The sequence below is a fragment of the Levilactobacillus sp. LN180102 genome (assembly GCF_050106635.1).
GTDB lineage: Bacteria > Bacillota > Bacilli > Lactobacillales > Lactobacillaceae > Levilactobacillus > Levilactobacillus brevis.
This window is the reverse complement of record NZ_JBNIIX010000020.1, coordinates 1-42,734: the sequence shown is the minus strand read 5'-3', so window position 1 is coordinate 42,734 and position 42,734 is coordinate 1. Positions and strand designations below refer to the sequence as shown.

Here is a 42,734-nt window from a genome sequence, read left to right as displayed (position 1 = left end):
TCAGAATAGGTTATACTAGACAAAAGATCAGCTCCTAAAAGATGGGTTTGTGGTAAACACCATTTTAAAGGAAGCTGATCTTTTTTGTCCGAACAGCGTTCGGATTAATTTTACAATCTACCAACTCTTAAGAGCTTAGGCGGAATTGGTTTTAAGACGCTGATTGATTCGTTAAAAATTGCCAATTTTCTATTGAAGCCATTTGTTAAGCTGATCGGTGGTAATGCCGACACGTTCGCTAAATTTGCCGCAACTTGGTTTGTTGCTAGTAAGGGGCTTAAGGCTTTCAACAAAGGGCTGAGGACCGTTCAAGGATTTAAGGATATTTTTGGCAAAGCTGCTGAAATATTTGGCTTAAAAAAGGAAAAAGCTGCTATTGATGAAGAGACAGCCGCGCTAAATCGTAATAGCCGAGCCCGCCAAGAAAATGCTGATACAAGCGTTGGTGGAAGCACTGGCACTGGCAAAGTGTCCAAAGCTGAGAACGCTATTGAAGACGTGACAGAATCAGCAGGCGGAGGCGTTGGCAAGGAAGCAAAAGAGCTTACTCGTGTTGAAAAATATGGTTCCAAGACTAAGGGGCTTAGTCGCTTAACTTCTAAACTACATGGATTCGGTGAGCTCGGGAACGTTACTAAAGCTGGTAAAGTGCTTGCTGGATCAGTTGGCCTATTTGACGTTTTAAATGCCGGAACCGATCTAATTGGCACTACTAAGAAAACTGCTGGGTCACATGTTGGTGCAGCTGGCGGATCACTTGGTGGCACGGCTGCTGGTGCAGCTATTGGGACAATGATTGCTCCCGGAATTGGTACGGCCATTGGTGCTGGTCTTGGTGGGCTTGCCGGTGAGGGCATCGGTCGCAAGTTAGGTAAAGCTATTCAAAAAGGGTTATCATTCCAAAAAATACATGTTCCTAAGCTATCTGATGGTTCTGCTTTTGACAAACTAACTAAGACTGCAAAAAGCCATTATAAAGGATTAGTTGACCAAGATACCAAGAATCTTAAGCTGCTGTATAAGAATGGTGACATTACAAAATCCGAATATCAGAAGCGTCTTGCTATCATTCAAAAAAACGAGTCCAAAATGACTCGCTTATCTTCCATGTCTGAAAAAGATCGTAATGCCATTACAAAGTATTATGCACAGTCACGTCAATCACTTACCGAAAAGTGGAATCGTAAGATCCTGGCTGACCAGAAAAAGTATGGCAAAAACTCTAAGGAAGTTGCCAAAGACGAAGCAGCAAAAAAGAAAGCTTTGCAAAAACAGGAACTTAAATTTGCCACATCGGTAACTGCTAAGGAAGCACGGCTTCATACGACACTTGATGGAAAAATTAAGCTTTCTGCTAATAAGCAAGAGTCAATCATTAAAAAGCTGACCAAAGAAAAAGGCAAGCTGTCTAAAAAGCAACTAGAACAGGCCTTGATTGATTCTAATAAGGAGCGCAAAACCGTTTCTGCTAACGCCAACAAGCAGTATAAAACTTCTGTTCGGGCTGCTTATAAGAAGTATGCCGAAACCGTTAAGGCTGCCAAAGATGAATACAAGGGTAATTCTAGCTACGCCAAGAAGCAACGGGCGGCAATTGAGAAACATGCACACGCTCAACGTGACCATGCCATTGCAGCTGCGGAGAAGCAACGCCACGATACCGTTAAAAAAGCTGATGATCAGTATAATAAAACGGTAGATTATGCGCATAAGCAAAATAAAGGTGTTACTAAGCAGTCGGCCAATCAATATCAAAATACCAAAGAAAATAATAGAAAAACGAAAGACAATTATTATTCAACTTGGCATGGTATCTGGAAGACCGTTGGCAACTGGGTTGGAAAGCTAATTAGTGGGCTAAACAAGGGTGCTGTTAAAGGGCAGAACCAAGTGTTCAAACAATATGGCGGTACTCATACGTTAGCTCCGATTACAGCTTCATACTATGCAACTGGTACGGGTTTGTTGGGTGGCCTACGCCGTACAATCACGAAGCCTACGCTAGCTGTTCTCAATGATGGGCATGACTCACCAGAAACGGGTAACCAGGAGGCAGTTTTGCACCCAAATGGAGCTGCAGAATTAATCCATGGCAGTAACACCATGAAGGTGTTGGAACCCGGTGCAGAGGTACTTAATGCCTCAGAAACTAAGCTAATGGGTCAACTTGGGCTAATGCATTTCGCTTCCGGAACAGGTTTCCTTAGTGGTCTGTTTAAGTCAGTAGGCAAGGTTGGCAGCTTCTTTAAAAATGCGTTTGGTTCCTTGAAAGACAAACTAAAAGCCATTACAGGTTTTACTAGTAATGCTACTAAGAGTTTTAACTCAACCTTTAATCCAGACTTTAGCGGTCTAAAAGGTGGTGTTGCAAAGGGATATGCGCACATTGCCAATCATAAGATCAAGAATCAAGGCCAGAAATGGTGGTCTGCTGCATGGAATGTGATTAATGACGCTGCTAGTGCAAGTGGTGGTGGTGGCCCTGTAGCACACACGCCCGGCTCCGGATGGCACATTACATCAGGGTTCGGCTATCGTGGGGCCACTAGTGGCGGAATGTCTGTTCATGATGGTGTCGATTTCTCTGGCGGCAAGGTTGTACATGCCCTAGAAGATGCCGTAGTTACAGAAGCCGGGCCGGGCCGGTGGCTAGGCAACAATGGTGTTGGTGAAATCATCGGTACTAAAGGCGGACGCTTGCGCCTGATTTACCAAGAATTAAATGGTAAGAACGCTCACGGTGCAGACCTGCTTGTGCATGCAGGCGACCATGTCAAACGTGGGCAAGCCATCGCTAAGCTAGGTCCTAATGGAACTCACGTGCATATTGGAGCAACTACAGAGGGACTGTGGGATCATGGTGGTTCGTCCACTAAGGGCTGGTTGGATGTCACTAAACTTCACGGCAGTTATGGTAACAAGGCAGCAAAAAAGATCACCAGTGGGCTTACCAAGTTTGCCACGAAGCAACTCAAAGGTTCCGGTGTTCTGTCTTGGGTTAAGAAGTTTTTGGAGCCTTTAACCGAGGCAGCCGAGAGTTTTGGCAGTGGAGATAGTGAAGCACCAACTGGAAGTCATAAACATTGGTTGGAACAAGCTGGAATACCAGCAAGCCAATTTGGAATGTATAACTATATTATTAGTCATGAATCTGGTTGGAACCCTAGAGCTCACAACCCAGGTGGTGCTTATGGACTTCCGCAATCTCTTCCAGCTGACAAAATGGCTAGTGCTGGTAAGGATTGGAGAACTAATCCAATAACTCAGTTGAAGTGGATGAAAGGTTATGTTAAGAAATATGGCGGCATTAATGGTGCTTATAAATTTTGGCAAGCTCATCATTGGTACGCTAATGGTGGATTAAGCCAAAAAGAAAAGTTGGCCCATATTTCCGAGGGAAACATGCCTGAAATGGTCATTCCACTGTCTAAGCTGAAGTCTTCAAGAGGCTACGAGCTTCTAGGTAAAACGGCGGCTATTATGGCTAAGCGAGATCACTTAGAGGTTCAATCCAGTAACGACAACAAAAGCTCAGATAAGTTGATGGACAAGTTAGATCAAGTCATTGGACTTATGCAAAGCTTGCTTGTTGGTCAACAGAACCCAACGCCGGCTGTCGTATCTGCTAACGATATATACAGTGGGTATAACCAAGTAAAAACGAAAAAGAGTCTAAGCAAAAATCTAGGAAGGGGATATGTAAATGGTATTCAGTAGAACAGCCATGGTAGATACATTTGATTATGCATTTTCTGAAGATGGTTCGGATGGGTTTAATAGTTTCAAAGACTTAGAAATTCTTGTTAACCATGTTTCGAAGCCCATTGCTCCCACCATCACTGAATCCTTCCAAGACGTCCCTGGTAGATACGGGGGCGTTTTTTTAGGGAATTCATACGGAGAAAAAGAAATTGATATTCCTATTACAATCATGGCTAGCAGCCGTGATGAGTACAACCGTAAGATGGACAACCTATCTAAGGCCCTCATTAATACGCATGACGATGCTGATACTCAGTACCCGTTACGTTTTAATGACCAGCCAGATGTAGTCTACTACGGCCATTTCACTGCCATTCCTACTCCCACTTTTCTCAACGAAGGGGTTCAGGATTGTACCACCACGTTAACGTTCATGCTAGCTGACCCACGGGGGTTTCTACCTCAACGGGATATCAAGATTACCAGTAATGATCAGGTTATTTCACCAGCCGGTAACACTGCTGTTCAACCAGTTATTCACATCATTCCCAAGACTGACTTGTACTACTTTGGTTATACCTTGGGAGACCAGTATGTAGCGGTTGGTTACCACGTTGACGATGGTTCAACGGTTACTGATGCTAACGGTCATATCACTAGCTTAACGCCTCATCAAGAACTTCAGGTACACGACCCTTGCAACTCAATGAGTACATGGTTTCAAGCAGGTACCGATACCCAAGAAATTAAGGTATATCGTGGGGAAAACGATGGTAAAGCAATGGCTACAGCCTCAGCATTAATGGTCGCCAAGGATAGTAAAGGCCATTACAACTGGGGTACAGTCGGCAAGCACAAAGACTTCTACGGTCCTGTTATTATCCACCAAGGTATCCCCAAGATTAGCAATTATTGGAAGGTATCCATGCGGTTCCACCATATCAAACGGATGAAAAATGAACGGGCCATGGGCAAGGTTGAAGGCTATCTGCTGGATTCTAATAACAATGTTTGTGGACGAATGGGAATTACCGACTATTCAGAAGGCCGTTATCCCCGTGGTTACATTCAACTGGGGAGTTCTTTTAATGCCACCACAGATAAAGGCAATTACCTCACCCTTTTGTACAACGAGGGTGGCCGTAAAGTTAATGGATATAACAATCATGATGTAAGGGTTCATTTAACTAAGACCGTTAAAGTTAAGACTACCTCCAAAGCTAAGTCAAAAGCTAAATCAGCCAGACTGTATCAAGCTACCATTAAGCGGGAATCCTTCAAAGCCGCCACTAAGAAGAAAAAGAGAAGGAAAAAGGCAACCAAGAAAGTGACTAAGAGGAAGTCCGGTGGTAAGAGGAAGTCCACTAGGGTTTCTAAACCCAAAGTTAGGACTAAGTCCAAAACCATTAAGACTTATGTCATGGAGACCTCATACATGAACAAGGACGCTTATTCAAACTTTTTCGGTGAGTTCTCGCTGGAGCGCCAAAAGAAGACCATTGGTGGCAAGGTGTATGACAACTGGGTGGCTGAGATTAACGAGTTCAATCCTAAAACTGGGGTTGTTTTCTCAAAAAATACTGAGGGTAAAGTTCACATTCATACTGAAAAGTTAGATAAGTCGGGCAAGTTTGGGTTTGCCTTGGCTAACGTAGCCGCAACATTCATGAAGCATGATATTAAGGAAGACTTAGTCAGTCCCAAGGTTGGATATTATTCTGACTTTGAGACTTTGACTGACCTCAAAATATACACTTCTGATGGATCAGATGACCCCGATGATATTCCTCATATTATTGCTCATGCTGGCGAAGAAATCATCATAGATTCTGCTGATAACACGGTTACTGTGGCTGGTAGAAATGTTGATAAGTATGTTTCGTGGCTATCTACCTTCCCGTCGATTGAAGGTGATGTCAGCCAAGAAATGCACTTCACACCGGACCCAGCCAATTCAGATATAACGTTGGAGTACAAGCCAGCCATTAAGTAGAAAGGAGTTAAGACGTGTGTACGTCATTCTTGATAAAAATCTCAAACGAGTCGCCACCTTAGATACGTCAACTGATACGAATATTTTCTGGGGTGAGACTATTCAGCAACAACTTGCCGATGATAATAGCTCAAACGATAGCATTACTGAAGCCAGTCTAGCCAACACCTCTGACCCCAACGCTAATTCTAAGAGTTGGAATGATACCTTTACCGGTCTCACCATGGTAGCAGATAGTCCAGCGGCCCAATATCTGAGAGTAGGAAATCACTTAGCGGCTTACGACCAAGCGAATGATCGCTGGCGAGTGTACCGAATATATACCGTTGATGAGACCATGGATAACACCTCTGGAACTAACCTTATTTCAGCCGATGCTATTAACCTCTTAATCTGGCGACTAGGGAAGACAATTCCCACAAAAAAAGAGATTAAAGAGTGTACCTTGCCAGCGGCTATGAACTGGATTATTGCGGGTACAGGGATAACCCTGGTGGATAATGCAACTTCTGGACTACTTTCAGATTTTTCCATTGATGGGGAATCATCTTCCCAAACATTATTGCAGACAATCCTGACGACCTACGATTGTGAGGCTGATGGATACGTAAAATTAGATAGTTCTGGGATTGTGGTTGATACCATTTTGGAATTATCCGACCAACGGGGACAGAATACCGGTAGACGTATCACTTATGGTGACAACATGCTTAGTATTAAGCGGGAAACAGTTGATACAACTCTGATTACCAAGTTGTACGTCTATGGTTCCGGTGGTGCCTCAATCAGTACAGCTAAGGGTAACGGCGGTCGTAACTTTGTCACTGATGCCTCGGCTAACGCCCTGTACAACAATGATGCCAACACTTGGCTTGAAGGAAGTATTACCAGTTCAACTGTCAGTGAACCTGATGCCCTTTTATCACTGGGATTGAAGACACTTAGGCTGTATAACCATCCGAGAGTTAATTATTCCGTTGATGTAACCAGCGATTTTGACGCTCAATTAGGCGATACCATTAAGGTAATCGACCTGACAATGACCCCAGTACTAACCTTGCAAGCCAGAGTTATTCAACGGACAACTAGTGAGAGTGACCCGACTCAGAATAAGGTAGTCATTGGGGAGTTCAGTACGGTTACAGTCGTGACGCCTAATTTCATTAAAAATATGGAACAGCAGTGGAATGACCACGTAGCTAAGCTGTTTGAAGATGCCAAAAAGAACCAAAATGCTGCTAGTATCAGCTTAATTACCCCACTGGGACAATCATGGACAGATACTGATACCAGTAAAAGGGTAATCGCAAGGTTATTCATTGAAGGTGAAAATGTTACGTCATTCTTGTCAGCCGCGGCTTTCAACTGGGAATACGTCCAACAAGACGGTACCCATAATCTAACTTGGGAATCAGACCATGCTAAGGATGGCTATGAAGTCACCATTACCCCACCATTTGTCGGTAGCTTAGTGGTAACCATTGATGACGCATTCGTTAAAACTGAGTCTGAAATGTGGATTGACACCGGGGTTAACCCTGATGGTACCTTCAAGAAGTTGTGGGAGACCACTGATGGTAACCCTGATGAGTTCGGTAACAATCACGTTGGAGCATTGCAATTCTCGTACAAAATGAGTAATGGTGAGGTACTTGCAAGCTACGCGTACAAAGGAACTCAGAATAAGTCCAATCTAAGTGATTGCCAGTTCTTACATTGGAGTGCCGATGGCAAGCTAATTGATTCAATGATTGTTCAAGGTGGCCAACACGGTGCTTCCTTTGGCTATGATGAAGCCAACAACCTCATATACTCCCAGATTAAGGATTTAAGTGGTGTCAAGAATTGGTTAGCAACCTTCCCGTACACCCCTCATGCCGTGATCAATAGTGGGTCCAGCACCGTGACTAAGTGGTGTGAAATGGAAACATATGTGAGACCTAACGTTGACCTTACCAATGGATTATGGATTGGTAGTCAGATGGACGGTACAGTAGAAGTATGTGAAATCTCGGATTTGAAAGCTGGTAATTATTTCCCAACTATTCGCTTCAAGTTGCAAGACTTTGGTTGGAATCCTGTACCAAGTGGGGTTACCAATAATGGCAAATACAACACGATACAATCCAATTCAATTGCATATCCATACGCCTTCTTTACAGCAGGGGACGTCAATAATAAGGATGACCGACTAGTAATGTGTATCAATCTCATTACCCAGTCAGTCATTTTTAATTACCAGATTGAACCCAGTCAAGATATTCAGTTATCTGTGCCGGTTGAGTACGGTGGTCACTTTGAACCAGAAGGGATATACCCGGACTTGGCTCATGACCAGTTAATAATTGGCTTCAATGTCAGTGAGTACCGAGACGCTGCGCATAACGTCATGATTAGTCACTCTGGTTTATGGTCAATCCCAATTGGTATCCGTGATGATAGCAAGGACTTAGCTGTCACTTACCCCGCTGAAGATGAAGGGGAAAATTCCGAGGTAGAAGAACCGGTGGTAATACCTGACGATACTGACGACTCAGATAGTTCTAGTGACGATGATTCTGCTTTCAACATTGATGACGGTGAGACTTATCAGGAGGTGGTCGAAGGATGATTATTGCAACGGGTTCAGTTGATATTAACGAAGCCACCAAGCTTGCCCAAATTGCCTCAGATAGTGCTGATGACTTAGCTGAAAAGATGAAAAACCTCAAATCTTCTCTTGATGGCACGATTACCGAATCAACTAGCACCCCATTCAATGATGGTAAAGAGCATAACGATGGCGATATGTGGCTGGTAATGAGTGACGATGTCGCAACTAGTATGTATATCTATTCTGGTGGAAGCTGGAAGCTTAAAAAGTGGGACGTAACTAGCTTGGCAGTTAAATATCTGTCAGCATTGTCTGCCGACTTAGGCAACGTTCAAGCTGGAAATATTAACGGTGTCAAAATATCTGGAAGTACCATTAATGGTGGCACTATTAGTATTAATTCGGGAATAGATAACTTCAAGATGGATAATAATGGCTTTGAAGCCAGTAACATAATTGATGGGGATACAACGAATGTCTACGGTGGCATGATTTCGCTAGCCAGCGGCAACACCGGAACTGTCACCCTAGACTCTGTTAAGGGCATTAATAGCAGAGGATTATCAATTAGCGGACACACCATAGCCTGTGCTGATTCAGGGCAATTTTGGTTTCAAAAAAATGGCGGAGGCGGTGGCGAGAGCAATGTAGCTGATATTCGTGCTGGTCTTGTTTATTCCAATGGAACCGCGTTGAAGTCAGCCTTATCTGCTAAGCGAGATGTGACAGATTATTCCCCAGATGAAGCTTTATCTGCTGTCATGAACACGGATGTTAAAAAGTGGAAGTACAAAAATTCTGATAACTCCACCAATTCCCAGCATATTGGACCAATTATTGATGATGTTAATGAGGTTGGTAAAAAGTCTGCAAGTATTGCAAATGACATGATTAGCACGGATGAGAATGGTAATTACTATCTGAACGAGTCCAATACCATTTCCATCTTGTTAGCGGCCTTAAAGAAGTCCAACCAGCGGATAGATGAGCTTAGCTACCGAATTACTCAATTAGAAAGGAAGAATGCCCAATGATTACAAGCTTAGATGTCAAGCAGAACTCAGATAACACCACTCACGTTGTCTACACGGTTGTTTTCAACGGTACCAATCACCAAGCCTACGGTAACTTCGATGCTACGGCTGATGAAGCTTCTACAGCCTTTTCCGGGTCAACCAAGGAAGATATGTGGGCTGGATTCAAGAAGTTGGTACTAACCCGGTTGAAAACTGAGGCTACGAATGCCCTAGGAGGCGGTGCAAGTGAGTAAAGAACTGTACTTTACCGATGGCAACAATGAGGTTAAATACCTCGACACCACAGCAAGTTTTAACTTGGCGATTACCCAAGATGGCTCAGCATTCGACTTAACTAATGCTACAGCCATTGATGTAAAGGTTGCCAACGACACCGGTTATGTATTCACTAAGTCGATTGATATGGCTACAATTAAGCAACCATTAGCAGGATTGATTACCATGCCGGTTGATGCCGAAGTTATGAATGCCCTGGTACCCGATGATTACACAATTGAAGTGTGGGTGACCTTATCCAGCCTGATTACCCCGGGTAGCCAAGAAGGCTTAACCGATGATGGTTCAACCACTAATACTGCTACCTCAACGACTACTGCTACTACCCCAACAACTACGTACAACGCCATCTTCCCAAGTGATGACCCACAAGGATTCACAATTACTGAAAATGTTATGAGTGATTCTGGGGACGTTATCCCGGTTATGAGTCTTGATACTTTCCAACAGGAATTTGACCAGCTTAAGACTGACTTAACTAACAAAGTCGCCACATTGCAAGGGCCAAAAGGTGATACTGGTGCAGGACTTGACATTAAGGGACAAGTTAATTCAGTTTCTGCCTTACCAACCACTGCAACCGAAGGTGATGGTTATTTAGTTAACGAGGAACTTTATGTTTATACTAGTGGGGCATGGAAAGATTGTGGTTCAATTCAAGGTCCTCAAGGTGTTCCAGGAAAAACTGGTACAGGCGTTTCATCAACAACTATTCAATATCAAATTTCAAATAGTGCAACAACAACGCCAACCGGAACTTGGTCAAATACCTTAATTGCAACTACGCAAGTTAATCCATTTTTATGGACGCAAGTAACCTTAAATTATGATGATGGAACTTCAAAGCCATTTTATCTTGTATCATCAAAAGGTGATAAGGGTGACACTGGTGATAAGGGTGACACTGGTACTACTGGTCCAGTCGGTCCACAAGGTCCTGTCGGTGCTGGATTGGTTGTAAAAGGCACAGTAAGTAATGCTTCCCAATTACCAACAACTGGTAATCAAGAAGGGTACTGTTATTTTGTTGGAACAGATTTGTATGTTTGGGATGCTGGAGCATGGAAAAATTGCGGTAATGTAAGTCCTGATTTAAGTAAGTACGTAACTGTTACTGATTTGAACAATGGATTAAGTAGTAAAGCAGATGATAGCAAGGTTGTTCATACAGCTGATATGCGTAAGCCAGCCAACGATGTAGCCGGAATTGAAGAAGTTAACGCTGTTGATGCCAAGAGCCTCACTAGAAATCTTATCGCTAACTCTGGTTACATGGTTAACCTTGATGGATGGCAGGGTACGAATGGTGGGAATATAGCGTTATCGACACACTCGTTTTATCACAACGGAACGGGAAACGTAATTAAACTGTATAACACTAAAACGAGTGAAGCCTTCGCTTCCAGTGGCTGGTTCAAGGTAAAACCCAATACCCAATACACGTTCCAATTCATCTTGTTTGGAACTATCAATACTATTTCAACTGATGTTTGGTTGATAGGACAAGGTACTAACTCCACGAGCATTATTAGTGGGTATGTTCAAAGCCCTATTAAGGCGGAGTTGATTACCAAGACGTTTACCACTGGAAACTTCGAAGATGCTTATATTCGAGTAGATAACAATGGGTCTAAAGACGGCAATAGTTCCTACCTCGCCTTTACGGAAGTTCAACTTGAAGAAGGTACAGTAGCACACCCTTGGACACCATCATTTAGCGATTTAGTTCACCGAGTAGCTGATAACGGTGATGGCAGTATTCGGGTCAATGGCAACAGTTACACACCTGCTGATGATTCCAAAGTTGCTCACTTATCTGGAGCAAACAATTTTGACACTGTCCCAACGGTCAACAACAATCCGCTACTACTAGCAAGTAGTTTACCGTCTGATCTAGCACGAACCTCTCAGCAAACCAACTTTACTGCGGGACTTCAAAAAGGTGGGGCAGATGTAGCTACACAATCAGATGTTACAACCGCAATCAGCACCGCTACGGCTAACATGGTTGACTCTACTAAAGCCACAAACTTCACTGCGGGATTACAATCTGGAGGTGTCGATGTCGCAACCGCGGCTGATTTAAAAAGCGTTGAAGACCAAGCTTGGCGTCAGCTAGAGAATAGCAAAATTAGTTCTTCTAATGGATCGATAAACCATGGAACTTACGTTCTTTATAGACTAGATACCCTTAATAAACGATTGTTTTTTGTGTTCACAATAAGTACCCATCTATCTGAAACTACGGTTACACTTGATTTTAGCAGTGTAGTTAGTAATATTTCTAATCCAAGCCTACCTTCATTTTATAATTGGTCTGTGGAAAACAGCAGTAACGTGTACACTAATATAACTGTTAGCGGAAATTTGTTAAAAATTACATTGTCCGGTGGTGGAGGTTATATAAGTTCTTTATATAGTTTATATGATGAAAATGGGGTTTTAAAAAATGACTTTTGTTTCGTTAATTATGACAACTTAGTTTAGAAAGGATGATTAAATGTTTATCTACATCACATACGATACAGAAGGTTTCATCACGGGGTACCAGAATACGGAAGCAGACGGGTACACGAAGGTTTTCATTCTCGATTCATGGATTACCCAGTTTGCCCAGCATTCAGACAAATTCCGGTACGACACTGATAAAAAGGTGGTACTCAATCCGGGTAACTTGCCAGACTTATCCCTTGAAGAGTTGAATAACAAGTATTCCAGCGTGTTGGAGACTAGTCAGCAAGCGGTTAACTCAGCCACTACCTTAGCACAACAGCAAACGGTATCAGCAACGAGTATCAACCAGTTACAGCAATCAATTACAGCACTTGCACTCAGTCAATCAGCAAAGGGGACGAAATAATATGGTTCAAATTTATACGTGGGCATTTCAGGATTGGAAGACAATTACCAAGGAAACGTTAGCAACAGTCGTGGGATTACCAGATGGGATTACCGCTGAAGATTACAAGGCTATCACCGGTGATGATTATGTAGCACCAACAACTCAAGCAACGACAACAAGCACCACTAACTAGCTTCTACTCAGCCAGTTAGTCAGTGCTTTTAATTTACTCAAAATTGGAGGAGTATTATGTTCAAAGAAATTACAGATGTGTTCAATTGGCTTAATAATGCTGGGGTATTTGCCTTCTTACTAGTGTTAATTCCCGCTGTGTACAAGTTGGTAAAGCCACTCTTAACTCACAAGGTACAGACTGAAAAGAACACTCATGTTAAGCAAGGCTTAGAAGTGGGATTAAACTTGGCGAATACGATTGTTCCAGAAATGGCAATCATGGCTGGCTTATCCTTATCTGACCGGAAGCAGGAAGCAATCCGCTTCGTCAACGCGCAATTAACAGCCAATGGCTTTGATTTAGACGTCCAGACTATTTCAGGGCTGGTTGAGAAGGCTTACCAAGCTTACAAGGTATCAGGTGGGGATAATCATGCCCCAATCTCTGTACCAGCACCAACGGAGGTCATTACCCCATCAGAAGGGACTGATGACAATGACTAAGAAAATTGTTGACCTGTCATCGTACCAATCTGATTCTTTGGCTTACATGAAGCAACTCAAAGGTTGGGGCGCTGATGGGATTATGGTCAAGCTAACAGAAGGGACTGGTTATCTCAGTCCCAAGGCTGGTACCCAGATTGCTAATGGTTTCAAAACATTCAATACCGTTGGGGTTTACCATTTCTTCCATGGTCGGGGAACAGCTGAAGCTCAATACTTTCTGGCTTGGGTGAAGAAGATGGGATTAGATCAGTCAACAGTATTAGCCATTGACGTTGAAGCACCCGACTTACCCTATTCCACAACCAGCCAGGTTAACGTATTCCTTCGGTATCTGATTAGTCACGGGTACAAGAATGTGATTACGTATGGTTCAGGTAGCTGGTTCAATGCTGGACGGATTAATCGTTCCCAGTTAGTTGATAAAGCAATCTGGGTAGCAGCCTATGGTGTCAGTCAACCGGGAGTTAATAATGCCAACGCTTGGCAATATACTGACAACTGGCACGGCGTAGATTGCAGTTATGACTTCGACGGTAAACTTTCAGGTAAGAAAACATCTAAAAAGGCTGCTAAGAAAGCCTCATACTGGGCTGATAATGGCTTGTATGAAGTGATTACCAGTGAGGTTAACGTGTATGGTAAGCCAGCCCTAGACAAGGCTAATAAGCGCCGTATTCACTTCTCCAAGGGAAGTACCATCTACGGTAAGGCCGTCAAGTACGGTAAGGTGTACCGGATTAAGACTGACGTTGGGTATATCTCTGCTAATAAGGACTATGTAAAGTTGGTCAGAAAGTCGGGTGGTAAGTAATGACCTTTGATCGTTGGATCGAATTAATCACCTTGGCTTTGGCTGTAGTCGCGGGTATCTATGCGGCTTTGATGGTTGTCATGAAGCCTTTTACGGATCGGCTGCAAGACATTGCTCAAAGTATGAAGGATAGTAGCCAGCGGATTGAGCGTCTGTTTGATTCGCAAAATACGCTGCGTCAAGATTTTATCGCTAGCAGAAGTGAGCACAAAGTTATCAACGAACGCTTAGACAAAGTTGAAGGCGATGTACGTGAATTGAAAAATAAATAGTGCTAGGATTAAGTTAATCCTTCAAAGTTGACACAACCAAAAAGCCACTCATCTCATTACGAGGTGGGTGGCTTTTTTTGCGTACAATTTTTTAAAATAATGCACGAAACGTGTTGACTTTAATACACGAATCGTGTATATTAAGAGCATAGAAAGAAACAGAAAGGAAGTTTTTAAAATGATGAGTAAAGAAGAAAAGGCAACTAAAAAAGCAAAGCGTCTTAGTTTCAAGCGTCGCACGACAATGGTTTCCGCACATAATGTAGCTAAGCTTATTGTCACTATGGTTGGTGATTATCAGATTGCTATGAGTATCGCACTTAAGTTTGTTTACAAATGTAAAAAAGAGGGTAATATTTTACATGCCACAGACGAGGCACGTAAGGCATTCACTCCCGAATCAGTTGCCGGTGTGCCTGCATGGGCCATCAAAAAAGATTTCGGTAGCGCCAGCGCTGATGATATTCTTTTCTTTACCATAAAATTTGAGACTATCAAAGAAACTGAAAATGCCGTTCAGATCAGTTTTGATACTAAAAATCCACATGAAAATGGCTACGTCGATCATCACAAGGCATGGGTTGCTAAGAGCATCCTAGTCGCTTAATCAGGAGGAAAAAAGTATGAAAAAATTATTAGACACTTATTTAGCAAGCCAAGGAATTACGCGAAATAAAATTAGCCGTGCTACTAAGATTGCGACAACAACATTGCAGCGATCAAGTACCAGAGAAGCAGATGATATCAACCCACGAGTTCTTTTCGCCATTGCTGAAGTCTTGCATACAACACCCGGGAAAGTGCTTGATGACCTTATCAAAATGGAGATGAAAAATGATATGACTACTAGCGAGATTAAGCTGCTGCTGATTCAGACACTGTCACAAGCCGGTGCCACCGCGCTTATCACGGTTGAAGATATGGGAGATGGTGATGAGGCCGTAGTTGCAGAACTTGACTTACCAAGTGGTGATACAGTGCGCTTTGCCGTCAATAACGTGGCGAATGATAAAGTTATATGTGATGACGTTCTGAGGGACTTGTCCTATGCTATGAGCAGCTTTTACCACGAAGAAGATGGTGAATTTTACCCTGATCGTCAGGATGAAGAAGCCCGTCCACTGATCAACGTTGAGTGGATGGGACTATCTGACAGTGATGCACATTATCTTTCTGAAATTGGCGACAGCTTAGTGAAGGGAAAGTGATTCTATGCCAGATAAGCAAAGCCCTCTACCGTGAGGAGTAGGGGGATTTTTTGTGTGCATTCTGCTTTATTTAAGCGGACAAGTCTACGTCTAAAAGGTGAACGTGTTGTCTGAGAGCACGTGATTATTTACTTTTTAGTTTATAGTCAAGCTTATCCTTTGTTTCCATCATCGATACCAATTCATCGTAAGTATCACGTGTTTGGGGAGTTAGTGATTCAAGATAACTTTCAATCATCAAAGAAACCATTTCACTAGCTGAGCGCTTATCAGCTGTTGCTTTAGACAAAGCCAAAACGGCGTTTCTGGTATGATTATCAACTCGCATGTTTACATCGAAGGTAGGAATTTTTTCCGCACTATCTTCGCCAAAACCTGCTTGCTTTCTAGAAATTGATGATACATTTACGTTTACCTTCTTATCAGGACTTTTTACCTGATCATCATTACCGTGTTTCAAAAGCCCCCCCATATTATTCTGCCTCCAATCTAGATACTAATTCAGTAGCAACAGCCGTATATGTGCTGTGAGTAGCTTTATCCCAAACAGAACGACTGCTTTCAGTGATTCCAGTAAGGTCATATCTCTTTACTCTTTCCATAGCAGTAATGACATTTTCAAATATATTGTCTTCCCCAAATTCTTCTACGGCCTGTTTAAGAACGGCATTGTCAATAATTGATTGCCCTTTTGTAAGAACTGGAAGAATACCTGCTACATCTACTTTTGCTCCAAATTCGTCAATTAAATTCGTTTGTAAATAGCTTAAGAAACTTTTTGCTCCCAGCAATGCTCTTTGCTGAGTTTGTAGCATAACAACGATCCAGTCGCAGCACATAAAAACGTTATCATTTGTTAAACTCATTGTAGGGCTTACATCAAGAAACACGAAGTCAAATTTGCTAGATATATTTGACAAAGAGTTTTTAAGATAGCTGACTTTAGCTTTTTCATCAATGTCTTGTTTATCAACCCACCGACTGAATAAGTTCATATCAGCAGCAGCTGGTATTAAGTCAAGACCGTTCTTAATGTTAATGATGCCGTCATTTAAGTCTTTTCCGTTAATTAGTAATGCGAAAAGAGATGGATCAATTGTGATGTTGGAATTTTCGTGGCTTTTTGTTTTTATCATTAAATCAGTTAGGTTTGCTTGAGGGTCACAATCTACCATAAGCACTTTATATCCCATATTTGATAATTCCCAACTGATTAAGGCTGTAGTAGATGTTTTACCAGTACCACCCTTTTCATTGGCGCAACTAATTATCATTTTTTAAAATTCCTCCATTCGTACACGGTACACGGTGTACTGCGTTATGTGTACAGTGTACCGTACTCAGTACACAATGTACAGGAAAAAATCCTTAACCATTGAATGCGGAATGACGGCTTTTTTATGAAATTATTTAAGTGTACAGTACACAGTACCCAATACACGGTGTACAGTGTACAATATACAGTGTACCGTGTACGGTGTACTGTACACAAGAAAAATTGACCAAAGATTTGATAACTGATATAATGATAACCGTAGTCAAAATAGAACACAAAAAAACACCCACCAATTGTAGTTGGTGAGCGCCAAACAATCTTCTGAATTTATAGATTATTATATCATGGCCGGTGCGATTTTTAAAGCCCTAGGGGACAAGCTGGGGTCTAAATCCAAGGGGACACGTTTGCCAGTGCGACTTCAATAAGTCTGGCTATACCACAACAAGGTCATCTGTACGGCTGGGTGGTGAATGGTGAGCGCGACCATTAACGGCGCGGGTGGTAAAACGAAGCTTCGGCTTGGTGCCATTGATTAGTTGGCGATCGAACAAAAATAAATACGTATTGCCAACGCCTACTAGGGCGTTTTTTAGTAGGTTAAACCGAAAACGTAGGTTTATAATGAGTGGTGGTAGCAATACCGCAATTGTACAGACAAGCGACGGGCGTTAACGACCGACGAACTAAGGGGAAACTTTTAGTAGTAGAATTGTACTCTGGTTCAGTTATTCCAAATAGCTGATTCCAGGGAACAATTCTGCGCTCAAAACGTCACTCCCTCTAAACTGAATGGAAAACCATAACCCGTCAAGTCAAATATAAAGAAAGTTACTGAATTTAAGCGAATGGTCTAGGAGTAATCCAAGAGAATTTCACAAAGTACCTTTCCCAGTAATTAAGGGATTGAATAGCTATACCAATTGGTTACCAGAGATTTTCACAAGAGAAAAATATCAGAGTGTTGTTCCAACGGTACCAGGCAAGGTTACTTGGGATAAGCCACCTTATGTAAAGTAGAAATTGGTATACTAAAAAAGGCTCCCGGTTTAACACTGGAGGCCTTTTTTCTAGGTTACATATTTTGAGGATGAATGTTTTTATCTTCGTAGCTTTTACTTGGGTGCTGTAACATGATGAATACTGCTGCGACAATTAGAACAACTATTGCTGGAAAGGCCATTGCCGCTGTAAATCCAAATAGTGCGCTTCCAATAATTCCTAGAACGGATCCAACTAATGAAATTCCATGTTTACGTGACTGAACTAGAGCGATTACGTTTAGAACAACACCAATCCAAGCCATAACATAGAAGAATGTTGCTACTGAGTCAGTAGAGTTACCACCATTGCTTGCGTCACTAAATGCTGAGCTAAAAATAACCAGCCAAGAAATCGCAAATAAGAAGCAGTTAACAATATCTATAATTCCGGTCCATGTATTAATTTTTAATCTTTTCACTGTATTTTCCTCCAATAATAGTTTTACTTAGATAAGCTGATATGCAAGTCATAGTCTTTGGAACTATCGTTTTTAACAGAACTGGCATCGATACTAGTCTTTAGCCGAAGTGACTTAATTGAAGATGGATTGTCGGTAAGTGGGAATACCATAATTCCGGTTTTAGTCACACCCTTATTTACTGTGTCTGTATCTTGAGAGTCCATATAATCAATATTAGTTTGACCACCAAGGTTAGTGGTTAAATTCGAAGTGTTTGTATCACCATCAATATCAAAAGCGACAGCCTTTATTGAATATTTGATTAAAGCAACACCCTTTGAGTTATAAATTCCGTCGTCATCATCGTGGTATTTAAATGGCTTAGTTGTAATCATTTTAATGCCATCTATTTTAAATATGTTACCCTGCCAAGAAGAGTCTGAAACGTTTGATTTATACATCTTAGTTGATGTAACGGCTATGTTTTTAGGATCACCGGTAGTAGATGTTGTTATAGCAACAGTCGGTTTTTTAACAACCTTGCTTGAGGTTGCTGACCCTGTACTACTTTTTGAACTTGAGCTACTAGACTGATCAGAACATGCGGATAAAGACAATGGTGCTAGGACTGCCAATGACAGCAAAAACATTTTTTTCAAAATAATTCCTCCCTGGAATATGTACAGCTTTTAGCGTCGATCAGCGTTTGGACGTAGATTTAATTTGCCTGCTTTGAAATGCTATTTCGAAAGGCATTTAACACATCGTTCTCTAAACGATTTGGGATGCAGAAGGCTTCCATAAACGGGAAAACGCTATCGCTATTGTAATCACCAATAATATCTAAATAAATTGGTATAAGGATATCCAGTGCTTTAAGATTAGCGTTTCGTTCATAACTTGATTTATTACTGAAGCTTGAATAGTACAAGACACCCTCATCATTATTGATTACGTGACCAATTTCATGAGCCATTTGAAAAATAATTTCCGATTGATTGTACCAGTTAAGATTAATGAGAATTATTTTGTTTTTGGGCTGAGCGGATGATGGGGTGTGTTCGTTCATCTTATCCGTTAAAACACAAGAAATGCCATTATCCCATGCATACTGCATTAATCTCTTGATGTAAATGTTCAAAGACGATCAGTCCTTTCCACCATTTAGGATACGTTTGATATACTCCATATCCTCCTCAGGAATGGGCTTGCCCTGATAGGTCATGATGTAATCATCATCTGCGAGGTCTACCCGTTTGGGCTCACTTGGAACTGACTCGTCTGTAGTATTACCTAGTAAATATTCAACAGATACGTTTAGAACGTGGGCAACTGCCTTCAGGTTATTAATACTTGGTTCTTTAGTTTTCCAAGAATATATAGTGTTTTTTCCCAAACCAGCTTTATCATTAACTTGAACTAAGCTAAAACCGCGTTTTTTTGAAATTTTTTTAATTCTATCTAATGTTGTCATATCGGTAATTTCTCCCAATCAATGACAAATTAATTAGACTTAGGCTAAATAAAAGTTGACTATTTTTAGACTAAGGCTTATTATTAATTCATCAAGTAATCAAGCAACAAAAAACACACCTACAAAACAATAACTTTGGCGAGGGATTGCGTTGGTAGTAGGTTTTATATTGCTTATTTCGTATGCACTCATTTTAGACTAAGTCTAAAAATAAGTCAACATTGCTTGATAAATTACTTTATAAAAGGAGATGTTTTTATTGTTAGATACTGAGCCGGGACGTAAGGCTGTTAAGAATTATATGGCAGAAAAAAGTATTACTTATCGTATGGCTGGAATACTGTTTGGCAAAACTCCGCAATGGATTCAACAAGTTGTTAGCGGAAAAGCAAAAGGTCCAAAGGCTACTGCATTAATCATTAGCATGATTAGTGAATTTGACATTAAGGAGGATTAAGCATGAATCAGGTAAGATTTCTTGAATTAATGCAGAACATTTTAGATGAACTAAAGGACTCGAAAGACAATGAATTAGTTAGTGTCTCCCTGTCTGAGACACTTTCAAAGCTTAACGAGTCCTATAGTTCCTATCTAACGAGTCTGCTTCACAATACTAAGTAATTGGTGATAAGCCATATCATAATCATTTACCACTGAAAGGAATGGCTATATATGTACGAAGTTTACCTGCTAGTTGGCTTCCTAGCCTTCTGGCTAACAGTAATTGTGTTGATTGCCTCAGCTGGTTATCAGCTACGTAAGTCAGTGGTACATGCTGGCGGATGGGCACCATTTTGGAAAAACTTTTTTGGAATTGAGGAAAGCGAATGAAATTATGGCACAAAAAAAGAGTCCTGACCTGGCCGTCAGAACTCGAAAAGATGAAACATTTGTCAAAACTATTCTATGACAATTCTACTCAGAAAGGTGGGCGTTGGCAATGGTTTTAGGTGGAACTACCGCAGAATATGACCGAAAATTTGCTACGCCTGTGGTCACGCACATTAACCAGACTGACGAGGAACAAGCGATCTTAGAGCATAACGCCCACGTTGAAGCGCTGGAAACATTGGCAACGGATTTACGGAATTGTCTGGAACACGCCACTGATGAAAAGTATAAGCGGTATTTGGCGGTTAAGATTGACCGCACTAATCAGCGACTAGAACAGTTACTAACGGAGGAATAATCATGAATCTATACGAACTTGAGGGCAACTTATTGCATGTCGTTGAATTAGCCAATAGTGCCAAACCAGAAGATCAGCAGCTGTTCGCTGACACAATTGAAAGTTTACAAGACAGCATCGCTGACAAAGCAATTGGCTACGGAAAAGTTATTAACCAGTTGGTAGCTGACGAAAAGCAACTGACAGACAAAATAAGCCACGACAAAGACCGAAAACGTATTTTATCCAACAATATTAGTCGGCTGAAATTGGCGTTACAGCACGGAATGGAAACAGCAGGCAAGGATAAAATCAAAGATATTGACTTATCTATTTGGATTCAAAATAACCAGCCTAGCGTTGCTGTGACGGACGATAAACTTATTCCTGATGAATTTACTGAGGTAGAAAAGAAACTGAATAAAACGGCCATTAAACAGGCGCTCAATGATGGTGAAGAGGTTCCTGGCGCCAAGCTAGTACAGACACGGTCAATTCGAATTAAGTAGGAGGAACAAATGAAAACAATTACTGCCAAAGAATTGAATAGAACTTCAAACTGGCGAATCATTTTATATGCCAAGCCAGGGACAGGTAAGACAAGTTCAGCTAAGTTTTTAAAAGGAAAGACACGTATTTTAGATCTTGATAATTCAGCTAAGGTTCTTGATAGATTAAGCAACATCACAATTGATCAATTAGATAGAAGCCAACCAGAAGAGGATATGCTGGAATTTTTAAAATCAGCTAAACAACGAATTAATGGATTTGACAATTTAATCATTGATAACATCTCAAGTTTTGAGAAAGACTGGTTTGTAGAAAAAGGCCGTGATAGCCACAACGGAATTTCTAACGAGTTACAAGATTATTCACAGTGGACAAACTATTTTTCGCGAATCATGACAGAAATTTATACCCTGCCTGTCAATGTGTTAATCACTGCTTGGGAAACCAGCCGACAAATAACATCAGCAAATGGTCAGCAATTCAATCAGTATGCGCCTGAGATTCGTACAAGTGTTATGGACGGTCTGCTAGGTCTGTGCGACGTTGTTGGACGCTTAACAGTCAACCCTAAGACAGGCAATCGTGGTGTGATCCTACAAGGTGATGATTCAATATATGCCAAAAACAGATTGGATAATCGCCAAGCTTGCCCTATCAATGAATTGTTTAGTTTTGGTGGTGATCAACATGGTGGAGCTGTATCCGTACCAGAAAACGCTGGTTAATCAAGCACGGAATGAGTTAGCAAATGGGAAAAAATCGGTTCTGCTGGTTAGCCCGGCGGGTTCAGGTAAGTCAGTAATTATTGCCGAGATTGCTAGGTTATGTGTTGAAAAAGGCGGCCATGTACTTTTCATGGTTCATCGGCAAGAACTAGTTAACCAGATTACCCAAAGTTTCCAAGAAGCAAATGTTGATTTAATGAAAACCACTGTCATGACCGTTGGAAAGATTGTTAATCGGTTAGATCGTTTGCCTAAGCCCAATTTAATTATTACTGACGAAACCCACCACAGTAAAGCTAAAACTTATCGAAGAATATATGATTACTTCTCAAGTGTTCCAAGACTTGGTTTTACTGCCACACCGTGGCGTATGAATGGACAAGGATTAGACGACATTTACGACTCGATGATTGAGGGTAAAAACGTTGGCTGGTTAATAGCCCACCATTATCTATCACCATATCAGTATTACTCAGTAAAACTCGTTGATGATAGTAAATTAAAAAAATCGAGTACCGGTGATTACACCAGTAAATCAATGGACGAAGCAATTGGGAAAACGATTTTTGGTGATGTTGTTAAAACCTATCAAACAAAGGTTAATGATCAGCAAGCAATTGTTTACGCGCATGATGTGGAGTACAGCCAAGCTACAGCTGAAGCTTTTAAAAATGCCGGTATTTCAGCAGCACATGTTGACGCTAAAACGCCTAAAACAACCCGAGATTCGATAATGAGTGACTTTAAATCAGGAAAGATTAAGGTTCTATGCAACGTGGATCTTATTTCCGAAGGATTTAACGTTCCAGATTGCTCGGTAGTCATCATGCTAAGACCAACTGAATCATTGGTTTTGGACATTCAACAGTCCATGCGATGTATGCGATATAAGCCGGGAAAAATGGCGACCATTATCGACCATGTTGCTAACTATTCGCGTTTCGGTTTGCCAGATACGCCTCGGCAGTGGAGTTTAACTGGTCGACCTAAGAAGAAAGGCAACAACACATCTGCTTTGCCGATAAAAACGTGTCCACACTGCTGGGCAGTAATTCCGGCACAATGTAAAGTCTGCCCACAATGTGGCGAAGAAATACCAATTGACAATGAAGGTATGGATACGCAAGACAATGTGGAACTTGAAAAAGTTGGCGAATTTAAAATGACGACTGACTACAAAAATAATCAGTACGGCAAGATGAAACCAGATGACGCCGATAATGTAGAAGATTTATACAAAATAGCTAAAGCTCGCGGTTATAAACCGGGCTGGGCTTACATGAATGCTAAGAGAATGGGAATGCTGGGGTGATAAAAATGAGAGGAGTACGCAAGCGAGGGAAATATTGGATAGCAAATTATCAAAATAAAGCTAAAGGTGTTGCTTTTGAAAAGTATTTAAGCACAGAGCAAGAAGCAATTAAGCTAAGAAAAAAGTGGGAAAAAGAATATGGACAAGTCAAAAGAGGGAGCGAAGGGGGCAAAGGCACAATTAGAAAAGACTATCGAGGCAAAAAAATAGGCAATTTCTTAATCATAGATTATGTACCTGAAAACCATAAAAGAGTACTTGTAAAAAATTTAATAACAAATGAATTTCAAGAAAAAAGCCTAAACAGTATTACTTCTGGGCAATCAACAGGAATTCCTAAAAGTATTGCTACTCGTGAAAGTCACAGACATGAAGGCGTAGGAACTTTATTTAACAAATCAAATAACAAATGGGTAGCCCGAATTAATATCAATGGCAAGCGCAAATTCCTTGGATCTTTCTTAACTCAAGAAGAAGCAATTGCAGCACGCAAAACAGCCGAACAAAAATATTTTAATTAATAAACGGAGGAAATAACTAATGTCATTAATTACAACGAACTACGCAAAGAACGAACATCAAGGCTATTCCGTATTACCAACAGGTGTTTACGAAATGATTATCAAATCGGCACAGGAAAAGGCAACTCCCAATGGTGCTGAATCTCTACAAATTGATTTGGTCGTACGTAATGATCTTGACGCAGTCCCAGCGCTTGCTAAAACAAATGCTAAGTATCACAACCGACACGTATTTATGGATAACTGGAAGCGTAAAGCTACTCACCAGTACGACTTAGACAGCTTCCAATACATTCTTGAGGCTGTTCAGATTCCCGAAGGAACTCCAATTAACAGCATTCAGGATTTAGTCAATGCTTTGGCTAATAAATCAGCTAAAGTATATGTCAAGAAAACTAAAGATAACTACCAAGGTGAAGAACGAGAAGTGAACCAAGTAGCACCATGGAACTTTAACAAGAGCGATTACCCACAGGTTCAACATGCATGGAAGGAACAATCCAACGGAGAGAATCCGTTTGCTAACAATCAGACCACGTCAGCACCTCAGATTAATGATGATGATTTGCCATTTTAGGAGGATAAACCGTGAATTATGAAAATATACCTAATGAGTTACGGGCCCTGAAGCAATGGGGCTTGTTCCAAAAGATATGGCAACCAGAGCGCAATAAATACACTAAAATACCTCATAACGCGCTCAATGGTGGTGCTGGAAAAAGCAATGACCCAAGTACATGGGTAGACTTTAAAACGGCCTTAGAAGCCCTTAAAACGTATCAAATGGATGGATTAGCTTTCTTCTTTGCTAACGGTTACGTCGGCCTTGATATTGATCATATTGGCGATGAATTAGACAAGTTCCGGTCTGGTGACTATCAGGAAAACACGGTTTCCCAAGCTATCACTATGACAAAGTCATATATGGAAGTCAGCATTTCAGGTTCGGGTATTCATGCGATTTTTAAAGGTAAAATTCCTGGCACTCGCAGGCGTAAAGGCAATGTAGAAATGTACGATTCTGGTCGTTTCTTTGCACTAACTGGCAACACCATTGGGCAGTACCAAAAAGAAGTAAACGTCGTTACCACAGATGTCATGAAGCTGATGTATCACAAGTATTTTGGTGAAGACAATGTGGTTACAATTAATAATCACAATCCAATAAAGCCTAATGATTTGGACATTGATGAAGTCATTAAACGTGCAGAGATGTCTCGTACCGGTGACCGATTCAAGGTATTTATGAACGGTGGATGGGAAGGGTTTTATCCCTCACATTCGGAAGCAGATTTAGCGTTTGCCAATGACTTAGCCTTCTGGACTGGTCGCGATTTTAATAAAATGGATCAAATATTCAGGTCTTCAAATCTGTTTCGGCCGAAGTATGATGAAAAACACGGTAAAACAACTTATGGTGTGGCGTTGCTAAATAAGGCTATCAATGAAGCTCATGAGACATTTGATCCAAAACGTATGCCATTACGTAAATATCAATTTAACTTCGCTAAGGATGAAGATAAGCAAACAGAAACACCTCCAAGAAGTTGGGACGATACAGGTAATGCAGATCGGTTTATGGATACGTTTGGAAAACTTGTTAAATATTCATATATTGATAAATGCTGGTATTGCTACAACGGTGGTTATTGGGAGACAGATAATGAAGGAAAAGTAGCGCAATACGTCGATATGACAGTTGATAACATGCGCAACGAAAAACTTCATGTGTCTGCTGATGTAGACCCTGAAAAAGCCAAAGAAGCTTGGGATAAGTTTTTAAAGAAAACAAGAAGCAACAGTTCAAAAAAAGCTATTCTAAGTGAAGTTCAACATCGGGTGCCAGTTTTACATGGCGAATTTGATCAAGATAAAACGCTGCTGAATACAGCAAATGGCTATGTTGATCTGTCATCAGGGATCTTATATGAACATGACATTAAAAAAATGTTTAGCCAGCAGGCTGACATTGATTATACCGACAACATTGACTGTCCAGAGTGGAGTGAGTTTTTAGATCAGATTTTCGATAATGACCAAGAACTAATTCATTACATTCAAAAGGCTGTTGGATATTCTGCCACTGGTAGTATCAAAGAACAAGTTATGTTCATTCTTTACGGAAACGGTCGAAACGGAAAATCCATATTTATAGATACCATCTCGGATATTTTGGGAACTTATGCTAAGTCAATGCAGGCTGATTCTATCATGGTTCGCCAAAGCAGTTCCGGTGCCAATTCAGATATTGCTCGTTTAGAAAGTGCACGTTTGGTGACTTCTAGTGAACCGAATGAGGGTGTTCGATTAGATGAAGGTCTAGTTAAACAATTAACTGGTGGAGACAAAGTAACAGCAAGGTATTTGTATGGTAAGGAATTTGAGTTTAAACCACAGTTTAAGCTGTGGCTAGCAACTAACCACAAGCCAATCATACGAGGCACAGATGATGGTATCTGGCGGCGATTAATGCTGATCCCGTTCAAGGTTCAAATTCCGACAGATAAAGTTGACAAGGACTTAAAGTATAAGCTTCAACGCGAGTCAATTGGAATCTTAAACTGGATTGTGGAAGGCGCATTAATGTGGCAGAGGGAGGGATTAAACCCGCCAGCTAGTGTGACTAATGCTAGTCGGCAATATCGTGAGGAAATGGATGTCATTAGTTTGTTTGTGAATGATTGTTGTGAAACAGGTGACAGTTATAGAGCTCCGGCTGGCGAGATATTTAAGAAGTATCAAGCATGGGCTAATGACAACTCGGAATACTCTATGAGCAAACAGAAATTTGGTCGGGAAATGCGACAGAAGTTTGAAATGAAAAAGACAATGAACGGAAGATTTTACTTGGGACTAAAAATTAGTCAAGATTCAAGGCTTAATTGGGCCAAGTAACATGACGGATAAACTCAAAACATGTCGGATAAATGACGGATAAAAAAATCTCTCAATCCATTGGTACTACTACTATTATTACTACTTTATTCTTATATGACGGATATATGTATAAAAGTAGTATATAAAAAATAAAAAAATATATATAAGAGAAAGAGTTTATTTTGATTTATCCGTCATATGACAAAAAAATCGGCTAAACGCTTACTGCGTCAATGCATACAGCGATTTAACTATCCGTCATATTATCCGTCATATCGGAGGTGTGACCATTAAATCAGAACATGAGATTCAAAACGAAATTTTACTAGAGTTATCAAAAAGTGGCACAACCGTATGCCGAAGTAATGCTGGAAAAGTTAAAACTAAAGATGGTCGAACAATTGCCCTGTTTCCTAAAGGCTGGCCTGATATTACTGGATTCCGTCATTCGGATGGAAAGATGATATTGATTGAGTGTAAGAATGATCGTGGACGGTTGCGTGAAGACCAGCAGCAGTTTGAAAAGTTTATTAACCAATACCCAGTTCTATATGGCGTTGCACGATCAGTTGAAGATGCGTTAGCAATTGTTGATAAGGAGTAGAAGCTATGTCACCAAACAAGAAAATGGCAGCTGAAATTAGAGATGCTTACGCCAATTATGGCGACAATCCAGATGATTGGCCGGAAAATGTTAAAAAGGAGGTCCGCGGTCAAACTGAGGAACAGCACACAGCTGAAAATAAGATTCTACGTCACCTGATTCTCCACGGATACACCAACAAATATATTTCACAAGAACGGTCCAAGACACCGGATTATATACGGCAATTACGTGGAAGAATGCGAAGACGGGACGAATTGGATTACCAAGCCACATCAGATGAGCTGACACAGTTAAAATATAACGTCAAACACATGAATCGGCCTAACAACCAAGGAGTCGCTAGTGTTATGGGCCGCGACAAAGATTGGGTGCGCTGCATGCGAGAGAAGCTACGGGAGGCAGCCAATGAATAACGCCTTGCTATCATCAGAAAAGAATTATTGGGAAACACCACATGATTTTTTTAAGAAGCTGAATGACAAGTACCATTTTAGCTTTGACCTAGCAGCAAGTCCTGAGAATACCAAATGTGATAACTTTTTCAGCGAGAAAGACAACTCACTTGCTAAGCCATGGAATGAGCTTAAAGGTAATCTATTCTTAAACCCGCCATACGGTAGAGAATTACGAAAATGGGTCAAGAAAGCATATGAGGAAAGTCTCAAAAAACATGACGGTTACATTGTGCTACTTATCCCAGCAAGAACAGACACCAGCTACTGGCATGATTTCATTTTTGGGAAAGCACAAATCAATTTTTTACGTGGACGGCTTAAATTTGAACTGCATGGTGAATCAAAAGATGCGGCACCGTTTCCTTCGGCGCTCGTTATCTATGGAGGCAGACAATGAAGCACGGCGATAAGGTATATTACCACCCACGCCACCACGTAAAGAAGCCTGCTACATGGCTATGCTAGACCACTCGTGGTGATAGGCGGTTAGCGATGATTAAAGTTGAAGGCAGCCACAGGCATATTGAGGTGGCACCAAGTGATGTTGAGATTGGGAGGAAAAATTATGGTACCAAAATTTAGAGCATGGGACGTTCATGAGAAACGAATGCTTAAAGTATATAGACTTAGTTTTGATGGGCCAATTGAAGGTGTTCAGGTTCACTGCTATCTAGATGACAGAGGCGCTGAGGGATCTACAGAATATTCTTATGATGGTGATGGGTTAATTTTAGATCAGTATACCGGCCTGAAAGATGCCAATGGCAAGGAAATCTACGAGATGGACATTTTAGAATATTATTATGTGACACATGGACAAACTTTTTATGATCCTGACACATTAGGCACAGTTGGTGGTGAACCGGGTATAGAAACAACTGTTATCGGAAAGGTTGCCATCTGGCCATCAACTGGAGTTGTGTTAACGAGAATAAAGGCAGAATATCCAGAAGATTTTGATTCAAGCAATTTGGACGTTCCCAAAATGTTACATGTTAACAAACACTTTACGATCATTGGCAACGTACACGAGAACCTAGAACTATTGGAGGCACAGCATGACACACGAACAGATTGAGTATCGCAATTTCGTGATGCAAGGCATGGCAAGCTATGGCGGCGATGTGGCACAGGCGTTAGTGTGGTGTGGCAATCACTTCACCAAGCTGAGTGATAGTCAGCGCAACGCGATTAACAAGTTGTCAGCGAAGGAACGTAACCAGGTTATCCATGAGTTGACAATGGGATAAAATTCTTATTTTATGTAGGAGGTGTAATCCATGAATAAAGATAATCGCCGGAAGGACGAAATTAAGATACCAGAGTTTTTTGTACAGTGGTTAGTGAATGGTGAGGCATTTTATGTTTTTGGCGGGATGAGTAGACGTGAATTTAAATTAATGGTGCTTAAGACTATTGCAACAGAGGCCTATGGTGGAAATGCTACAAATAAATTGGGTGTATGGATTCGTGAATATCCAGAAACAGCTTTGCGTTATGTTTTAGATAGACCACCATTTGGATAAAATTCTTATTTTATGTAGAGGTGAGAATATGGAAATCGGAGAATGCATTTCGTTAAAAACACACTTTAAGGTGATTAAGATTACCGAGCAACTTGGCGATGAAGTTAAAAAAGCCTTTGAAACAGCACGAAAGCAAGATGAAAGCTCATCTGATAGCAATCCCAGAAATACTTGGAAAATGATTTATAAATTCCATGGGATTGTTTGGAACGACGTATTTGGATTTTATTTTTTGGCTAATTATGGAACAGAAAACCAGCGTCGCCAGCAAACTATCATGCTAAATGATCGAATTATTGAAAGCCCATTATTTGATGAACAATTTTTACTGTCAGAAAAGGAGTATCAACGGTATTTCGCAACGGTAATCTAAATAAAATTCTTATTTTATGTAGGAGGACGTATGGATAAAACACGAGACGAAATGAACGGCAACCAACGTATGCTGCTTAGCTATCTGGAGGCACTGATGCCGAAAGACGATGTATTGATGGGACTAGCCGAGTTTCAATCCAAATTAAGCGAGCACAGCGTTCCTAAGGAAGTTTACATTGCTTTGGGTATGCTGAGCAATGCGGAGATTACTAACGTGCTACACGAGCTTACACGGCCATTTTAGGAGGAACAATCATGGATTTAGTGATTGATAATAGCCTAGTTCTAGAGGCAACGTGTTCTGATGATTTAGACGAATATCTTATGAGTGAGGACGTTTGCTGCCAAAAAATATCTGAGAGCAAGCTGAATAGCAGTTTCAACTTGTCGGAAGATGAATCATTGAAATTGTATCACTATATTCGAAAATGTTTGCTGATGGGTTGTGGGGTAGTAATGACAGTATCAGCCAAGAAGGATGGGCATCTGCTGACAAATGGAACGGGGGCATGATGGGTGAAACGATCAACGGTTAGGAAGGTAGAGGATCTATTAAGAGACTATCCAGAAATTGATAAATATATCGAGGATCGAGAAAAAGAACTACGATATCCGATGACTCAGGACGACGAAAACATTGGAGGAGGACGTTCCCAGTCGTTGCGTAACGAACGAACATTAACAATGCTAATCACAATTGATGAGGACCGACGTCTTAACACTTTAAAAAGGCAACGTGAAGTGATTGATGATTGTTTAGATGGTGTCGGCGAAGATACACAGGTGATAATTGGTGAACTGTACTTTCGCAAGCGACCACAATACACGGTTGATGGCTTAGTGGTAAATCATTTGGTCCATTGTAGTCGGCGAAGCGCATATCGACTAAAAAAAGAATTTATATCGGAGTGTGCGAAAAGGTTCGGACTTTATGATTTAGATTAATTTGGCACTATTATGGCACTTTTGACCCCTAGTTTGGGTGTAAATTGATAACATAAGCGATTGATGAAATGGGCGTGCATAGCTCAACGGCAGAGCAAAGAAGATACGGGTTCGACTCCCGTTACACGTATAAGGGCGCAATAACTTAAAGGAGATGGACTCTCCCGTTCATCCAAGGCTATAGCGTCCATCACGTGATTGTAACTGGTGTTTGCCTGCCAGAAGATGGCGGTCTGACTTCCGCGTGTGGTTCGATTCCACACCAATCACATACACGGTCGTCTCTAACGAGGCGGACTTTTAATTTGGAGGAATGGCAATGAGAAACTATCAACGGGACAACTTAATATTCGGCCTGCTGATGGTGCTGCTCATTATCGTGTTGGGAGTGTGGCTGCATGCGACACACTGAGTATGGTTATGTTAGCCCAACAGAGAACCATTGCTATCATGACTTGGAGCGCTGGTTGGCTGATAAGAAGAAACGTGAGCGTCGTGCTAAGCAGCATGGCGCTTTTAATTTACACAAAGGTGGTGGTGACCATGCCAAGAGTAAGACGCTGTAGACAGCCAGGGTGCCATGCCATGGTTAACTTCCCTGATCACTATTGCAAGCAACACTATGAACACGAAGCAGAGTACCTAGCAAGCCGTGAGCGTTGGGCACGTAGCCATGACAAACTTTACACGCACAAATACAATACGGTCACACGTAATCGTGATGACACTAAGCGCCAGCAATACAACTTCTATCGTACACGACAATGGTCACATCTAAGACAACAAGTACTAGAACGTGACCATTACTTGTGTGCTTACTGTAAAGTTAAAGGCGTTATCACACCAGCAAAAACCGTTGATCACGTCGTGCCGATTGAGTTTGACGAAGCACTGAAAGCAAATGTTGATAACCTTGCTGTCATCTGTGGTAAGTGTCACCGACTAAAGACGGATTGGGAACAAGGCTACTATGGCACAGGTCAAGGCAATGAGTTAAGGCAAGTCAACGAAATACATGATGTGCAGTCCGTAGGCGTATTAATGAATGGAGGAACACAGCGTGATTGAACAATGGAAGGATGTAACAGGGTTCATTGGCCGGTATCAAGTTAGCAGCCTTGGAAGAGTACGCTCACTTGATATGCTTATTAATGGCAGAGTTCGTCACGGAAGGATTTTAACAAATAGAAACCGACCGGATGGTTATCAAGATGTGCTACTACATTACAACGGAAAACAGTACCGGCCAAAAGTTCACAGATTAGTGGCCCGAGCATTTGTGGCCAACCCTAATGGATTAGAAGAGATTAACCATAAGGATGAGGATAAAACTAATAATGCTGTAGAAAATTTAGAGTGGTGTACACGAAAATACAACAATGCATACCGCGGTTTGATCTCCAGGCGTGCACCATCCGTAAGCATTCGGGTTAAAGCATTATTTAACGACAAGCAGAAAGAATTTCCATCTGTTAAACGGGCGGCAAAATATTTTGGAATCTCACCAAGTGGAATCTATGACTGTTTGAATAATAAAAAGAAAACGACACACGGAATAAGGTTCCGGCGTGCTTGAATAATTTTTATCCCCCCCGCCCTTCGAGCCAAATCCTAGAGCGCTCACATAACCCTCATCTTGTGACACAAACGTTTTTTGAAATATTTTAGGTAGGGGGGGTCACCCAATAATGAAAGGAGGCAGAGAAAATGAAAAAAGCGGATAAAGACGTCAACAATGGTCAATTAACGCGCACACCGCCAGCTTACTTAGGACGGCAAGCTAAGGTCGTTTGGCGTCGATTAGTGCCTTTTTTAGAGGATAATACCCCAGTTAAGCGCATTGATAGCGGTCTTGTGGAACAATATGCTTCCCAATATGAGATTTACCGCAATGCGTATAAACACATTCAAAAGAACGGTGAAGTCCAAGCAATCTATAAGACGTTGCAAGACCAGACTGGTAAAAAAATCGGTCAGGACTTTACAGGTTATAAGCGTAATCCTATGACACAAATTTACGATTCAGCGGTTAAAAATCTAACGAAGCTAGGCGCTGAATTGGGACTATCTCCTAAGTCACGTAGTGATTTGCTCAAGTTAAACTTAGATGACCACAAGGACGAGCGAAGCATTAGTGATCGCATGAAAGAATTTCTAGGAGGATAAAAAAGACTACTTCTCGAAGGAGGTGATTAATTTGCGCATTGATTTAACCCAAACCCATGATGTTATTGGAGCTTATCAAGCGTTAGATTGTTCAGAAGTCCGCCAGCAATACACTGATCCAGGCACAAAATATGCTTTTGAAGTCCTGGATGAGAAGGTAATTACTGGCTATCTGATTAAGCTAGCGGCTTTTCGCCATATTAGAGACTTGCAACGACAAGGTAGCGTTGAATTCCCGTTTGCTTACTCGGTAAAACGAGTGGATCAAGTACTTAAATTTGCTTCCATCTGTCCGAACGTTGACACAGGCGAACCAACTAAGCTTATGCCGTGGCAGGAATTCATTATGGCTATGCTAATTGGCTGGCGTAATGATGACGGCGGCAAGCGTTTTTCACGGGCTATTGTTTCAGTTGCGCGAGGTTGAATGGTCAAGGTAAGACGTACTTGATGGCAATTATCACCGCCTATAGCTATTTAATTGAATCACTAGGACTATCTAACCAAGATTACTTAGTCTCATCCATTAACTACAAACAAACTAGTAAAATTCTGGGTTACATTAAGTCGATGCTAGCCAAGATTGCAACTATTGAGCCGTTTAAAACACTAATACAGGACAGTGGATTAGATACACGGACGCTGTCCTCACAGGCCGATCAAGTCACGATGAGCAAGACTAATAACAAGCTGCGAGCAATCAGTCATGAAGCCGGTCAGTACGACTCGTTTCATTTCACAACTGCTATTTTTGACGAAATCGGCGAAGTAAAAACACGGCAGAAGATTTCTAAAATTGTTTCGGGCCAAGTTAAGGTGCGTAATAAGCAATTCGTTCAGATTTCAACGGCTTATCCAGATCCAACCGTGCCATTCCATGATGATGAACGCATGATTCAGCAAGCGATGGAACAGGATTACTTGCGTGATGCTGATACGTACTTAGGCCTGATTTGGGCCCAAGACAGCTTAGACGAGACATTTAAGCCGGAGACTTGGGTAAAAAGTAATCCTTTGCTTGATTTGCCAAGTCAATATGAAGTTTTGATGAACGGACTGACAGATAAACGTGATTCTGACGCGTTGTCGGGCACAATTAATGACTTTCAGAACAAGAATCTTAACCTTTGGCTGGAGCAATCAGTGGACAGCTTCCTCAAGTTGCCTGACGTTGAAAAAGCCATTGTGCCATCGTTTAGCTTTGATGAACGTCAAGTCTACATTGGCTTTGACTACTCAATGTTTAGCGATAATACGGCTTTGGCATTTGTGTTTCCTTATCAGGATGCTAAGGGCAAACCGCGATGGTTTATTTACCAGCATAGTTTTATCCCGTGGCAAAAGGCTGGATCGATTGAAGCCAAAGAAAAACAAGATGGCATCAACTATCGTGATTTAGCTCAAAAGGGTTTCTGTACAATCAGCAGCCACCCACAAGGACTGATTAATGACGAACAAGTCTATCAGTGGCTGCTTAACTTCGTGGATCGTCACCGGTTAGAGGTGGTCTTTTTTGGTTATGATGCTTGGGGAGCTACGCCGGCTATCAAACAGTTAGAGCTTAATTCGGGCTGGCCGCTAGAAGCTATTCGTCAACGAACCAGTGAATTGAAAGATCCAACCAAGTTTTTACAAAAGGTGTTTGTTGAAGGGTCAGTTGACCGACTCAATGATCGAATTATGGAAAAGGCGCTACTGAATGCTGAGATTTATGAAGACAAGATCGGCATTCAGGTTGATAAGGCTAAAGCCACGCTAAAAATTGATGTGGTTGATGCGCTGATTGATGCCTTGTTCCAAGCCATGTATCACTTTGAAGACTTTTCAGACGTGAACAATCCTGATAAGCAAGTGGAACGTATGACTAAGGAACAGGTCTTAGAATGGTTTAACAATCCAGAGTCGGGGCTGTTAGGAGATGACATTGATGATTTTTAAACGCTTTTTTGCCATGATTTGGCACTATTTCGACTTGATATGCTTCGTAAGTGCCTTGATTGTGGCGGATTACGGGGCATTTTTATTTGGCAAGCCTTGGGGTGTCATGGCAGTAGCGGTGACACTTTTTGTAATTGGCTGGCTGTCAGAAGTGATTAACACGTCCCAGAATAAAGGAGGTGATTAAAAATGCCAGTTTTCAGACCACCTGAGATTAAGAACCAAGTACAAAGTGTGCCCGTTGAAGATAGTGACATTGTTAATTTCTTAACCCCCAATGGTCAACGTGATTATGTCAGTGCAACGGACGCGTTAAAAAATTCCGATATTTATTCGGTAGTCAGCCAGTTATCTGGTGATTTAGCGACGGTACAGCTTAGTGCCAATATGCCACGAGCACAAGGAATTCTGAACAATCCCAGCAGCACGGCCAATGGTCATGCGTTCTGGCAATCAATGTTTGCCCAGCTACTATTAGGCGGCGAATGTTTTGCGTACCGTTGGCGTAATCCAAATGGCTTAGATATGCGTTGGGAATATTTGCGGCCCAGTCAAGTTGAAACGTACTTGTTGGAAGATGGAAGCGGCCTAACTTATACCGTAACGTTTGATGAAACCCAATTGGGTGTACGGCAATACGTACCACAGGGCGACATGATTCATATTCGTTTAACTGGTATTAATGGCGGGCAAACGGGTATCAGTCCCTTAGAAGCACTAACTAGTGAGCTACAGATTAAGGACGCTTCCAATGACTTAACCTTAGCTGCTTTAGCACGTTCGATAAGCGCGCCTGGTGTGCTATCTATTCAGCATGGCGGCCTGTTGAGTGAAAAAATGAAAGCTAGTCGATCACGTAACTTTATGAGGCAGGTCAATAAGTCAAATGGCGGCCCAGTTGTAATTGATGAGCTGGAAGAATATAAGCCACTTGAAATGAAGGCTGATGTAACTAAGCTTCTAAGCCAGACTGATTGGACCAGCAAGCAGATTGCCAAAGTATTTGGTATCCCGGATAGTTATTTAAACGGTCAAGGCGATCAGCAAAGCAGCATTGACCAGATTAAAGGCATGTACGCCAACGCGCTCAACCGATATATGCAATGTATTATATCGGAGCTAGACAACAAGTTGAACGCGACTATCACCGCCAATTTACGGCCGGCAATTGATCCATTAGGCGATGCCTTTGCTACAACGCTATCTGGATTGGCTAAGGACGGCACAATTGCTAACAATCAGGCTACCTGGGTGCTGCAACAACTAGGATACTTTCCTGCAGATATGCCAGAAGCTATTCAATCAGTGGAAGGAGGTGACAACAACGAAGAAGGTAATGATTAAAGGCGACGTGGTCGACAATGAAACAGCGGCATTCTATCAATTTTTCGGTATGCCAGCGGTATCACCAGCCGGAGTGTCTGATGTGCTAGATAGCGCGGGGCCTAATGACGATGTAGAAGTTGACATTGCGTCTAATGGTGGTGATGTGTTCGCCGCTAGCGAAATCTACACAATGCTAAAAAATTATCAAGGGAATGTCATGGTTAATGTGCAAGGATTAGCAGCTAGCGCTGCAAGTGTGATTGCGATGGCTGGTGACAAAGTCTCTATCTCACCCACAGCACAAATTATGATTCATAAGGCTTGGTCCGGTGTCCAAGGCAACGCGGACGATTTATCACATGAATCGAATGTGCTAGATAGCATTGATCAGTCCATTGTTGCAGCGTATGTTGCTAAGACTGGCATGGCCGCGGAGGATGTGTTGCAATTAATGGCAAACGAGACTTGGATGACGGCACAAGATGCAGTGGATAAAGGCTTTGCTGATGAGATTATGTTTGTCGATGATAAGCAACTTCAATTTACCAACTCAGTTTCAGAAATTCCTTCTAAGGCAGCAATCAACAAATTTATGAATCTGATTTCCAAGTCACAAACCAAACCTACACAACCCAAACCTACACAACCTAAAGAAAGCCAACCTGCTAATGCACTAATGCAAAGCAAGTTGGCTATTTTGATGGGTAAAAATAAAGAGGAGGCCAACTAATGGCTACGAATATTAATGACTTAAACGATGCCTGGATTGCCCAAGGGCAAAAGGTATCAGATCTAAATGACAAGCTTAATGCTGCCGTTTTAGATGATAAATTTAACCAAGAAGAATTCAAAAACATGACTGCAGAACGGGATAACGCGGTTGCTCGTCGTGACGCTTTACACACACAACTGGAAGAAGAACGTAAGGCGCAAGAGGTCGCTAATATGGCTGATAATGATAAGAAACCATTGAACGATCAAGAAGGCAAAATTGAAGATGAGTTCATTAAGAACTTCCAAGGCATGATTAAGGGTGACCCCAAAGTTATGAACTTGATTACATCTTCCACTGATGAATCGGGTAACGCTATTGGACTGACGATCCCTCAAGATATTCAGACAGCGATTAACACGTTAGTTCGTCAATACGATTCTTTGCAACAATACGTTAAGCGAGAAGCTGTTTCAACACCGACCGGGTCACGGGTTTGGGAAAAGTGGACGGACGTTACGCCATTGGCTGACTTAGATGATGAAACGGCTAAAATCGGTGACAATGATGATCCACACTTGACGCTTATCAAGTACGCTATTCATCGTTACGCCGGAATTAGCACGGTGACGAACTCCTTATTAAAGGATACAGCGGACAACATCATGGCTTGGCTATCACAATGGATTGCTAAGAAAGTTGTTGTTACTCGCAACGCTAAAATCATTGCTGCTATGAACAACGCACCTAAAAAGCCAACCTTAGCTAAGTTTGATGACATCATTACGATGATCAACACGGCCGTTGATCCAGCTATCAAGTCTACTTCATTATTAATGACGAACACGTCCGGGTTTAACGTGCTGTCAGAAGTTAAGGATGCTATGGGAAATTACCTATTGCAACCAGATCCAACCCAACCTGATCAGTATTTAATTCGTGGTAAGCGGATTGTAGTGATTGCTGACAAGTGGTTACCAAATGCTGGGACGGCAGCGGCGCCAGTTTATCCATTGTATTACGGTGATCTATCACAAGCGGTTACTTTGTTTGACCGCGAAAACATGTCCTTGCTGACGACAAACATCGGTGGTGGAGCCTTTGAAACCGATCAAACTAAGATTCGTGTGATTGATCGGTTTGATGTGGAACCAACGGATACCGAAGCTTTTGTTGCGGGTTCGTTTGCGGCGATTGCTGACCAACCAGCGAACTTTGCAGCTAGTCCTGCGAGTAAGTAAACCGGCGGTCAACTCAACGGAGACAACTCCGACTAAGACATCTTAGGAGGTGGCTAAATGCCAACACTAGATGACCTAAAACTATCGCTACGCCTAGATGGTGATGCCGATGATCAACTTCTGACCGGATATTTAAATACTGCAAAAAGCTATATCACACAAGCAGTTGGCACGGAATCAGACAGCTTCTATGATGATGCCAGTGTGATTGATTTGTTTAATACAGCTGTGCTGGCATTGGCCTCAGCCTACTATAATTACCGTAGCTCATTGGTTCCGACCACGGCAATTAGTATTAATTTACCGGTTGATTCGATCATTGGGCAACTGAGAGGGCTCTATGATCTGAAAATGGAGGCGATCACTGATGACCAAAGCGATTAATCCTTCACGAATGACGTTCCGCATCGCCTTTGGCCATGATGCTGATACTGGCGAGGTTAATCCGAATACTGGCACGCCAATTCAACAATTTTCAGCAGATTTCAGCTGTTGGGCGGGCCAGTGGTCGTTGAATGTGCAACAGCAATTAACCATAGCCGGAGCTGGGATCACTAATGCAGTGGTCTTTTTTATTCGCCATAATCCGGCCGTTAACGAGACGCTGCAAGTTCAGTGCGGATCTGATCTGTACAAGATTGACAGTATTTCGGCGGATGACGGCTTACAAAATGAGGGCTTTGATTTAATCACGTGCCATCGGGTGGTGACCAAGCATGGCTAGTCATATTAGCAATGAAACATCTTTTGACCACTTGCTAGACGATCTTGCAGATGGGTTTGGGCGTGAAGAACGGTTTCAAGCCAACAAAGCTGGGGCAAAAAAATTCGCCCAAATTATGAAGCCCAAAGTTCCTTATCGATTTAATTTGCGTAAGGGAGAAACAGCCCATCTGCGCGATTCCCTGATTAATGTGGAACATGCGAATGGGTCGGTCGATGTTGGTTTTACTAAGAAAAGCATGAAGGGTTACGTGGCTAGAATCATCAATGATGGTTGGATTCCGAAGCCACCAGGCGGCCGTGCTAAGCAATCAAATTATGATCCGGTAGCTGGAAAGCATTTTTGGGAAGCAACGCAACGTGAAGCTAAAGGAGAAGTTGGCAAGGCTGTAGCTGCTTCGTTAAAAGCAACAATGGATAAGAAGGTGCATAGCCAGTGACGTTAGCCAGTGAGATTCGTCAGGTAATTGTTAATTCTATTGAAAAGCTACCAAACGTTAGTAGTGACCAGATTCATACATTCGGAATTAAAGCCAATGATTGGACGGACGATAAGCCCGTCTTTTTAATTACAGAAATTTCAAACAATGAATCTGGATATGGCGATAATGAGGCTACTTATCTACAGCAGCAAGCTCAGGTGCAGATTTACTATCCAAAAGATTATTCCGGTGATATGGACGACTTAGAAAATCAGCTAAAACAAGTAATGCGTTCAGATCATTATTACTGCTTTGGCAATAATGGTCATATTTTGACCCCAGATGATGGTCAATTGATGGCAACTTTAAAATTCAATCACAAAAAATAAAGGAGAGATATTTAACATGGCAAAAGCAAAAGACGGCGGGTATGTAGGTGTTTCCTATGCTCGCTTTGCATTATTAGATGCTACGACTGGCAAAGCGTTAACTTCTGGGATTCCAGGTGCTGATGCTAATGGCATTTACAAGGTTACAACGTCCCAAGATGGTGGTGTTTCTAGTGCAGCACTATCTGGGCTGGCACCATCTGTGACCCGTATTTGGGGGAACAACTCTGTTGCCGATATTTCAGTCGGCAAGGCTCAACCAAGTGTTGCATTGACAATTAACTTCTTAGCTCATGATGTGCTGGCAGCTATTTTGGGACGGGAAGCTGATGGCAAAGGTGGTTACGATCTTGAAGGTCACCCAGTCGATGTAGCGGTAGAAATCGTTTCAGAAACAGTTGCTGGTGGTGGTATTCACTTTGGATTCTACGACGGATACGTCACCGCTGGTGATTTATCACTAGGGACTAACAACGAAAACGAAACACGAGTCAACGATGCACTCACTTTCACGCCATTTGCTAATGACGACAATCATGTTGGCAAAATTTACTACGATGGTGAGACTGGATTTGATCAAAGTGTTATTGATAAAGAAATTTTTGGTGTAACACCGGCGAGTAGCCCAACCAACGGTTAATTCAGTTAGCACGGATTCAAGCCATGTAACTGTTAATGCTAAGTAACTAAATAGTAGTCGCCTAAGAAAGCTAACAATACCGAATGGGGCGGCTTTTTTATTATGAAAGGAAATATTTATGATTGAATACATTGAATTTTCAGCTCCTGAAATCGGACTAAACGAAACGAAAAAAATCAAGCCTAGCAATCGTAATATGCGCAAGATTTGGAACTTACAACTCATTCAAGCCAAAGCGTTTTCAAGCGAAGGCAAAGAGCTACAAACGTTTGATGATTTGCAAAAAGAACATGATCAAGCAATCGAATTATTAGATAAGACAGAAGAATTTTTGACAACCACTTTAGGCCTTAACAAAAAGCAACAAGATCGATTAGAAGATTTAACCAATGATGAAATTGGCGAGCTCTCAGGTCGTTTGCAATATGCTTTGTCGGACATTAACCCGAATGCAGAAGATACAGACAAGGAGGACGAACCGGACCCAAAATCAGACGGCGAAAACGCATCCGAGAGTTAGAAAATCAAATTGAAGACTTTGATTACTATGCGCAGCAACTGATGATCAATAAGGGAATGTCCCCTGATGAGTTCGACGATGCTAATTTCCATCGGATGCAAGAAATTCTTCAAGCTCGCGATCCTGACGAACGGCCAGAAGACCCAATGGAAATGCTTAAGAGGTTAGGAATCACCCCAGGAAACATGTAGGAAAGGAGGAGCAATGGTGGAAGAAATTCAGGGATATAAGTTTGGCATCGATCTTGATGACGGCGGTATGACACGCTCCCTAAAGGAGATACGTAACGAAGCCAAGCTATTAAAGACGGCTATGAAGTCTAACTTTACTGAAATAAAGTCAGGCGGTGATGCCATGAAGGCTTATGCCGGCAAAGTGGCTGATGCGAAACGGGCCATCTCCGGTCAAGAGGCAGTTATTAAAAAACTGCGAGAGCAACAAAAGGGCCTAGATATGGACACCGAAAAGGGACGTTCAGCCTATGTGCGCTATGAGAATCAGATTAAGCGAGCAAAAACTGAGATTAGCAATTTGTCGGCGCAACAGGAACGCGCTAAGAAATCTGCTGAACTTTTTAAATCTGGTGTTCTTGACGTTCAACGTAGTACCCAATTGGCAACGCAAGCCAGCAAAGCATTTGTAGAACGACTACAGGCCGAAGGGCGTACGGCTGACGCAGTTACCGCTAAGCATAAGGGACTACAAGAATCTTATTCTGGCATGAACAAACAGCTGGCTATCGAAAAGCAACGGCTTAATCAGGTGGCGGAAGCTAGCGGAAAAAGCTCTGATGAGTACCGCAAGCAGTCCATTCGGGTCAATGAACTAGGCACTAAGCTGGCTCACACTAAGACGGAGCTAGCCGATGTTCGGCGCCAAGATAACGCACTTCATCCGACAGGAATTAACCGGTTGATTGCTGCTACTGATCGTGCTAACCATAAGACAGAAAAAGCTGACCATTTGTTTGGCAAGATATTCGGAGCACACTTATTGGCTAGCGGTGTCATTAACGCATGGCAATCATTGACTAATCATATTAGTGATGCCGTTAAAGCGGGTGCTGATTACGAAAAAGAACAGCAAAAAATGCAGGCCACTTGGCTAACCTTGACGGGGACAGCAAAAAAATCTGATTCGATGGTTAAAACAATCAATGAATTGTCAGTCAAGACAGGTCAGGCCGTGGACGTTGTTAATGAGTTAGAACAAGGGTTCTATCATTTGCATTCCAGCAAAAAAGAATCTGATGAGCTAACTAAATCGATGTTAAACATGTCTGATGCCGTTGGATTGAACAGTCAGCAAATTCAAGCAGTTACACAAGACATGGTCAACGGTTTATCCCGTGGTAAGGCTAATGCCGGTATGCTTAACCAAATTAGCCAATATTTCCCGATGTTCCGGGAACAATTGGCAAAGTATGAAACAGAAGTTCATCACGGAAAGAAAGTCACTGTAGCAGATTTAGCTGCCATGGCAAAGTCCGGTAAAATTTCAGCTAATGACATTGAAAAAACATTCAATCAATTAGGATCTGGAAAGTATGATAAAGCTGCGGACAATATGCTTAAAACGATGGTGGGCATGGAACGAACTATCAAAGCACGTGTTCCCGCGTTATTAGGTGATATGGAGAAACCAATTATGACGGCCAAGAATCCGTTATATGCGGCGGTGGCTAAATGGGTTTCTGATCCGCGAACGGACAAAGAATTCACTAAAGTGGGTCGGTCTGCTAGCCAAGGAATCAACACGATTACAAAGGCATTTGCACAAGCGTTCGGTATTAAATCAGCCCCGCAAGCTATGAATCGTGCGATGAACTCATTGGCTAAGGGAGTTACTGATGCCTCAAAGTCAATTGCCAAAAATGCTCCTGAAATCAAAGATTTATTGGTAACTGGTAGATTGCAAATTTAATCCGAATTTTTGGACAAATTTGTCAGCATAACCTGATACGGTGTTTGCCAGTCGAGTATTTTAAGCGGTCGCTGGTTAATTTGGAGTAACGTCGTCGTTAAATC

General features: G+C 41.8%; 53 protein-coding genes, 1 tRNA gene and 2 pseudogenes. 49 read left to right on the top strand and 7 right to left on the bottom strand.

Annotated elements, in window-relative coordinates; all coding sequences use genetic code 11:
- The first annotated feature begins 192 nt into the window (after positions 1–192).
- From ACP4IT_RS10980 to ACP4IT_RS10920, 13 genes are all read left to right on the top strand, one after another.
- On the top strand, positions 193–3,717 hold the full coding sequence (locus ACP4IT_RS10980) for a hypothetical protein (RefSeq protein WP_426855713.1): 3,525 nt from the start codon (positions 193–195) through the stop codon (positions 3,715–3,717).
- On the top strand, positions 3,704–5,695 hold the full coding sequence (locus tag ACP4IT_RS10975) for a distal tail protein Dit (protein WP_426855711.1): 1,992 nt from the start codon (positions 3,704–3,706) through the stop codon (positions 5,693–5,695). The genes ACP4IT_RS10980 and ACP4IT_RS10975 overlap by 14 nt, the downstream gene beginning before the upstream one ends.
- A 16-nt stretch (positions 5,696–5,711) precedes the next feature.
- Positions 5,712–8,306, top strand: a complete 2,595-nt coding sequence (locus tag ACP4IT_RS10970) for a phage tail spike protein (protein ID WP_426855709.1) — start codon at positions 5,712–5,714, stop codon at positions 8,304–8,306.
- Positions 8,303–9,322 (top strand): tail fiber domain-containing protein, encoded by a 1,020-nt coding sequence (locus ACP4IT_RS10965; RefSeq protein ID WP_426855707.1) that lies wholly within the window; start codon positions 8,303–8,305, stop codon positions 9,320–9,322. Before ACP4IT_RS10970 ends, ACP4IT_RS10965 begins: the two co-directional genes overlap by 4 nt.
- A complete protein-coding gene (locus tag ACP4IT_RS10960) occupies positions 9,319–9,558 on the top strand; it encodes a hypothetical protein (RefSeq protein WP_419716919.1) in 240 nt (79 codons plus the stop codon). The genes ACP4IT_RS10965 and ACP4IT_RS10960 overlap by 4 nt, the downstream gene beginning before the upstream one ends.
- Complete coding sequence (locus ACP4IT_RS10955; RefSeq protein ID WP_426855705.1) at positions 9,551–12,088, top strand: hypothetical protein; 2,538 nt, start codon at positions 9,551–9,553, stop codon at positions 12,086–12,088. Before ACP4IT_RS10960 ends, ACP4IT_RS10955 begins: the two co-directional genes overlap by 8 nt.
- Positions 12,089–12,101: 13 nt before the next feature.
- A complete protein-coding gene (locus tag ACP4IT_RS10950; RefSeq protein WP_426855703.1) occupies positions 12,102–12,461 on the top strand; it encodes a hypothetical protein in 360 nt (119 codons plus the stop codon).
- 1 nt (position 12,462) lies between these two features.
- Complete coding sequence (locus tag ACP4IT_RS10945) at positions 12,463–12,636, top strand: XkdX family protein (RefSeq protein WP_259030864.1); 174 nt, start codon at positions 12,463–12,465, stop codon at positions 12,634–12,636.
- A 56-nt stretch (positions 12,637–12,692) separates the two neighbouring features.
- Positions 12,693–13,121, top strand: a complete 429-nt coding sequence (locus tag ACP4IT_RS10940; RefSeq protein ID WP_426855701.1) for a hypothetical protein — start codon at positions 12,693–12,695, stop codon at positions 13,119–13,121.
- Complete coding sequence (locus tag ACP4IT_RS10935; protein ID WP_426855699.1) at positions 13,114–13,935, top strand: GH25 family lysozyme; 822 nt, start codon at positions 13,114–13,116, stop codon at positions 13,933–13,935. Before ACP4IT_RS10940 ends, ACP4IT_RS10935 begins: the two co-directional genes overlap by 8 nt.
- A complete protein-coding gene (locus ACP4IT_RS10930; protein ID WP_426855698.1) occupies positions 13,935–14,207 on the top strand; it encodes a hypothetical protein in 273 nt (90 codons plus the stop codon). The genes ACP4IT_RS10935 and ACP4IT_RS10930 overlap by 1 nt, the downstream gene beginning before the upstream one ends.
- A 178-nt stretch (positions 14,208–14,385) precedes the next feature.
- Positions 14,386–14,814, top strand: a complete 429-nt coding sequence (locus ACP4IT_RS10925) for a hypothetical protein (RefSeq protein ID WP_426855696.1) — start codon at positions 14,386–14,388, stop codon at positions 14,812–14,814.
- A gap of 16 nt (positions 14,815–14,830) precedes the next feature.
- Positions 14,831–15,415 (top strand): helix-turn-helix domain-containing protein, encoded by a 585-nt coding sequence (locus tag ACP4IT_RS10920; RefSeq protein ID WP_426855695.1) that lies wholly within the window; start codon positions 14,831–14,833, stop codon positions 15,413–15,415.
- Positions 15,416–15,539: 124 nt separating this feature from the next.
- Here the strand turns inward: ACP4IT_RS10920 and ACP4IT_RS10915 are convergent, their stop codons facing one another.
- From ACP4IT_RS10915 to ACP4IT_RS10890, 6 genes are all read right to left on the bottom strand, one after another.
- Positions 15,540–15,887: a DUF5388 domain-containing protein gene (locus tag ACP4IT_RS10915; protein ID WP_020090523.1), complete on the bottom strand. Its 348-nt coding sequence runs from the start codon at positions 15,885–15,887 to the stop codon at positions 15,540–15,542.
- 1 nt (position 15,888) lies between these two features.
- On the bottom strand, positions 15,889–16,689 hold the full coding sequence (locus tag ACP4IT_RS10910; RefSeq protein ID WP_047021761.1) for a ParA family protein: 801 nt from the start codon (positions 16,687–16,689) through the stop codon (positions 15,889–15,891).
- A gap of 1,077 nt (positions 16,690–17,766) precedes the next feature.
- On the bottom strand, positions 17,767–18,153 hold the full coding sequence (locus tag ACP4IT_RS10905; RefSeq protein WP_426855692.1) for a transporter: 387 nt from the start codon (positions 18,151–18,153) through the stop codon (positions 17,767–17,769).
- A 23-nt stretch (positions 18,154–18,176) separates the two neighbouring features.
- Positions 18,177–18,794, bottom strand: coding sequence for a hypothetical protein (locus ACP4IT_RS10900; RefSeq protein WP_419716882.1), 618 nt, complete (start codon positions 18,792–18,794; stop codon positions 18,177–18,179).
- A gap of 59 nt (positions 18,795–18,853) precedes the next feature.
- The gene (locus ACP4IT_RS10895; RefSeq protein WP_235807846.1) at positions 18,854–19,276 is read right to left on the bottom strand and encodes an ImmA/IrrE family metallo-endopeptidase; all 423 of its coding nucleotides are present in this window, start codon (positions 19,274–19,276) and stop codon (positions 18,854–18,856) included.
- Positions 19,277–19,282: 6 nt separating this feature from the next.
- A complete protein-coding gene (locus tag ACP4IT_RS10890; RefSeq protein WP_426855690.1) occupies positions 19,283–19,609 on the bottom strand; it encodes a helix-turn-helix domain-containing protein in 327 nt (108 codons plus the stop codon).
- A gap of 259 nt (positions 19,610–19,868) precedes the next feature.
- Here ACP4IT_RS10890 and ACP4IT_RS10885 point away from each other — a divergent pair, with 259 nt between their 5' ends.
- The 36 genes and pseudogenes from ACP4IT_RS10885 to ACP4IT_RS10710 all read left to right on the top strand — a co-directional run bounded on the left by ACP4IT_RS10885 (position 19,869) and on the right by ACP4IT_RS10710 (position 42,630).
- Positions 19,869–20,066 (top strand): hypothetical protein, encoded by a 198-nt coding sequence (locus ACP4IT_RS10885; RefSeq protein WP_426855688.1) that lies wholly within the window; start codon positions 19,869–19,871, stop codon positions 20,064–20,066.
- A 215-nt stretch (positions 20,067–20,281) separates the two neighbouring features.
- Positions 20,282–20,440, top strand: a complete 159-nt coding sequence (locus ACP4IT_RS10880) for a hypothetical protein (RefSeq protein WP_426855687.1) — start codon at positions 20,282–20,284, stop codon at positions 20,438–20,440.
- Positions 20,441–20,549: 109 nt separating this feature from the next.
- Positions 20,550–20,798, top strand: coding sequence for a hypothetical protein (locus ACP4IT_RS10875; RefSeq protein WP_426855686.1), 249 nt, complete (start codon positions 20,550–20,552; stop codon positions 20,796–20,798).
- Positions 20,799–20,800: 2 nt separating this feature from the next.
- Entirely contained in the window at positions 20,801–21,286 is a 486-nt protein-coding gene (locus ACP4IT_RS10870; protein ID WP_426855684.1) for a siphovirus Gp157 family protein, read from the top strand.
- Between the two features lie 9 nt (positions 21,287–21,295).
- Positions 21,296–22,012: an AAA family ATPase gene (locus ACP4IT_RS10865; protein WP_426855683.1), complete on the top strand. Its 717-nt coding sequence runs from the start codon at positions 21,296–21,298 to the stop codon at positions 22,010–22,012.
- The gene (locus ACP4IT_RS10860; protein WP_426855721.1) at positions 21,975–23,324 is read left to right on the top strand and encodes a DEAD/DEAH box helicase; all 1,350 of its coding nucleotides are present in this window, start codon (positions 21,975–21,977) and stop codon (positions 23,322–23,324) included. The genes ACP4IT_RS10865 and ACP4IT_RS10860 overlap by 38 nt, the downstream gene beginning before the upstream one ends.
- 5 nt (positions 23,325–23,329) lie before the next feature.
- Positions 23,330–23,845 carry a hypothetical protein gene (locus ACP4IT_RS10855; RefSeq protein WP_426855681.1) on the top strand — a complete coding sequence of 172 codons (516 nt, stop codon included), beginning with the start codon at positions 23,330–23,332 and terminating at the stop codon, positions 23,843–23,845.
- Between the two features lie 19 nt (positions 23,846–23,864).
- On the top strand, positions 23,865–24,422 hold the full coding sequence (locus ACP4IT_RS10850) for a DUF669 domain-containing protein (RefSeq protein ID WP_426855679.1): 558 nt from the start codon (positions 23,865–23,867) through the stop codon (positions 24,420–24,422).
- Positions 24,423–24,433: 11 nt separating this feature from the next.
- Positions 24,434–26,740: a phage/plasmid primase, P4 family gene (locus ACP4IT_RS10845; protein ID WP_426855677.1), complete on the top strand. Its 2,307-nt coding sequence runs from the start codon at positions 24,434–24,436 to the stop codon at positions 26,738–26,740.
- Positions 26,741–27,011: 271 nt separating this feature from the next.
- Complete coding sequence (locus tag ACP4IT_RS10840; protein WP_426855719.1) at positions 27,012–27,326, top strand: VRR-NUC domain-containing protein; 315 nt, start codon at positions 27,012–27,014, stop codon at positions 27,324–27,326.
- Between the two features lie 5 nt (positions 27,327–27,331).
- Positions 27,332–27,742, top strand: coding sequence for a hypothetical protein (locus ACP4IT_RS10835; RefSeq protein ID WP_426855675.1), 411 nt, complete (start codon positions 27,332–27,334; stop codon positions 27,740–27,742).
- A complete protein-coding gene (locus ACP4IT_RS10830) occupies positions 27,735–28,181 on the top strand; it encodes a DNA N-6-adenine-methyltransferase (protein ID WP_426855673.1) in 447 nt (148 codons plus the stop codon). Before ACP4IT_RS10835 ends, ACP4IT_RS10830 begins: the two co-directional genes overlap by 8 nt.
- Before the next feature lie 168 nt (positions 28,182–28,349).
- On the top strand, positions 28,350–28,862 hold the full coding sequence (locus ACP4IT_RS10825) for a YopX family protein (protein ID WP_426855671.1): 513 nt from the start codon (positions 28,350–28,352) through the stop codon (positions 28,860–28,862).
- Positions 28,843–29,034 carry a hypothetical protein gene (locus ACP4IT_RS10820; protein ID WP_426855670.1) on the top strand — a complete coding sequence of 64 codons (192 nt, stop codon included), beginning with the start codon at positions 28,843–28,845 and terminating at the stop codon, positions 29,032–29,034. The genes ACP4IT_RS10825 and ACP4IT_RS10820 overlap by 20 nt, the downstream gene beginning before the upstream one ends.
- 30 nt (positions 29,035–29,064) lie before the next feature.
- A complete protein-coding gene (locus tag ACP4IT_RS10815; protein WP_426855669.1) occupies positions 29,065–29,310 on the top strand; it encodes a hypothetical protein in 246 nt (81 codons plus the stop codon).
- Between the two features lie 28 nt (positions 29,311–29,338).
- A complete protein-coding gene (locus ACP4IT_RS10810; RefSeq protein WP_426855667.1) occupies positions 29,339–29,683 on the top strand; it encodes a hypothetical protein in 345 nt (114 codons plus the stop codon).
- Between the two features lie 30 nt (positions 29,684–29,713).
- The gene (locus ACP4IT_RS10805; protein ID WP_426855666.1) at positions 29,714–29,929 is read left to right on the top strand and encodes a hypothetical protein; all 216 of its coding nucleotides are present in this window, start codon (positions 29,714–29,716) and stop codon (positions 29,927–29,929) included.
- A gap of 11 nt (positions 29,930–29,940) precedes the next feature.
- Positions 29,941–30,198: a hypothetical protein gene (locus ACP4IT_RS10800; protein ID WP_426855665.1), complete on the top strand. Its 258-nt coding sequence runs from the start codon at positions 29,941–29,943 to the stop codon at positions 30,196–30,198.
- Positions 30,199–30,201: 3 nt separating this feature from the next.
- Positions 30,202–30,630 (top strand): transcriptional regulator, encoded by a 429-nt coding sequence (locus ACP4IT_RS10795; protein WP_426855664.1) that lies wholly within the window; start codon positions 30,202–30,204, stop codon positions 30,628–30,630.
- A gap of 72 nt (positions 30,631–30,702) precedes the next feature.
- Positions 30,703–30,760, top strand: a tRNA-Ser gene (locus ACP4IT_RS10790).
- A gap of 268 nt (positions 30,761–31,028) precedes the next feature.
- Positions 31,029–31,196: a hypothetical protein gene (locus ACP4IT_RS10785; protein ID WP_426855662.1), complete on the top strand. Its 168-nt coding sequence runs from the start codon at positions 31,029–31,031 to the stop codon at positions 31,194–31,196.
- Positions 31,174–31,698 (top strand): HNH endonuclease, encoded by a 525-nt coding sequence (locus ACP4IT_RS10780; protein WP_426855660.1) that lies wholly within the window; start codon positions 31,174–31,176, stop codon positions 31,696–31,698. The genes ACP4IT_RS10785 and ACP4IT_RS10780 overlap by 23 nt, the downstream gene beginning before the upstream one ends.
- A complete protein-coding gene (locus ACP4IT_RS10775) occupies positions 31,691–32,206 on the top strand; it encodes an NUMOD4 domain-containing protein (protein ID WP_426855658.1) in 516 nt (171 codons plus the stop codon). Before ACP4IT_RS10780 ends, ACP4IT_RS10775 begins: the two co-directional genes overlap by 8 nt.
- Positions 32,207–32,337: 131 nt before the next feature.
- Positions 32,338–32,796: a phage terminase small subunit P27 family gene (locus ACP4IT_RS10770; protein ID WP_426855657.1), complete on the top strand. Its 459-nt coding sequence runs from the start codon at positions 32,338–32,340 to the stop codon at positions 32,794–32,796.
- A 31-nt stretch (positions 32,797–32,827) separates the two neighbouring features.
- Positions 32,828–34,734, top strand: a pseudogene (locus ACP4IT_RS10765) (terminase large subunit).
- Positions 34,724–34,921: a DUF1056 family protein gene (locus tag ACP4IT_RS10760; RefSeq protein WP_426855656.1), complete on the top strand. Its 198-nt coding sequence runs from the start codon at positions 34,724–34,726 to the stop codon at positions 34,919–34,921. The pseudogene ACP4IT_RS10765 and the gene ACP4IT_RS10760 overlap by 11 nt, the downstream one beginning before the upstream one ends.
- A 2-nt stretch (positions 34,922–34,923) precedes the next feature.
- Complete coding sequence (locus ACP4IT_RS10755) at positions 34,924–36,078, top strand: phage portal protein (protein ID WP_259030851.1); 1,155 nt, start codon at positions 34,924–34,926, stop codon at positions 36,076–36,078.
- On the top strand, positions 36,071–36,790 hold the full coding sequence (locus ACP4IT_RS10750; protein WP_426855717.1) for a head maturation protease, ClpP-related: 720 nt from the start codon (positions 36,071–36,073) through the stop codon (positions 36,788–36,790). Before ACP4IT_RS10755 ends, ACP4IT_RS10750 begins: the two co-directional genes overlap by 8 nt.
- Positions 36,790–38,013, top strand: a complete 1,224-nt coding sequence (locus tag ACP4IT_RS10745) for a phage major capsid protein (protein WP_426855654.1) — start codon at positions 36,790–36,792, stop codon at positions 38,011–38,013. Before ACP4IT_RS10750 ends, ACP4IT_RS10745 begins: the two co-directional genes overlap by 1 nt.
- Before the next feature lie 57 nt (positions 38,014–38,070).
- On the top strand, positions 38,071–38,397 hold the full coding sequence (locus ACP4IT_RS10740; protein ID WP_426855653.1) for a head-tail connector protein: 327 nt from the start codon (positions 38,071–38,073) through the stop codon (positions 38,395–38,397).
- On the top strand, positions 38,381–38,737 hold the full coding sequence (locus ACP4IT_RS10735) for a phage head closure protein (RefSeq protein WP_267925719.1): 357 nt from the start codon (positions 38,381–38,383) through the stop codon (positions 38,735–38,737). Before ACP4IT_RS10740 ends, ACP4IT_RS10735 begins: the two co-directional genes overlap by 17 nt.
- Positions 38,730–39,176: a hypothetical protein gene (locus tag ACP4IT_RS10730; RefSeq protein WP_054734132.1), complete on the top strand. Its 447-nt coding sequence runs from the start codon at positions 38,730–38,732 to the stop codon at positions 39,174–39,176. The genes ACP4IT_RS10735 and ACP4IT_RS10730 overlap by 8 nt, the downstream gene beginning before the upstream one ends.
- Positions 39,173–39,547 carry a DUF806 family protein gene (locus tag ACP4IT_RS10725; RefSeq protein ID WP_426855650.1) on the top strand — a complete coding sequence of 125 codons (375 nt, stop codon included), beginning with the start codon at positions 39,173–39,175 and terminating at the stop codon, positions 39,545–39,547. The genes ACP4IT_RS10730 and ACP4IT_RS10725 overlap by 4 nt, the downstream gene beginning before the upstream one ends.
- Before the next feature lie 16 nt (positions 39,548–39,563).
- Positions 39,564–40,187: a phage tail protein gene (locus ACP4IT_RS10720; protein ID WP_426855649.1), complete on the top strand. Its 624-nt coding sequence runs from the start codon at positions 39,564–39,566 to the stop codon at positions 40,185–40,187.
- A 118-nt stretch (positions 40,188–40,305) separates the two neighbouring features.
- On the top strand, positions 40,306–40,707 hold the full coding sequence (locus ACP4IT_RS10715; RefSeq protein ID WP_426855648.1) for a phage tail tube assembly chaperone: 402 nt from the start codon (positions 40,306–40,308) through the stop codon (positions 40,705–40,707).
- A gap of 258 nt (positions 40,708–40,965) precedes the next feature.
- Positions 40,966–42,630 carry a tape measure protein gene (locus ACP4IT_RS10710; RefSeq protein ID WP_426855715.1) on the top strand — a complete coding sequence of 555 codons (1,665 nt, stop codon included), beginning with the start codon at positions 40,966–40,968 and terminating at the stop codon, positions 42,628–42,630.
- Here the strand turns inward: ACP4IT_RS10710 and ACP4IT_RS10705 are convergent.
- Positions 42,627–42,734 (bottom strand): annotated as a pseudogene (locus tag ACP4IT_RS10705) (IS30 family transposase); the annotation flags it as partial. The gene ACP4IT_RS10710 and the pseudogene ACP4IT_RS10705 sit on opposite strands and share 4 nt — an antisense overlap.

Excerpts from the sequence above, each read along its gene's own strand:
- ACP4IT_RS10965 (WP_426855707.1), top strand. The coding sequence starts at position 8,303 with ATGATTATTGCAACGGGTTCAGTTGATATTAACGAAGCCACCAAGCTT.
- ACP4IT_RS10920 (WP_426855695.1), top strand. The coding sequence starts at position 14,831 with ATGAAAAAATTATTAGACACTTATTTAGCAAGCCAAGGAATTACGCGA.
- ACP4IT_RS10975 (WP_426855711.1), top strand. The coding sequence starts at position 3,704 with ATGGTATTCAGTAGAACAGCCATGGTAGATACATTTGATTATGCATTT.
- ACP4IT_RS10730 (WP_054734132.1), top strand. The coding sequence starts at position 38,730 with ATGGCTAGTCATATTAGCAATGAAACATCTTTTGACCACTTGCTAGAC.
- ACP4IT_RS10755 (WP_259030851.1), top strand. The coding sequence starts at position 34,924 with ATGCCAGTTTTCAGACCACCTGAGATTAAGAACCAAGTACAAAGTGTG.
- ACP4IT_RS10745 (WP_426855654.1), top strand. The coding sequence starts at position 36,790 with ATGGCTACGAATATTAATGACTTAAACGATGCCTGGATTGCCCAAGGG.
- ACP4IT_RS10935 (WP_426855699.1), top strand. The coding sequence starts at position 13,114 with ATGACTAAGAAAATTGTTGACCTGTCATCGTACCAATCTGATTCTTTG.
- ACP4IT_RS10945 (WP_259030864.1), top strand. The coding sequence starts at position 12,463 with ATGGTTCAAATTTATACGTGGGCATTTCAGGATTGGAAGACAATTACC.
- ACP4IT_RS10715 (WP_426855648.1), top strand. The coding sequence starts at position 40,306 with ATGATTGAATACATTGAATTTTCAGCTCCTGAAATCGGACTAAACGAA.
- ACP4IT_RS10770 (WP_426855657.1), top strand. The coding sequence starts at position 32,338 with ATGAAAAAAGCGGATAAAGACGTCAACAATGGTCAATTAACGCGCACA.
- ACP4IT_RS10740 (WP_426855653.1), top strand. The coding sequence starts at position 38,071 with ATGCCAACACTAGATGACCTAAAACTATCGCTACGCCTAGATGGTGAT.
- ACP4IT_RS10735 (WP_267925719.1), top strand. The coding sequence starts at position 38,381 with ATGACCAAAGCGATTAATCCTTCACGAATGACGTTCCGCATCGCCTTT.
- ACP4IT_RS10960 (WP_419716919.1), top strand. The coding sequence starts at position 9,319 with ATGATTACAAGCTTAGATGTCAAGCAGAACTCAGATAACACCACTCAC.
- ACP4IT_RS10950 (WP_426855703.1), top strand. The coding sequence starts at position 12,102 with ATGTTTATCTACATCACATACGATACAGAAGGTTTCATCACGGGGTAC.
- ACP4IT_RS10850 (WP_426855679.1), top strand. The coding sequence starts at position 23,865 with ATGTCATTAATTACAACGAACTACGCAAAGAACGAACATCAAGGCTAT.
- ACP4IT_RS10720 (WP_426855649.1), top strand. The coding sequence starts at position 39,564 with ATGGCAAAAGCAAAAGACGGCGGGTATGTAGGTGTTTCCTATGCTCGC.
- ACP4IT_RS10830 (WP_426855673.1), top strand. The coding sequence starts at position 27,735 with ATGAATAACGCCTTGCTATCATCAGAAAAGAATTATTGGGAAACACCA.
- ACP4IT_RS10810 (WP_426855667.1), top strand. The coding sequence starts at position 29,339 with ATGGAAATCGGAGAATGCATTTCGTTAAAAACACACTTTAAGGTGATT.
- ACP4IT_RS10910 (WP_047021761.1), bottom strand. The coding sequence starts at position 16,689 with ATGATAATTAGTTGCGCCAATGAAAAGGGTGGTACTGGTAAAACATCT.
- ACP4IT_RS10825 (WP_426855671.1), top strand. The coding sequence starts at position 28,350 with ATGGTACCAAAATTTAGAGCATGGGACGTTCATGAGAAACGAATGCTT.
- ACP4IT_RS10890 (WP_426855690.1), bottom strand. The coding sequence starts at position 19,609 with ATGACAACATTAGATAGAATTAAAAAAATTTCAAAAAAACGCGGTTTT.
- ACP4IT_RS10785 (WP_426855662.1), top strand. The coding sequence starts at position 31,029 with ATGCGACACACTGAGTATGGTTATGTTAGCCCAACAGAGAACCATTGC.
- ACP4IT_RS10710 (WP_426855715.1), top strand. The coding sequence starts at position 40,966 with ATGACACGCTCCCTAAAGGAGATACGTAACGAAGCCAAGCTATTAAAG.
- ACP4IT_RS10760 (WP_426855656.1), top strand. The coding sequence starts at position 34,724 with ATGATTTTTAAACGCTTTTTTGCCATGATTTGGCACTATTTCGACTTG.
- ACP4IT_RS10800 (WP_426855665.1), top strand. The coding sequence starts at position 29,941 with ATGGATTTAGTGATTGATAATAGCCTAGTTCTAGAGGCAACGTGTTCT.
- ACP4IT_RS10870 (WP_426855684.1), top strand. The coding sequence starts at position 20,801 with ATGAATCTATACGAACTTGAGGGCAACTTATTGCATGTCGTTGAATTA.
- ACP4IT_RS10930 (WP_426855698.1), top strand. The coding sequence starts at position 13,935 with ATGACCTTTGATCGTTGGATCGAATTAATCACCTTGGCTTTGGCTGTA.
- ACP4IT_RS10780 (WP_426855660.1), top strand. The coding sequence starts at position 31,174 with ATGCCAAGAGTAAGACGCTGTAGACAGCCAGGGTGCCATGCCATGGTT.
- ACP4IT_RS10880 (WP_426855687.1), top strand. The coding sequence starts at position 20,282 with ATGTACGAAGTTTACCTGCTAGTTGGCTTCCTAGCCTTCTGGCTAACA.
- ACP4IT_RS10875 (WP_426855686.1), top strand. The coding sequence starts at position 20,550 with ATGGTTTTAGGTGGAACTACCGCAGAATATGACCGAAAATTTGCTACG.
- ACP4IT_RS10750 (WP_426855717.1), top strand. The coding sequence starts at position 36,071 with ATGATTAAAGGCGACGTGGTCGACAATGAAACAGCGGCATTCTATCAA.
- ACP4IT_RS10860 (WP_426855721.1), top strand. The coding sequence starts at position 21,975 with ATGGTGGAGCTGTATCCGTACCAGAAAACGCTGGTTAATCAAGCACGG.
- ACP4IT_RS10815 (WP_426855669.1), top strand. The coding sequence starts at position 29,065 with ATGAATAAAGATAATCGCCGGAAGGACGAAATTAAGATACCAGAGTTT.
- ACP4IT_RS10915 (WP_020090523.1), bottom strand. The coding sequence starts at position 15,887 with ATGGGGGGGCTTTTGAAACACGGTAATGATGATCAGGTAAAAAGTCCT.
- ACP4IT_RS10835 (WP_426855675.1), top strand. The coding sequence starts at position 27,332 with ATGTCACCAAACAAGAAAATGGCAGCTGAAATTAGAGATGCTTACGCC.
- ACP4IT_RS10855 (WP_426855681.1), top strand. The coding sequence starts at position 23,330 with ATGAGAGGAGTACGCAAGCGAGGGAAATATTGGATAGCAAATTATCAA.
- ACP4IT_RS10865 (WP_426855683.1), top strand. The coding sequence starts at position 21,296 with ATGAAAACAATTACTGCCAAAGAATTGAATAGAACTTCAAACTGGCGA.
- ACP4IT_RS10925 (WP_426855696.1), top strand. The coding sequence starts at position 14,386 with ATGATGAGTAAAGAAGAAAAGGCAACTAAAAAAGCAAAGCGTCTTAGT.
- ACP4IT_RS10820 (WP_426855670.1), top strand. The coding sequence starts at position 28,843 with ATGACACACGAACAGATTGAGTATCGCAATTTCGTGATGCAAGGCATG.
- ACP4IT_RS10940 (WP_426855701.1), top strand. The coding sequence starts at position 12,693 with ATGTTCAAAGAAATTACAGATGTGTTCAATTGGCTTAATAATGCTGGG.
- ACP4IT_RS10805 (WP_426855666.1), top strand. The coding sequence starts at position 29,714 with ATGGATAAAACACGAGACGAAATGAACGGCAACCAACGTATGCTGCTT.